This window comes from Azospirillum sp. NS33, from assembly GCF_059703765.1.
In genome coordinates this window covers 1-56,961 of record NZ_BAAKJB010000038.1, presented here as the reverse complement: position 1 = coordinate 56,961, position 56,961 = coordinate 1, and the positions used below count along the sequence as shown (strand labels likewise).

The following is a 56,961-nucleotide window of genomic DNA, read 5'->3' as shown; positions in this document are numbered from 1 at the left end:
TAGCCATGGGGTAAAGCTCCCTCGGAACTCGATTATGTCAAAAAGGACCGTTCGGTCTGCCGTACGTCAGATCGCCTCGGCGCCGGAGATGATCTCGATCAGCTCCTTGGTGATGTACGCTTGGCGTGTGCGGTTGTAGGTCAGCGACAGGCGGTTGATCATGTCGCCGGCGTTGCGGGTGGCGTTGTCCATCGCGGTCATCCGCGCCCCCTGCTCGCTGGCGGCACTCTCCAGAAGCGCGCGGTAGACCTGGATCGACAGGTTGCGCGGCAGCAGCTCGGCCAGGATCTGCTCCTCGTCGGGCTCGAACTCGTAGACCGCCTTGGCCTCGCCGTCGGCCGCGGCCGGGGCGGCGCCGCCGTCGACGGCGAACGGAACGAGCTGCTGGAGGGTGACGACCTGGGCGATCGCCGACTTGAACTTGTTGAAGACGACGGTGCAGACGTCGAACTCGCCGGCCTCGTACATCTCGTTGATCTTCTTGGCGATGCCGTCGGCGTCCGCGAAGGACAGGCGGCGCCGGCCGATGTCCTCGTAGGTCTCGACGATCAGCGAGGCGAAGTCGCGGCGCAGCTGGTCGCGGCCCTTGCGGCCCACCGTCATCACCTTCACCGTCTTACCCTCGCGCTGCAGGCGCACGATGGTGCGCCGCGCCTCGCGGACGATCGAGCCGTTGAAGCCACCGCACAGGCCGCGGTCGGATGTGATGACGAGCAGCAGCTGGACCTGGTCGGAGCCGGTGCCGGTCATCAGCTTCGGGCCGTTGCCGGTGCCCTGGACGTTGCCGGCGAGCGAGGTGAGCATGCGGCCCATCCGCTCGGCGAAGGGCCGGGCCGCCTCGGCCTGCTCCTGCGCGCGGCGCAGCTTGGACGCGGCCACCATCTTCATGGCCGCGGTGATCTTCTGCGTCGACTTGACGCTGGCGATCCGGTTCTTGAGATCCTTGAGGCTAGGCATGCCGGCCCTTCATTTCCGCAAGAGGTCTGCAAACCAGCGCCCGGTCCCAGCGGGGACCGGGCGCGGCGGCAACGATCAGACGAACACCTTGACGAAGGCGTCGAGGAAGGCCTTCAGGCGCTCCTCGGTCGCCGGGGTGATCTGCTTCTCCGTGCGGATGGTCGACAGGATGTCGGCCCCCTTGGAACGGACCTCGTCGAGCAGCTTCTTCTCGAAGCGGGTGACGTCCTCGACCCGGACCTTGTCGAGGTAGCCCTTCACGCCGGCGAAGATGGCGACGACCTGCTCCTCGACCGGCAGCGGCTGGTACTGGCCCTGCTTCAGCAGCTCGGTCAGGCGGGCGCCGCGGGCCAGCAGGCGCTGGGTCGAGGCGTCGAGGTCCGAGGCGAACTGCGAGAAGGCGGCCATCTCGCGGTACTGGGCGAGCTCCAGCTTGATCGAGCCGGCGACCTGCTTCATCGCCTTGATCTGGGCGGCCGAGCCGACGCGGCTGACCGACAGGCCGACGTTGATGGCGGGGCGGATGCCCCGGTAGAACAGCGCCGTCTCCAGGAAGATCTGGCCGTCGGTGATCGAGATCACGTTGGTCGGGATGTACGCCGACACGTCGCCGGCCTGGGTCTCGATGATCGGCAGCGCCGTCAGCGAGCCGGCGCCGTTGGCGTCGCTCATCTTCGCCGCGCGCTCGAGCAGGCGCGAGTGGAGATAGAACACGTCGCCGGGGTAGGCCTCGCGGCCCGGCGGGCGGCGCAGCAGCAGCGACATCTGGCGGTAGGCGACGGCCTGCTTCGACAGATCGTCGTACACGATCAGCGCGTGCATGCCGTTGTCGCGGAAGTACTCGCCCATGGTGCAGCCGGTGTACGGCGCCAGGAACTGCAGCGGGGCCGGCTCCGACGCCGTGGCGGCGACGACGATCGAGTACTCCATGGCGCCGGCGTCTTCGAGCGCCTTGACGATCTGGGCGACGGTGGAGCGCTTCTGGCCGACGGCGACGTAGATGCAGTAGAGCTTCTTGCTCTCGTCGTCGCCCTGGTTGATCGGCTTCTGGTTGATGAAGGTGTCGAGCACCACGGCGGTCTTGCCGGTCTGGCGGTCGCCGATGATCAGCTCACGCTGGCCGCGGCCGACCGGCACCAGGCTGTCGATCGCCTTGAGGCCGGTCTGCATCGGCTCATGCACCGACTTGCGCGGGATGATGCCAGGCGCCTTGACCTCGACGCGCTTGCGCTCGACGTCGACCAGCGGCCCCTTGCCGTCGATCGGGTTGCCCAGGCCGTCGACCACGCGGCCCAGCAAGCCGCGGCCCACCGGCACGTCGACGATGGCGCCGGTGCGCTTGACGGTGTCGCCTTCCTTGATGCCGCGGTCGTCGCCGAAGATCACGACACCGACGTTGTCGGTCTCGAGGTTCAGCGCCATACCCTTCAGGCCACCGGGGAACTCGACCATCTCGCCGGCGCGCACGTTGTCGAGGCCGTGGACGCGCGCCACGCCGTCACCGACCGAGAGAACCTGGCCGACCTCGGCAACGTCCGCCTCGGTCCCGAAATTCGCGATCTGCTGCTTGAGGATCGCAGAGATCTCTGCGGCGCGGATATCCATCAGACTGTTCCCCCTGAGGCCTTCATGGCGAGTTGCAACTTGTCGAGCTTCGTGCGCACCGAGGTGTCGACCATGCGCGACCCGAAGCGGACGATCATGCCGCCGATCAGCGCGGGGTCCACCGTCACGTCGACCGCCACCTTGGCGCCCGCGGTCTTGCGCAGCGCGTCGGTCACCGCCTGCACCTGGGCGTCCGACAGCGGACGCGCGGCGGTGACATGGGCGGTGCTCTCGCCACGGCGGCGCGCCAGCTCGGCGAGGTAGCCGTCGATCATCCCGGGCAGGGCGAACAGCCGGCGGCTCTTGGCCACCAGCCCGACGAACCGTTGGGTGAGGTCCGAGACGCCGGCCTTCTCCAGGACCGCCGCCATGGCGCGGCCCTGGTCGGCGCGGCTGATCACCGGGCTTTGGACGAGGCGGCGGAGGTCAGCGCTCTCGGCCAGGATTTGTTTCAGGGTGGTCAGATCGCTCGCAACCTGATCCAACGCCTTGCTTTCGTCCGCAAGCTCAAACAGCGCCGTGGAGTAACGGCCCGCGAGTTCGGATACGCCTGTACCTTCGGATGCCACCTGATCCCTCGAATTGAGTTCGGTAGACGGTGAGTTTTCAGGGCCTTAGAGTGCGGGTTACCCCGGCCGCGGCGGCCCTTGCCGCGAAAGCGAGCGGTCCAATATCACAGGATAAGCGGAGGCGCAACCGGCCTTGGACAGTAGGTGTGCAGGCTTTCCACCACCCGGATGGAATCCGTCAACACCGCCAATGCGTTCGCTCGCTCGGCCAAAAGACGCGCACGGGCGCGCCTGTGACTTCGGCACGATGGCCGCGGCGCCTTAAGGCATGGTTAACGGTTCGGGAGCAGGGTCGGAAGCCTTTTCGCCCGATGCGTGCACCCCGACCCCGTGTGGCCCGTATGACCGTCCTCGCCTTCACCGCCGCCCGCTTCACCCCGGCCGACCTCGCCGTGTTCGAGCGGGTGGCCGAACCGAAGCTGCGCCAGGGCCATTGGGCGGGGATCGTGCGGGAGTCGGGGCGGGACTTCGACCGCCTGCTGGTGCTGCTGCCCGGCGTCGACCGCCCGGTGTTCCGCTTCGAGCGCGACCGCACCGGGGCCTATCACCTGCACTTCAACGACCGCTCCGGCTGGTACGCCATCGGCACCGGCGGCAGCGCCGCGGAGTGCCTGGCGATCTGGCGGCCGCGCCGCGCGGCCGAGCGCACCGTGCGCGTGGTCTGATGACCGCGCCCGCGGGGCGGCCGGCGGAGTCGGCGCGTCCCGCCGGGCGGCGCGGCTACAGGAAGCTATGCTACAGGAAGCTATAAGGATCCACGTCGACCTGGACGCGCACGGCGGAGGGCACGGCGACCCGCTCCAGCCAGCCGGCGATGAGGGGCTGCACCGCCACGCCGCGGGGTGCCTTCAGCAGCAGGCGGCGGCGGTGGCGGCCGCGCAGCAGGGCGAGCGGCGCCGGGGCCGGGCCCAGCACCGCCACCGTGTCGCTGCGCGGCGCGGCGCGCCCCAGGGCCATGGCGGTGCGGTCGACCAGCCCCTCGTCCTCGCCCGAGACGATCAGCGCCGCCAGCCGGCCGAACGGTGGCATCGCCGCCTCCTGGCGCATCTCCGCCTCCAGGGCGTAGAAGCCGTCGCGGTCGCCGGCGGCCAGGGCCTGCATCACCGGATGCTCGGGCATGAAGGTCTGGAGATAGACGGTGCCCGGTCGCTCGCCGCGGCCGGCCCGGCCGGCGACCTGGTGGAGGAGCTGGTAGGTGCGCTCGCCCGCCCGGAGGTCGCCGCCGGACAGGCCGAGGTCGGCGTCCACCACCCCCACCAGGGTGAGCATCGGGAAATGGTGGCCCTTGGCCATGACCTGGGTGCCGATGACGATGTCCAGCTCGTGCCGGGCGATGCGGTCGATCATCACCTGGATGGCGCGCGGACCGGTCAGGGTGTCGGAGGCCATGACGGCGGCCCGCGCATCGGGAAAGAGGTGGGCCACCTCCTCGGCGATGCGCTCGACGCCGGGGCCGCAGGCGGCGAAGGGGTGGGCGTCGCCGCACTCGGGGCAGGTCTCGGGCAGGGGCTGGGAGAGGCCGCAATGGTGGCATTGCAGCTTACGGGCCAGCCGGTGCTCCACCAGCCAGGCCGTGCAGTTCGGGCAGCGCAGGCGGTGGCCGCAGGTGCGGCACAGGGTGAGCGGGGCGTAGCCGCGGCGGTTGAGGAAGAGCATCGCCTGCTCCCCCCCGGCCAGGGTGTCGGCCAGCGCCTGGCGCAGGGTCGGGGCCAGCCATTGGCGCGGCGGGGGGCGGTCGGCGCGCAGGTCGACCAGCCTCACCTCCGGCAGCAGGGCGCCGCCGTGGCGGGCCGGCAGGACGATGCGCCGGTAGCGGCCGGCGTCGGCGTTGACCTTGGTTTCCAGCGCCGGGGTGGCGGAGGCCAGCACCACCGGCACCCGGCCGAGGTTGGCGCGCGTCACCGCCATGTCCCGGGCGTGGTAGATGGCGCCGTCCTCCTGCTTGTAGGCGCCGTCGTGCTCCTCGTCGACGACGATCAGGCCGAGGTCGGGGAACGGCAGGAACAGGGCCGAGCGCGCCCCCACCACCACCGGCAGCTCGCCGCGCGCCACCGCCCGCCAGGTGTCGCGCCGCGCCGCGCCGGTGAGCTCCGAATGCCATTCCGCCGGCGCCGCGCCGAAGCGCCCGGCGAAGCGGTCGAGCCACTGCGCCGACAGGGCGATCTCGGGCAGCAGAACCAGCGCCTGGCGGCCGGCCGCCAGACAGGCGGCGATCGCCTCGAAATACACCTCCGTCTTGCCCGAGCCGGTCACCCCGTCCAGCAGCAGGGCGGCGTAGCGGTGCCCGCTGACCGCCGCGCGCAGGGCGTCGGCCGCCGCCGCCTGGGCGCCGGACAGGGCCGGGCCGGGGCGCCGCCAGTCCGGGCGCGCGGCCGCCGCGCGCGGCGCCAGCAACTCCGCCTCCAGCACGCCGGCCTCGGCCAGCCCGCGCACCACGGTGACGCCGCACCCCGCCTCCTCGGCCAGTTCGGCCGCCGGACGCGGCGGCCCGTCCTCCAGCAGCGCCAGGACGCGGCGCCGCGCCTCGGTCACCTTGACGCCGTCGGGCACCGGGCCGGCGGCGCGGCGGTAGACCAGCAGCGGCCGCGGCGGCTCCAGCGCCGCCGGGACGCTCACCGCCATCTTCAGCACCATGCCCGGCTGGGTCATGGTGTAGGAGGCCACCCACTCCACGAAGCGGCGCTCGACCTCCGGCATGGCGGGCGCGTCGAAGCGGCGCACCACCGCCTTCAGCCGGCCGGAGTCGACGGTCCCGGCGCCCTCCCCCCACACCACGCCGATGACCCGGCGCGGGCCCAGCGGCACCTCCACGTAGTCGCCCGGCGCCAGCTCCATGCCCGGCGGCACGCGGTAGTCGTAGGCCTCGCGCAGCGGCAGCGGCAGCAGCACGGCGACGCGCCGCACCGCGGGAGCCCGGTCCGGAGCCGGGGCGGAACTGGCAAGCGGCGCGCTCATAGGCTAGACTGCCGCCAAACGACGGCCGGGCCGCCGCCCCCGGGGGGCGGACCCGACGCCCGACCGCGACGCACCGCACAGCATGGACATGGACTCGTCATCATGAAGTTCTTCGTCGACACCGCCGACATCGCGGAGATCCGCGACCTCGCCGACACCGGCCTGCTCGACGGTGTTACCACCAATCCCTCCCTGGTCGCCAAGTCCGGCCGCAAGTTTCTCGATCTTGTGGCCGAGATCTGCGACGTCGTCGACGGCCCGGTGAGCGCCGAGGTGGCCGCCACCGATTTCGAGACCATGCTGGCGGAAGGCCGCCACATCGCCAAGATTTCCGAGCGTGTCGCCGTCAAGGTGCCGCTGACCCCGGCCGGCCTCAAGGTCTGCAAGAACCTGTCCGACGACGGCCGCATGGTCAACGTCACCCTGTGCTTCTCGCCCGCCCAGGCGATCCTCGCCGCCAAGGCCGGCGCCACCTTCGTGTCGCCGTTCGTCGGCCGTCTCGACGACATCGGCCAGGACGGCATGGGGCTGATCGACGAGATCTGCGAGATCTACCGCAACTATGAGCATTTCCGCACCGAGGTGCTGGTGGCCTCCATCCGCAGCCCGCAGCACATCGTCAAGGCGGCGCTGCTGGGCGCCCACGTGGTGACCGCGCCGCCGGCGGTCCTGAAACAGCTCTTCAACCATCCGCTGACGGACAAGGGGCTGGCCCAGTTCGTCGAGGACTGGAAGAAGACCGGCCAGACCATCCTCTGACGGCGCCCCCGCCGCGACAGACGCGCGAAAGGAGCGCGACGCCCATGGCCCCGGAGCCCGGACCGACCCGCAAGATGCCGGACACCCTCACCGCCGAGGACGTCAGCGCCTATCTGCGCGCCCATCCCGACTTCCTGGTCCAGAACGCCGAACTGGTCCACCACCTGACCCCGCCGTCGCTCGACCGCGGCCAGGGGGTGGTGGATCTGCAGGCGTTCATGGTGGAGCGCCTGCGCGGCGAGGTGCGGCGCCTCAAGGACCAGCAGCGCGAGCTGGTGGTGACGACCCGGGCCAACCTCAACAGCCAGAACCGCATCCACGCCGCGGTGCTGTTCCTGCTCGACGCCCAGAGCCTGGAACACCTGGTGCAGACCATCACCACCGACCTGGCGGTGCTGCTGGACCTCGACGTCGCCTGCCTGGTCGTCGAATCGAACGGGCAGGACCTGCCCCACGTCCACCGCAGCGGCGTGCGCGTGGTGGAGCCGGGGACGGTGGACCAATGGCTGGGCAGCCGCGACGTGGCGCTGCACGCCGACGTGCCGGGTGCCGAGGAGATCTTCGGCCCGGCCGCCGGGCTGGTGCGCTCCCAGGCGCTGATCCGCCTCCAGGTCTCGCGCGAGACGCCGGAGGGCATCCTCGCCTTCGGCTCGCGCGAGCCCGACATGTTCCACGACGGCCAGGCGACCGAACTGGTCGGTTTCCTGGCCCGGGTGGTGGAGCGGGTCATCCGCTCCTGGCTCGACCTCCCCGCCTGACGGCGGCGGCGGCGGTGTCGAGCGCAGCCCCCGGTTTCTCGGCCCGCGAGGACGTCCAGGAGGCGCTCGTCCACTGGCGGCGCTGGCTGGAGGTGGAGAAGGGCATGTCGCCGCACACCCTGGACGCCTATGTCCACGACGTCGGCGTGTTCCTCGCCTTCCTCACCGGCTACCACGGGGCGCCGCCGTCGCTGAACGCGCTGGGCGACCTCAAGGCCATGGATTTTCGCGCCTGGCTGGCCAAGCGCGCCGCCGACGGGCTGGGCTCGGCCAGCCGGGCGCGCGAGATGGCGGCGGTGCGCAACCTGTTCCGCTGGCTCGACCGCTCCGGGCGGCTGCACAACCCGATCATCGGCGTGCTCAAGACACCGCGCGCCAAGCGGCCGATGCCGCGCCCCCTGAGCGTGCCCGACGCCGCCACCCTGCTCGACGCCGCTGGCGGCGAGCCCGAGGCGCCGTGGGTCGGGGCGCGCGACCGCGCCCTGTTCACCCTGCTCTACGGCTGCGGCCTGCGCATCTCCGAGGCGCTGGGGCTGAGTCGCGGCGAGGCGCCGCTGGGCGACACCCTGCGGGTGCTGGGCAAGGGCCGCAAGGAGCGCATCGTCCCGGTCCTGCCGGCGGTGGCGGCGGCGGTGCGCGCCTACCTCGACGCCTGCCCGCACCGTGCCGGGTCCGCCGCGCCGCTGTTCGTCGGCATGCGCGGCGGCCGCCTCAACCCCGCGGTGGCGGCCCGCCAGATGCAGCACCTGCGCCGCCTGCTGGGGCTGCCGGACAGCGCGACACCGCATGCGCTCCGCCACAGCTTCGCCACCCATCTGCTGGCCGGCGGCGGCGACCTGCGGGCGATCCAGGACCTGCTGGGCCACGCCTCCCTCTCCACCACCCAGCGCTACACCGACGTCGAGAACGAGCAGCTCTTCGCCGTCTACGCCGCCGCCCACCCGCGGGCGCGCGAGGGCTGATCCGCCCTCAGCCGGCGGCGGGGCATGGCGCCCGGGCGGGGGCGCGGTGGACCGCCACCACCCCGCCGGCGAGCAGCGCCAACAGCATCCCGGCGTAGACATCGGTGGCGGCCACCAGGCCAAGACGGTGGGTGAGGGCGCCCGCCGCCAGAACCGGCAGGCTGAACGCCAGGTAGCTCTCGATGTAGAAAGCGGCGAGCAGGCCCGCCCTCTCCTCGGGCGCGGCCAGCGGCATGACCGTGCGCAGAGCGCCGAGGAAGCTGGCGCCGAAGCCCGCCCCGGCGACCGCGGTGCCGACCAGCAGCAGCGTCACCTCCCCGGCGTGGACGCCGGCCAGCAGGCTGGCCAACCCGACGCCCAGCGCCAGCGGACCGCGGGCCAGCAGGACGCGCGCCGGCGCCTGGCGGAACCACAGGATGACCGCGGCACCGCTCAGCGTCAGGGTGGCCACCACGATGCCCCCGACCAGGGACGAGGCCGTACCGGCCACCACCCGCACCAGGGTCGGCACCAGGGACAGGAAGAAGCCGCCGAGGCCCCACACCGCCACGTTGATGGGCGTCACCCGCAGCAGCGCGCTGCGGGCCGGCGCCGGAACCCGCACCACCGGCTTGAGGGACGCCCAGGCGCCGGGCCGGAACGGAGCGGTCTCCGGCATGCGCCAGACCAGGACGGCCTGGACCGCCGCCGCCACCAGCAGCAGCAGGTAGACCAGCCGGGTCGGCTCCGGTGCGAACGCCACCAACGCCGAGGCGCCAAGGATGCCCACCGCCATCCCGAACAGGGGCGCCACGCTGTTGACCAGGGCGCCGCGGGTCGGACTGCCGTCCACCAGCGCGGCGCCGAGCGCGGTGGTGGCGATGCCGTTGGAGACGCCCTGCACGACGCGGGCCGCCAGCAGCGTCGGAACCGCGTCGGCGACGAGGAACAGACCGAGCGCCACCGCCTGGAGGGCCAAGGCCACGAGGATCAGCGGCCGTCGGCCGAGATGGTCGGACAGCGACCCCACGGTCAGCAGCGCCGCCAGCAGGCTGAAGGCGTAGACCGCGAACACCAGGGTCAGGACCACCGGGGAGAAGCCCCACATGTTTTGGTAGACCCCGTAGAGCGGAGTCGGGGCCGCCGAGGCGGCAAGCAGGGTCGCCAGGGTCACCGCCTGGACGACGGTGCCGCCAGCGGCCACGGGGGCGGGTTCGATCGCCGTCGACATGGGGTGTCGGATCCCTTAAAGCAAATGATGTGCTTTAGGTAGATGGACCACTCCGCCACTAAAGCAAATTATTTGCGTTAGTGGCCCCAAGGCGTGGTGGTGGCGCGGTCGGGAGGATGGGGATGGAGGGACGGGAAGCGGTGCCGCGGCCGGGTGGTCGCAGCGCCCGGGTGCAGGCGGCGGTCCACGCGGCGGTGCAGGAGCTGTTGGCGGAGGTGGGACGGGACGGTCTGACCATTCCCTTGATCGCCGGCCGGGCCGGGGTGACGCCGTCGACGATCTACCGCCGCTGGGGCGACCTGCAGGACCTGCTGGGCGACGTCGCGGTGGAGCGGCTGCGCCCGGACGCGCCGCCGCCGGACCGCGGCAGCTACCGGGCCGACCTGCTGGCCTGGCTGGAGCAGTACGCCGACGAGATGTCCTCCGCCCCGGGGCGGGCGATGATCCGCGACGTGCTGGCCAGCGACCCGCAGGCGTCCCGCCCCTGCCAGTGCCTCGACTTCACCCGCGCCCAGTTGGCGACGATGACGGCGCGGGCCGCCGCCCGCGGCGAGGCGGCACCCGATGCCGACACCGCCCTGGACGCCACGGTGGCCCCGGTCATGTTCCGCATCCTGTTCGGCGCCGCGCCCGTGTCGTCCAACCACTGCCGGGACCTGGTGGACCGTCTGCTGGGCCGGTCCCCGGCTGGCTAAGCCGGACCCCGGCCGGGTGGTTCCGAGAGGGCGTCCGGCCCGCCGGCCGGCGGCGCCGCGTCCCCCGGGCCGGCCCGCCGCCGCGCCCGCACGTCGCGCACCGGCGGCTGGCCGAACAGCCGGCCGTATTCCCGGGTGAACTGGGACACGCTCTCATAGCCGACCGCGAAGGCCGCGGCGCCGGCGCTCGCCCCCTCGGCCAGCATCCGCCGCCGCGCCTCGATCAGGCGCAGCCGCTTCTGGAACTGGAGCGGCGACAGCGAGGTCACCGCCCGGAAATGCTGGTGGAAGGACGACCGGCTCATCCCGGCGACCTCGGCCAGCCGTTCGATGCGCAGCGGCCGCGGATACTCGGCCCGCAGCACGGCCACGGCCCGGGCGATCCGCCCCTCGCGGCCGTCGGGCCAGCCGAGGCGTCGGATCGCGCCGCCGTGGCGGCCGGCCAGCAGCCAGTGGTGCAGCTCGCGCACCATGGAGTCGCGCAGCACCGGCAGCGAGGCCGGCCGGTCGAGGAGCCGCATCAGCCGCAGCGCGGCGTCGATCACCTCGGCGTCGGTGGCGTCGAGTCGCACCGGCGGGTGGTCGTCCTCCGCGCCGCCGCCCCTCCCCCCCGCCAGTTCGGCGATGACCGCGGCGTCCAGTTCCAGCACCAGGGACAGATAGGGGGCGGCGGCGCTGGCGCGGGTGATCCGGCTCACGGTGGGAACGTCGGCGGTGATCAGCAGCGAATCGCCGGCGGAGAAGTCGAAGGGCCGCGTCCCCATGGTGACCTGCTTGCCCCCCTGCAGCACCAGGCAGACGAGGGGCCGCGCGATGTCGAAGACCAGCTCGCTGGGCGCCGTGGCCCGGACCGTGGTCAGACCCGGAACGGGCGTCGCGGCGATGCCGCGGCGGTCGGCATGGGCCTGGGCGTGGCGGCGGACGGCGTCGAGCAGCGTGGTCATGGGGCGAGCCTACTCCAACGGCGCATCAAAACACCCCGCCCGGACGATCGGGCAAGGATGGTCGAGCTTCCGGCAACCCGGCGCGGCCCGCCCGACCGACATTGGGGCCGTGTCCGAACCCAAGGAGCCATCCATGACCACGACCCCCGCACCGGCCCCCCTCACCCTGGTCACCGGCGCCAGCCGCGGCCTCGGCCGCAGCACCGCCCTGGCCGTCGCCCGCCGCGGCGGCGATGTGGTGATCACCTACCGCAGCGGCGCCGCGGCGGCCGAGGCCGTCGTGGCGGAGATCCACGGCCTCGGCCGCCGGGCCGCCGCCCTGCCCCTCGACACCGCCGACAGCGCCGGATTCGCCGGCTTCGCCGAGCGGCTGCGCGCCGCTCTGCGCGACGGCTGGGACCGGGACACGCTGGATCACCTCGTCAACAACGCCGGCCACGGCGACATGGCGCCCTTCGGCGCGACCACCGAGGCGCAGTTCGACGCCCTCTTCGCGGTGCACGTCAAGGGGGTGTTCTTCCTCACCCAGGCGCTGCTGCCGCTGCTCGCCGACGGCGGCCGCATCGTCAACCTGTCGTCCGGCCTGACCCGGCTGTCGTTCCCCGGCTTCGCCGCCTACGCCGCGGCCAAGGGCGCGGTGGAGGTGCTCTCGGTCTACCTGGCCAAGGAGTTGGGCGCGCGCGGCATCGCCGTCAACACGGTGGCGCCGGGCGCCGTCGAGACCGACTTCCTCGGCGGCGCCGTGCGCGACACCCCGGACCTCAACCGCCTCTTCGCCGGCATGACCGCGCTGGGCCGGGTCGGGGTGCCCGACGACATCGGACCGGCGATCGCCGCCCTGCTGTCGAGCGACGCCCGCTGGGTCAACGCGCAGCGGATCGAGGTGTCGGGCGGCCAGGGCATCTGACCCGGGCGGCCGCGGGCGGACCGGCCTCAGCGCCGGCGGCCCAGCGTCCGGAGGGCCAGCGGCCCCAGCGCCACGACGACGCCCAGCGACGCGAAGGCCAGGCCCCAGGCGACCACGGCGTCGCGGCCGCCCGCCGTTTCCAGCACCAGCCCGAAGGCGATGGGGGCGGCGAAGGCGGCGGCGAATCCGAACAGGGAGTGCATGGCCATGGCCGCCCCGCGGCGCCCGGCGGAGGACGCGCCGACCATGCCGACGGTGAGCGAGGCGCTGTCGCCGGTGACCGTCACCACATAGGCCAGCGACAGCGCCGCCACCGCCCAGAACGGCAGCGCCGCGGCGAAGCCGATCGCCGCGGCGATGGCCGCCGAGGCCAGCATGACCACGGTGAGCACACGGTCGCGCCCCCAGCGCAGCGCCGCCTCGTTGCCGAGGATCGAGGCCGGCACGCCCAGCAGGAGCGCCACCGTGACGAGCGCCGTCACCGCCCCCGGCACCTCCCCCGCCCCGGCGCCGGCGGCGAAGGCCAGGAAGGCGGCGATCCAGCCGCGGTAGCCGAACAGTTCCCAGCAATGGGCGGCGTAGGCGAGGATGTAGCCCATGGCCGGGCGGTTGCGCAGGACCGGGCGGAAGTCGAACAGGGCCACGGCGTGGCCGCCGCCGTGGCCCTGGTCGGGCGGCGGCGGGGTCGGCGGCACCAGGGCCAGGGCCAGTGCGAGGGCGCCGGCCACGGCGGCGGTGGAGAGCCCGAAGGCGAGCGGCCAGCCGCCCGCCTGGACCGCCAGCCCGGCGATCAGCGCCGACAGCGCCGAGCCCACGCCGTAGGTGGCGGTGTAGAAGGACATGCAGCGGGCCTGGCCCGGCCCGGCGACATGGTCGGAGAGGATGCGCAGGCCTGGCATGTAGGTGCCGGCCAGGCCGATCCCGCCCAGCGCCCGGAACAGCATCCCCGACCAGAATCCGTCGACCAGCAGGGCGTAGCCGGCGCAGCCCGCCGCGGTCAACGCCGTCGACAGGACGTAGATGGTCCGGCTGTCCACCCGGTCGGTCAGCGCCAGCAGCACCGGCACCGCGGCGACGTAGCCGAGATGGGCGACGCCGGTCAGCCACCCCGCCTCGGCCGAGGACAGGCCCCACTCGGCCATGAACACCGGCAGCAGCGTCGGGACGGTCATGGTGCCGGCCATGCCCAGCGACTCCGCCAGACAGAGCACCAGGGTCAGGGCGGCGGGCGAGAGCGGCGCGCCGGCGGGGCGGGAGCGGGCCATGGAGCGCGAACGGGCCGGCCGCCCCCGGGCGGAAGGCGGCCGGCCCGGCCCCTTACATGTGCAGCGGGCGGCGGTCGACGGCCAGCGCGGCCTCCTTGGTGGCCTCCGTCAGGGTCGGATGGGCATGGCAGGTGCGGGCCACGTCCTCGGCCGAGGCGCCGAACTCCATGGCCAGCACCAGCTCCGAAACCATTTCCGAGACGTTGGGACCGATGAGGTGGGCGCCCAGCACCTTGTCGGTGCGGGCGTCGGCCAGGATCTTCACGAATCCGTCGGTGGCGTTGATGGCGCGGGCCCGGCCGTTGGCGGTGAACGGGAACTTGCCGGCGTTGTAGGCGATGCCCGCCGCCTTCAGCTCCTCCTCGGTCCGGCCGACCGAGGCAACCTCGGGCCAGGTGTAGACGACGCCGGGGATGACGTCGTAGTTCACGTGACCGTGCTGGCCGGCCAGGATCTCAGCCAGGGCCACCCCCTCCTCCTCGGCCTTGTGGGCCAGCATCGGCCCCTTGACCACGTCGCCGAGGGCGTAGACGCCGGGCACGTTGGTGGCGAAATGGGCGTCGATCTCGACCCGGCCGCGCTCGTCGGTCTTCACCCCGGCGGCGTCGAGGCCCAGGCCCTCGGTGTGGGCGCGGCGGCCGATGGCGACCAGCACCACGTCGGCCTGGATCTCCTCGGCGGCACCGCCGGCCGCGGGCTCCACCGTCAGGGTCACGCCGCCCTCGCCGGTCGTCGCCCCGGTGACCTTGGCGCCCAGCTTGAAGGTCATGCCCTGCTTGGCGAGGATGCGCTGCATCTGCTTGGACAGCTCGCCGTCCATGGTCGGCAGGATGCGGTCGAGGTACTCGACCACCGTGACCTGGGCGCCCAGCCGGCCCCAATGCGACCCCAGCTCCAGGCCGATCACCCCGCCGCCGATGACCACCAGGCGCTTGGGCACCTCCGGAAGGGAGAGCGCGCCGGTCGACGACACGATGGTCGTCTCGTCGATGGTCAGGCCGGGCAGCGGCGTCACCTCGGAGCCCGTGGCGATGACCACCGCCTTGGAGGCCGTCAGCGTCGCCGGCGCCTCGCCCTCCACGGCCACGGTCTTGGAGTCGACCAGGCGGCCGGAGCCCTTGATCCAGGCGATCTTGTGCTTCTTGAACAGGAACTCGATGCCGCCGGTGTTGGATTTGACGACGTCGTCCTTGTGCTTCATCATGCCGGGCAGGTCGAGCTCCACCCCGGCGACCTTGACGCCGAAGCGGGCGAGGCCGTGCCTGGCCTCCTCGAACTTCTCCGAGGCCGAGAGCAGGGCCTTGGACGGAATGCAGCCGACGTTCAGGCAGGTGCCCCCCAGCGCCGTGCGCTTTTCAACGCACGCGACCTTGAAGCCGAGCTGGGCCGCCCGGATCGCGCAGACATAACCGCCGGGACCGCCGCCGATGACGACGACGTCATAAGTGCTCTCAGCCATTGGGCTTTTCCTTCCGCCGTTCTTGTGCTGGTGTTGCCGGAAGCCCACCCCGTGCGTGGGGGAGGAACGCGCCGGGTTTTATGCCCCCCCGCGCTGCAACGCGCAACGGTCAACTGGGCAGGGCGGACCAGCCCCTAGCGCCCCCGAACGGGCAGCCGCACCGTGAAGGTCGAGCCCTGCCCGTCGGCGCTGACCACCCCGACCGCGCCGCCGTGGAGGTCGACCACCTGCTTGACGACGCTGAGGCCGATGCCGGTGCCGGGGATCCCGGCGGTGCGGCTGGTGCGGAAGAACCGCTCGAACAGGTGCGCCTGCTCGGCCGCGGGCACGCCGAGTCCCTGGTCGGTGACGCTGACCACCACGGCACCGTCCTCGGTGGCGCCCCGCACCTCGATCAGCGGCGCGTCGGGGGCGTACTTCACGGCGTTGGACAGCAGGTTGGTGAAGACCCGCTCCAGCAGGTCGGGGTCGCCGACGACGGTTTCCGGCAGCTCCGACACGTCGCACAGGATGCGGTGCCGTGTCGCCACATCCTCCTGGCGCCGGCTGGCGTCGAGCAGCAGCTGCCGGAGGTCGAAGGGGCGGGGCGCGAACTGGACGTGCCCCTCGTCGAAACGCGCCGCCTCCAGCGTGCTGTCGACCACCGCCGACATGCGCGCCACCGCCGCCCGGATGTTCGCCATGCGGTCCGCCAGCTCCTCCGGCGGGATGCGCTCCACCCGCCGCTGCACCCGCTGCGCGGCGGCGTCGATGATGGTCAGCGGCGTGCGGAAATCATGGGAGGCGATCGACACGAACTGGCGTTGCAGGCGGTTGATCTGCCGCTCGCGGTCCAGCGCGACCTGGAGCGCCGCCTCCGTCTCCTTCGCCGCGTCGATGTCGATGATGCAGGCCACGCAGGCCGGCACCCCGTGGTAGGGCAGCAGGGACGCCGACACCGACGCCCAGAACGTCCGGCCGCTGGAGGAGCGCATGCGGACCTCCAGCCCGTTGACCACCCCCCGCTCGCGCACGCGCGCCAGGAACCGCAAGCGTTCCGCGGGATCGGCGTAGGTCGCGACGATGCTCGTGCCGACCGCGGACTCGCCGGCCTCGGGAAAGCCGAACAGGTCGCGGGCGCGCTCGTTGTGGAACAGGATGGCGCCATCGGGATAGCGGGTGATGAGGATCGGCACCGGCGACAGGGACAGCACCCCGAACAGCGCCTCCTCGCTGCCGCGCAGGCCGCGCTCCAGGTCCTTGCGCTCCGCCGCGTCGGTCCGGTCGGCCGGGTCGGCGGGATCGGCCGGGTCGGCCGCGCGGCCCGGCACCGGCCGCCCTTCCACCAGCACGCCGATGCGCCCGTCGCCGAGCGGCACGCCGGAACAGGCGCACTCCACCACCTGCGCGGCGCCGCACGGGTGCAGCGTCCACCGGTCGCTGCGCCGCGCGCCGCGCCGGGCCGCCGCCAGCAGGGCCGGCAGGCGCGCCCGCGCCGCGCCGCACAGCGCGCTCAGGCCGGCGGCGCGCAGCTCCCGCCCATCCGCCGCTCCCCACAGCCGCAGCCCGGAGTCGTTGGCCCACACCACGGCGTCGCGCTCGGCATCGATGATCCAGATCGGCGTGGCCAGCCGGGCCAGCGCGGCCAGGAGGGAGGCGTCCGGTCTGGTGCAGGGGCCCGTTGCCGCGGTCATGCGCCCTCGCGGCCGGAGGCGACGCCGCCCGGCCAGGTCCGCAGGAAGCGCTGGACGGCGGCCAGGGGCATCGGCCGGGCAAGGTGGTAGCCCTGCACCGCGTCGCATCCCATCCGCGCCAGCCACGCCAGCTGGCCGGGCGTCTCCACCCCCTCGGCGACGGTGGCCAGCCCGACGGCGCGGGACAGGCCGATCACGCTCTCGACGATCCGCTGGTCGACGGCCTTGGTGTCGACGCCGCGGATGAAGGACTGGTCGATCTTGACCACGTCCAGCGGCAGCTCGCGCAGATAGGTGAAGGAGGAATAGCCGGTGCCGAAATCGTCGACCGCGACGCGGTGCCCGCCGGCGCGCAGATCCTGCAGCACCGCGCGGACCAGCGGCAGGTCGGCGATCACCGAGGTCTCCGTGATCTCCACCTCCAGCAGGGCCGGGTCGACGCCGTTCTCGTCGACGCAGTGACGGACCTTCGCGGCGTAGCCGCCCTGGAGATCCGCCACCGAGGCGTTCACCGCGATGGGCAGCGCCATGCCGTCGTCCTGGAGCCGGCGGATGGTCCGCACCGCCTCGCCCAGCACCCAGTCGCCGATCGGACCGATCCGGCCGGTCCGTTCGGCGATGGGGATGAACAGCGCTGGCGGGATGGCGCCGAGTTCGGGGCTGCTCCAGCGGATCAGCGCCTCGGCGCCGACGACCCGCCGGTCGCGGAGCCGCACCTTGGGCTGGAAGCACAGGAAGAACTCATCGCGATCGAGCGCGTCGAGCAGGCGCCGGTCGACGTAGAGCGAGCGGCGCACCGCGTCGACCGCGGTGTCGTCGATCACCACCATGGTCCGGCCGCCGGCGCGCTGGGCGAAGCGCACCGCCAGCAGGGCGTCGTCCAGCCGGTCCTGCAACGGCGCCGCCGGCAGGTCGTCGCCGGTCACCAGCGCCACCGTGGCCGGCACCGTGGGGCAGCCGACCCGGCTGCCGACGGCGCCGAGCGGCAGGTCCACCAGCCCGGCGGCGGCCCGGCGCAGCCAGTCGTCCGGCACGGTGCCGGGCAGGATCGCCGCGGCCAGGTCGGGCGCCAGCCTCCGCACCACGATGCGGTCCGCCGGCACCGGGCCGGCACCGAGCGCCGCCGCAAGGGCGTGGGGAAGCGCCTCGCCGACGACCGGGTCGATGCGGTGCGGGCAATCGAGCGACACCAGCACCAGCGCCACCGGCCCGCCGGCGCCCTCCAGCTCCGTCACCAGGGCGCGCGCGTCCACCTCGGTGCGGGACGCGGCGGCGCCGCCGCCCAGCAGCCGGGCCACCTGGGCCTCCAGGGCCTGCACCCGATCCTCGGCCACCCGCCGGGCGTTGGTCAGCCGGGTGCGCACCGTGGCCAGCAGGAGGTCGAAGTCGATCGGCTTGACCAGATAGTCGTCGGCGCCCAGGGTCCGTCCGTTCAACTCGTTGCCGCGGTCGCCGTAGGCGGTCAGGAAGACGAACGGCACGCTGCCCGCCGGGCCCGGCCAGGACCGGACCGTCTCCAGCACCTGGAAGCCGTTCATCCCCGGCATGCTGACGTCGCACAGGACCAGGTCCGGCGGCGCCGCACGGATGCGGTCGAGCGCCGTGGCCCCGTCCGCGGCCTCGGCGACGACGAATCCGGCGTCTTCGAGCTCCTCGACGATGAAGCGCCGGATCTCGCGCTCGTCCTCGACGCACAGGATGGTGGGGCTCATGCCGCCTCCGGGGGGTTGATGTCGGCCCGCCGCGGGGTCTGGGGCAGGCGCAGGGTGACGGTCGTGCCGCGGCCCACGGCGCTGTCCACGCCGATGGTCCCGCCATGGGCTTCGAGAAGGGTGCGGACGAGGTGCAGGCCGAGGCCGGCGCCGTGGCTGGCGACCGCGGCGCTGCCGCGGGCGAAGCGGTCGAAGATGCGCGGCAGGTCCGCGGCGGGAATGCCGCCGCCGTGGTCGGTCACGACGATGGCCGCCCACCCCGCGTCGGCGCCGACCGCCACCGCAACGGCGGTGTCGGGCGGCGAGTAGCGCAGCGCGTTGTCGAGCACGGCGACGCAGGCGATCCGCACCATGGCGGTGTCGCACACCGCCGGCACGGGGCCCGGCGCGGTGACGGTCACGGCCCGGCCGGGGAAGGTCCGTTCGACGGCGTCGCAGGCGTCGGCCACCACGCCGCCGACATCGTCCACCGCCGACAGGCGGATGGCCGCGGCGTCCTCCTCGAGCCGCGTCACGTTGAGCACGCTGTCGACCACGTCGGTCGTGCGCTGCACGGCGCGGCGCAACGTCCGCCCGCTTTCGACCAGCCGCTCCGGAGTCAGCCGTTCGGCCCGCCGCTCCAGCGCCTGGCCGACGCCGTCGATGATGGTCAGCGGCGTCCGGAACTCGTGGGACACCACGTCGATGAAGCGGCGCTGCAGCTCGCTGACGCCGCGCTCCCGCTCGAGGGCGGCGCGCACCCGCTTTTCGGACCGCACGAGTTGGTCGTGGGCGGTGCCCAGCCTGTGGCCCATCTCGACCAGCCGGCCGCCGACCGTATTCAGTTCGCTGACGGCGAAACGCGGCGGCACCTGCTGGTAGGCGCCCTCGCCGATGCGGGTGATCAGCGCGGCGATCGCCTCCAGGGGCCGGGCGACGCGCTGGCTCATGACCCGGGCCCGCCGGTAGAGGACCGCGAAGAAGACCGCGTAGAAGCCGAGCAGGATCGCCACCATGGCGAAGCCCACGGTCGACAGCTCGCCGCGCAGCGCCGCGGCGTCCGCCAGGATGGCCGAGCGCGGGGCGATCACCAGCAGGTTCCAGCCGGGGCCCGGCACCCGCGACCACGCCGCCACGTTCGCCCCGCCCAGCTCCAGGTCGACCACGCCGCGCTCGGCCCCCCGCAGGGCCGCGGCCAGGCCGCGGGTGTCGGGCCGGCGCAGGATGTTGAAATCGTCGGGCTTGAAGACGTTGCTGCGGATCGCCTCGTCGTAGTGGTGGGTCGTCCTCTCGCGCAGACCCCAGTCGCCTTCGCCGCGCGCCGGGAGTGCCAGGATCGTGCCGTCGCGCCCGACCAGGAGCGCATAGCCCTGCCACGGCAGGTCGAGGTCGAGGATGCGGTCGACGATGGTCTGGATCGTCACGTCGATGCCGACCACGCCATCCAGCCGGTCCTCCCCGTGCACCGGCGCGATCGACGACACCATCCAGCCGCTCCCGGCCGGGTCGATGTACGCGTCGGTCCACACGGCCTCGCGGTCCGGGTTGTGCGCGTCGTCCGCCTCGTAGTAGAAATTGAAACTCGGGATGTCCATTTTCGGTGCGTACTGCGACAGCACATCGAAGTAGGGGTAGATCCTGTTATAGGAATCGTGGCTATTGAAGTAGATCTGGGCGATGAGCGGTGAGCTGTCCTTGATGTGCTTCATCAGCGGGTCGAGCCGGGCGGTGCGCCGGACCATCTCGAACTGCTCCGGGCCGATCGGCACGATGCCGCTGTAGAAGGACGCGGTGGTCCCGATGTCGCGCACGGTGTGGTAGACACCGTCGGGCGACAAGGCGTACCGGTCACCCTCCGCGGCGGGTGGCTCGAAGGGCGTGTCCAGGGCCTGCCGGGTCTGCGCGGCATAGACCCGGGTCAGGTTGGCGACCCCCTTCAGGGTCTCGCCGATCGCAACCGCCTCGCGCTGGGCGATCCGTTCCATCTGGTCGGTGGAGATCCGGCCGATCGCGGCGGCGTTGCGGTCGTAGATGACCGCGTTGCCGATCCAGTAGACGGCCAGGAAGCCGACCTCGATGGCCAGGAGCGGAATGATCGCCGTGCGGATGTAGGACCGCCACAGCCACTGGGCCAGCGGCAGGGCACGCTCGGTCGTCGCCGCGGCGTCGGTCATCTCTCGGGGCTTCCTGTTGCCTGGACGGGGACGGCGGCCCCGCTGCCGCCGCACCCCCGCGCCAGAAGCCCTTTGTCACAAGTATAAATAAAAATTTGGTGAACAACGCCTCAATGCAACGCCGCGCGCCGATCCGACGCGGCAAGATGCCGCGCCGGTGCGCCAGCCGGCCCGCCGGCATCCCCCCCGATGTATTGCCGCCCCCGGACACGAGGCGGCGCGACGGCGGGTCCTTGCCCGGTCGTTGATTGTTTGTTGCCGCTCCGCTTTGCAAATATGTCTTCGCGCCGTGGCCGGCCCGCTTCCGGGATCATCCGGCGACCGCCGGGCGCCTCCCTCGGCGATGACGGCCACACCACGCCCCGCTCAGGGTGACGGCCGGGATGTTTCGCTCTAGGCCACCCAGAACGGCTTGGCGATCTCCGCGCGCACCGTCGCCTCGTCCAGGCCGATGTCCGACCAGAGATGGGCGTCCATGCGGGCCAGCGCACGGCGGTAGCGCCGCCGCTCCCGCCAGACGGCGATCGGCGGCAGCGCGGCCGACAGCCATCCGCCGACGCCGCCCCACCGCCCCAGGCGATGCGCTTCGCTCATGTCCACCATGTCGCTCCATCCTTCGACACCTGTTGTCGCATCGGAGGTTCGGGGAATCCTGCCCCCGCGACAAGCCAATGCTTCTCATGCTATGCATGAGTCTCACTCATCCATGGACCCGGCGGCATGCGGCGCTCCCTTCCCTCCCTGCACGCGCTCCGTGCCTTCGAGGCGGCGGCGCGCCACCTCAGCTTCTCCAAGGCGGCCGACGAGCTGTGCGTGACCCAGGGCGCGGTGAGCCGGCAGATCCAGGCGCTGGAGGAGGGAATCGGGCTGCCCTTGTTCCGCCGCCTGACCCGCCGCGTCGAACTGACGGCGGCGGGTGAGTCCCTGCTGCCCGTGCTGACGGACTGCTTCGACCAGATCGCCGGCACCGTGGGGCGGCTTGCCGAGCGGGGGCGGGACCTGCGCATCTCGGTGGCGTTCACCTTCGGCACGCGCTGGCTGATGCCCCGCCTGCAGCGCTTCCAGGCGCGCCACCCCGACGTGCGCGTCCGGGTCACGGTGGCGTGGAACCACGGCCCGGATTTCGACCCGCGGGCGTTCGACGCGGCGATCGCCTTCTGCCGCGAACCGCCGCGCGGCCTGGCCGGCGTCGAGGTTCTGGCGGAGCGCCTGACCGTGGTCTGCGCCCCGGCCCTGGCCGACCGGCTGCGCCGGCCGGCGGAGCTGGAGCGCGTCGCCCTGCTGCACGGCTGCGAGGACGGCTCCGACTGGACCGCCTGGCTGCGGGCCGCCGGCCTGCCGGAATTCGAGAGCCTGCGGCACGCCCCGGTGTTCGGTGCCATGGACCCGGCGCTCAACGCCGCCGCCGCCGGGCTGGGGGCGACGGTGGCCGACCAGCTGCTGGCCGCCGACGACCTCGCGGCGGGCCGACTTGCCGCGCCGTTCCCGGAGATCGCCGCCTCGATGGGCGCCTATTGGCTGGTCCACCCCGAAGGGGCGGGCGACCGGCCGGCGATCGCCGCCTTTCGCGACTGGCTGCTGGAGGAGGCCGGCGGCGCCCACGCGGACGGGGGCGCCGAAGCGCCCCCGCCGCACCCGCGCCCCGGAACGCTCCCCGTCACTCCTGGATGAACGCCTTGTTGTAGGAGTTGGCCAGCGGCGAGAGGATGTAGTCGAGCGGCGTGCGCTCGCCCAGGATGATGCTGGCCTCGACCGGCATGCCCGGCTTGACGGTGAGGTTGTGCACCTCATGGGGGTCGGAGTCGTCGAGGCGGATGCGCACGAGGTAGTAGTCCTGGCGCAGCGCCGGATCGGTGACCCGGTCGGCCGAGACGTACTCGACCCGGCCGTCCAGGGACCCGACGACGCGGCTGTCATAGGACGTCAGCTTCACCTTCACCGGCAGGTCCAGCGCCACCGACTTGATGTCCTTGGGCGTCACCCGCACCTCGGCCAGCAGGTCGCGGCTGTCGGGCACGATGTCGAGGATCGGCTCGTTGCCGGCCACCATGCCGCCGGCGACGGGGTTGGCGTGCATCACCACGGTGCCGGCATCGGGCGCCTTGATCTCGCGGGCGGCCAGACGGTTACGGGCGTCGCGGATCTGCTCGGCGAGGCGGGCGACGTCGGCGCGCGCCTTTTCCAGGTCGACCAGCACCTTCTCGCGGAAGTCGTTGCGCCGCTTCACCAGGTCGGCCTGGGCCTCCACCGATTCCTGGCGGATCTTGGCGATGTCGGCCTGAAGCTCGTGGTCGCGGCCCTTGAGGCGCGCCTGCTCCTTCTGCTGCTCCACCAGCTTGGTGCGGGTGGCGTTGCCGCGCTTCAGCAGGCCTTCGGTGATCTCCAGGTCGTCGGCGATCAGCGCGATCTCGCGGGCCAGATAGCCGCGCTGCTCCTCCAGGCTCCTGGCCTCCTCCGCCAGGGTGGCGACGCGCTCCTCGATCAGCTCCTCCTCGGTGCCGAGCTGGGCGCGGCGCACCTCGAAGAGCGTCTTCTGGTTGTCGACGGCCTTGGCCACCGCCGGGTCGTTGGCCCGGCCCTCCGCCAGCTCCTGCGGCCACTCCACCGCGTCGTGGTCCAGCAGCTCGGCGGTCAGCCGGGCCCGGACGGCCAGGGCGTCGCGCCAGCTCGCCTGCAGCATCTCCAGCCGGGTCGCCGCCTCGGTGGCGTCCAGGCGCAGCAGGACCTCGCCCGCGGCCACCTGGTCGCCCTCGCGCACCAGCACCTCGGCGATCTCGCCGCCCTCCTGGTGGCGCACCACCTTGCGTCCGGTTTCCGGGGCCAATGCGCCGGCCGCGGAGACGGCGGAATGCAGCGGCGCCAGGGAGGCCCAGGCGGTCATCCCGCCGAAGCCGACGGCCAGCACCGCGCAACCGCCCAGCAGCAGCGACCGGACGCCGGTGTCGGGGACGAGGCCGCGCATCTTGCTCAGCGTGCTCATGGTCTGCTCCGGTTCGGGTGGGGTTCAGGTGGGGTTCGGGTGGGGAGACGGGACACGCGGCGGCGATCAGCCGGCGGCCGGGACGGCGGCACGCCGCCCGCCCTCCACCGGGTGCAGGTGGCCGACGGCGCCGGGGTTGCCGGCCTCGGCACGGCGCGGCGTGACGTCCATGGCCATGCCGTTCTTGAGGACGAACACCTTGTCGGCGAGGTCGATGAAGGCGGGCTGGTGGCTGAGGACGACGGTGGTGACGCCACGCTCCTTGGCGTCGGCCAGGAAGCCGCGGACCACCCCCATCCCCTCGTCGTCCAGCCCGGCGGCGGGGTCGTCGAGCACCATCATGGCCGGGCGGCCGAAGCCGGCGCGGGCCAGGCCGACCAACCGGGCAACGGCGCCGCTCAGCGGCATGGCGCCGTCGTCCACCGGGGTGTCGTAGCCCTGGGCCAGCCCCTCGATCCAGGCGTGGATGCCGGCGCGCCGCGCCGCCTCGGCGATCTCCTCGGGCTCGGCGTCGTCCAGGAAGCGGGCGATGTTGTCGCCGATGGTGCCGGGCAGCAGGTCGACCTGCTGGGGCAGGAAGCCGACGGCGGTGCGGGGGTCCTTTGGGTTGAGCGCCGCCACCGCCAGGCCGCCGAGGCGCAGGGTGCCGGCCGACGGCGCCTGGGCGCCGGCCAGCAGGCGGGCCAGCACCGACTTGCCCGAGCGGTTGGCGCCGACGATGCACACGGTCTCGCCCGGCTCGGCCGCCAGCGACACGGCGCGCAGGATCGGCTTCTGGTCGCGCGGCGAAACGTAGAGAACGTTCTCCAGGGTCAGGCGCTCCGGCCCGACGGCGACGGCGACCCGCTCCGGCTCGCGCGCCAGGCGCTTGAGCACCGGGGCCAGCCGGCGCCACGCCTGCAGCGACTTCAGCACCTGGCTCCAGGCGCCGGCGGTCTGCTCGACCGGGGCCATGCCGCGGGCCACCAGCATGGAGGTGGCGATCATGCCGCCGAAGGTCAGATGGTTGTCGATCACCAGCCAGGCGCCGGTGCCGGTGACGGCGATCTGCAGGATGTAGCGCACCCACTTGGTCACCGCGCTGACGGTGGCGGCGCGTTCGCCGGCGCGGCCGGTCAGCGCCGCCGTGGTCAGGCTGTCGCGCATCACCGCGTCCAGCACCGCCGGCCCCATGCGCAGGGCGCGCACCGTGCCGGCGCGGGCCTGCACCGCCTCGAACAGGCGCTGCGCGCGGCCGGCGGGCTGGCGCGCGTCCTCCGCCAGCTCCTTGCCGGCGAGGTGGCCGACCCAGCCCAGCAGCAGCAGCACCGCCATCGCGCCCAGCATCAGGCCGCCCAGCACCGGGTGGATCAGCCAGATGCCGATGACGTACAGCGGCGTCCAGGGCAGGTCCATGGCCGCGGCGACGGCCGGCCGGGTCAGCGTCGCCTTCACCTCGGCCAGATCGGCCATCGGCTGCGGCTCCGGCCGGCCGCGCCCGGCGGCCTCCAGCACGTCGGCGCCGAGCCGGCGTCGCCACGCCACCTCCAGGGCGTTGGCGGCGCGCGCCAGAAGCCGGGAGCGCACCACCTCCAGCAGCGCCATCATCGACAGCACCAGCACCGTAATCAGGGTCAGCATCGCCAGGGTGTCGACGTTGCCCGACGGGATGGCCCGGGTGAACACCTGCAGCGAATAGAGGGGCACGCCGAGCATCAGGACGTTGATGGCCGCACTGAAGACGAAGGTTGCGACCAGGATCCGGACAAAATACCGGCTGCCGAAGACCGGGCGGTCCTCGCCGGGGGTGGCCGTCGGCCGGGTCTTGGGTGGCATTGAAGCTCCTCCGATTGACGCCGCGCCACGTCGGGGGTGGTCGCGTTGGGAGGATTGGGCGCTTTCGTGGTAAACGAGGTATTAAGATTGCCGGACGTCACAAGCTTGCCACCAAAACGTGCCCATTTGCGTCGCAGCGCAAAAACGCACATATGGAGGGACAGCAGCGCCACCGCGGCCGGAGCCCCGTCATGAGCCTTCCCTTCGTCCTCACCCCCGGCACCCTGACGCTGGCCGAGCTGCGCCGCCTCGCCGGCCCGGGCACGGCGCTGCACCTGGACCCGGCCTGCCGGGCCGGCATCGCGGCGGCGGCCCGCACGGTGGCCGCCGCGGCCCGGGGCGACCGCGCGGTCTACGGCGTCAACACCGGCTTCGGCCTGCTGGCACGCCAGCGCATCCCGCCGGACCAGGTGCGCGAGCTGCAGCGCCGCCTGGTGCTGTCCCACAGCGCCGGCACCGGCCCGGACCTGCCGGCCGCCGCCGTACGCCTGGTGCTGGCCCTGAAGGTCAACGCGCTGGCCCGCGGCCATTCCGGGGTGCGCGGCGAGGTCATCGACGCGCTGGTGGCGCTGCACGCGCACGACGTGCTGCCGGTGGTGCCCGCCAAGGGGTCGGTCGGGGCCTCGGGCGACCTGGCGCCGCTGGCCCATCTGTCGGGCGTGCTGATCGGCGAGGGTGAGGCCGATGTCGGCGGGGAGCGTCTGGCGGCGGCCGACGCGCTGGCCCGGGCCGGGCTGCGCCCGCTGGAGCTGGAGGCCAAGGAGGGGCTCGCCCTGCTCAACGGCACCCAGGTGTCGACCGCGCTGGCCCTGCTCGGCCTGTTCGCCCTGGAGGACGGCTTCGCCGCGGCGCTGGTCGCCGGCGCCCTGAGCCTCGACGCCGCCATGGGCAGCGACAGCCCGTTCGACCCGCGCATCCACGCCGCCCGCGGCCAGCCCGGCCAGAGCGACGTGGCGGCGGTGCTGCGCCGCCTGCTGGCGGGCAGCGGCATCCGCGACTCCCACCGCGGCGAGCACGGCACGGTGCAGGACCCCTATTCCCTGCGCTGCCAGCCCCAGGTCATGGGGGCGGTCCTGGACCATCTGCGCTTCGCCGCCGGGGTGCTCGAGCGCGAGGCCAACGCGGTGTCCGACAACCCGCTGGTGTTCCCCGATCCCGACGGGGGCGGGGACATCCTGTCCGGCGGCAACTTCCACGCCGAGCCGGTGGCCCTGGCCGCCGACGTGCTGGCGCTGGCCATCGCCGAGACCGGCGCCCTCTCGGAACGCCGCACCGCGCTGCTGATGGACTCCGCCCTGTCGGGCCTGCCCGCCTTCCTGATCCGCGAGCCCGGGCTGAACAGCGGCCTGATGATCGCCCAGGTCACCGCGGCGGCGCTGGCCAGCGAGAACAAGCAGCTCGCCCACCCCGCCAGCGTCGACAGCCTGCCCACCTCGGCCAACCAGGAGGACCACGTCTCCATGGCCACCCACGCCGCCCGCCGGCTGCTCGACATGGGCGACAACCTCGCCGGCGTGGTCGCCGTGGAGCTGATGGCGGCGGCCCAGGGCGTCGACCTGCGCGCCCCGCTCGCCACCGCGCCGGCCCTGGCCGACGCCCTGGCCCGGCTGCGCCGCCGCGTGCCGGCCTTCGACCAGGACCGGCGGATCGCCCCCGATCTCGCCGCCGCCAAGGCGCTGATCGCCGAGGGCGCGTTCCACGGCCACGCGGGCCCGGGCCTGCTGCCCAGCCTGCCGTGACCGCCCGGGGCGGGGCGGGCGGGCCTCAGGCCGCCTCGGTCAGCGACAGGCGCGGCCGCGCCTCCAGGGACTGCACGGTGAACGGGCTGCGCACCCCGCCGCTGAACAGTTCGGCGCAGGCCAGCGCGGTGCGCACCCGCTCCCCGGCCGGCAGACCGACGGTGGAGGCGAGCGAGCCGAGCGCGTAATCGGCGCCGCAGCCGATGGCGTGGTAGCCCCGCACCGCCTCGCCGACCTGATAGTCGCACTGCACCGAGAACAGCCGCCCGGCGTAGGCCACCAGGAAGGTGCCGCCGCTCTCCACGTCGTTGGAGCGCTGGGCGTAGCCGCCGTCCTTCAGGCACGCGCGCACGGCGTCGACGAAGTCGACGACGAGGTAGCGGAAGACGTCCGCCCCGTCGGCGCGCGGCGGCGGTGCCAGCGTGTAGGCCAGCAGCTGGCCCATCCGGAAGGAGTTGGTGAAGCCGATCAGCATGTCGCCGTTGCGGAAGACCTTGGTGTCGGCCCGCACGGTGATGTCGAGGCCCGACACCCCGGCGCTGTCCCCACCCATCCACACGCGGTCGCCATCGACCAAGCCGACAATGCACGTCATTCCCGATCCCTCGCTTGCTGATCGCCCGCCGCCCCGCGGGGGCGTGGGACGAGGGTCGCGCGGCTCCGTTAACGACCCTGCGCAGCGGCGGCCGATCTCACGGAAATCGCACACGCCTGCCAGGCCGCCGGCGGCCGGTCGGGTCGGGTCAGGATTCGAGTGCCGTCGTCAAGACCTCGCGCAGCTCCTCGGGCTGAAGGGGCTTGCGCAGCATCCAGCACTTGGGCCGGTCGGCCCCGGCGAGGGGGGAATCGAACGTCTCTCCGGTCAGCACGACCGCCGGCACGTCCCGGCGGTAGAGCCGGCGCACCCGCTGGATCACGTCGAAGCCGCTGGCGTCGCCCGGCAGCCGCAGGTCGGTGAGGATCAGGTCGGGTGGGACGGTCATCTGGTCGAGCCCGGCGATGACCTCGCGCAGGTCGGCGGCCGCCACCACCTTGCACCGCCACGCCTCCAGCATCATGCGCAGCCCGAACAGCACCATCTCCTCGTCGTCGACCACCAGCACGGTGCGCCCCGACAGGCCGTCGGTGGCGCGTTCGACCGCCACCGCCACCACCGGGGCGGCGGCGGCGGCCCGGCTGAGCGGCACGCTCACCGCGAAGACCGAGCCGCGGCCGAGGTGCGAGCGCACGTCGAGCGGCAGCGCCAGCAGCCCGGCCAGCCGCTGGACGATGGCCAGGCCGAGGCCGAATCCCCGGGTGCGGTCGCGTTCCGGGTTCTCGAGCTGGTGGAACTCCTCGAAGATGGCGGTCCGCTGCTCCTCGGGGATGCCGAAGCCGGTGTCCCAGACCTCGATCCGCACGCCGTCGCCACGCCGCCGCATGGCCACCAGAACGGTGCCGGTGTGGGTGTAGCGGATGGCGTTGCTCAGCAGGTTGCGGACGATGCGTTCCAGGAGCACCGGGTCGGTGTGCACGCACGCCGGCGACAGCCGGGCCTTCAGGGTCAGCCCCTTCTCGGTGGCCTGGGGCCGCGCCTCCTCGATCAGGTTGGCGATCAGGCCGTCCAGCGCCACCTCCGCCGGCTTGGGCGTGAGCTGCCCGGAATCGAGGATGGAGATGTCGAGCAGCGCGTGAAGCAGCCGCTCCCCCGCCTCCAGCGCGTTGCTCAGCTTCTCCACGGTGGCGGCGGCCGGGCTGGCCTGGCCCACCTGCTGGTCGAGCACCCCCAGGAACAGCCGCATGGCCTGGAAGGGCTGGCGCAGGTCGTGGCTGGCGGCGGCCAGGAACCGCGCCTTGGCGGCGTTGGCCCGTGCGGTCTCCTCGCGCGCGGCCGAGCGCACCCGCTCGCACTCGTCCTCGAATCGGCAGGACAGGTCGTCCGCCATCGCCGGCTCCGCCGCGGCGTAGACGCCGACCACCCGGCCGCTGTCGAGGACCGGGACCAGGCGGAGGGTCAGCGGAGCCAGCAGCGCCGCCGCGTCCACCCGCACCGGCAGCCCATCGTCACCGGCCCGCGCCGGGTCGGCGTGCAATGCCGCCAGCGCCGGCCCCAGCGCAGCCCAGCCGCCGCCCCAGAACAGGGACGGCGCCGCACCGGGGTCCGGAGCCTCGGTGGCCAGGCAGCGGCGGAACGCGTCGTTGCAGGAGAGTGTCTGGCCGGGGCCGGCGAACACCAGGGCCGGTGCCGGATTGGCCCGGCAGATGCGCCGGGCGTTCTGCAACGGCTCGGGCCAGAGCGGCGCGAGCGCGGCAGACGCGTTCAGGCCGGCGTTCAGGTTGCGCTTGGCGGAACGGTCCACGAATGCCCCTTCTCATTCCCACGTCCCCGAACGCGAGCCCCCGCCCGGGCGTCGATGGACCACATCCCGCCACTCCGGTCCCATCCGTCCGGGCGCAACGGACCGCCATAAATTAAATGTTGTCTTGGCTTCCGCAAATCCATCATTGGGAGTACAGGGGCAGGGTGGGCCTAGGTCGAACGTATCGCCATCCCGTGTCTCGCCTGGCCAAACAGCCGGGATCAACGGAGAAAGCAATCCTCCACAAAAAACGTGCGGCGGAGCAGCGATAGAACCCGCACCTTGAACACGTCCAGTGGCTGTGACTTTCCGACAAACTCGTCGGCACCGGCGGTGAGGCACGAAACCAGAAGCTCGGCGCGGTCCTGGCTGGTGTGGACGAGGATGTCGAACAGCCGGCAGCGCTCGCGGCGGAAGCGGTCGAAGGCCTCGCACAGCTCGGTGCCCGTCACCCCGGGCATCACCAGATCGACCACCACCACGTCGAAGTCGCCGGTCTCCAGGGCGTCGAACGCCTCGCGCGGGCCGCCGGCGACGGTCACCCGGCAGCCCTCGTCCTCCAGTTCCAGGCGCAGGAACTCCCGGTAGGTGACGCTGTCGTCCACCACCAGGATGCGGCCGCGGCGGAACACCGTGTCCGGCGCCGGCCGCTCGCCCGAGGCCATCGTCCGGGGCGGCCCGTCCGATGCCGCCCCGGGTGCCGCCCCGGGTGCCGCCCCGGGTGCCGCCCCGAGGTCCTCGACGATCCGGCAGACGGCGGCGACCACCGCCTCCGGTTCCGCCCCGACGATGCGGTGGACGCCGCCGGCGGAACCGCCGTCCCCGTCGCCCAGCAGCACCACCGCCAGGGCGGACGGGCCCGGACTCTCGGCGCGCAGCGCCGCCACCAGGGCCTCGGTGTCGGCGCCGGCGGCCACGGTGCGCAGGTTGACCACCACCACGGCCGGGTCGATCCGGCGCAGCTGGGACAGCGCCGCCTCCACGGTGTCGACGCCGACCACCTCAAGCCCCCGCTCCTCCAGGCGCAGCCGGTAGAGCAGGCTCTGGGTCGCAGAGGAGTCGACAAGGACGATCGGACCGGCAGGCATCAAGACCCCGTGTTCGGCAAAACGAGTTCATTGAGACGGGCCGCGATCTTGTGCAGCGGCAACGCCTCGACGACGGCTCCCAGGGCGACGGCAGCCCCCGGCATGCCATAGATGACGGCGGTGGACGCGTCTTCGGCGACAGTGTAGCCGCCGGCCCGATGCAAGGACAACAAACCATCCGCGCCATCCTCGCCCATGCCGGTCAGCAGAACCCCGATGCCGGCCGCCCCGTAGCTGGCCGCCATGGACGCGAACAGCACGCTGCCCGACGGTTGCTGCCCGCACACCGGGGCACCGCGGCGCAGGCGAAGCGTGCCCATCTCCACCTCGAGGTGGTGGTCGCCAGGCGCGACGTGGACGTGGCCCGGACGCGGCTCCATCCGGTGCTCCGCCAGAACCACCGTCTGCGGGCAGACGGTGTCGAGCCAGCCGGCGAAGCCGGCGACGAAGGCGGCACCGATGTGCTGCACCACCAGGATCGGCAGGGGGAAGTCGCGGGGGAGCCCCTTCAGCACCTTGACCAGCGCGTTGGGCCCGCCGGTGGAGGCGACCAGCCCGACCGCCCCGTAGGTGCGCTCCACCGCCTCCGGGTGGGGCGGCGGCGGGGCGGCGGCCAGCGGCTGGGCCGCGGCACGGACGCGCTGGCGGATGACCCGCACCTGGCTCATGGCGACGAGCTGGGTGCAGAGATGGCGGGCGACCGCGTCGTAGTCGGCGCGGCTGACGCTGCCCGGCTTCTCCACCACCGCGAGCGCGCCGGCGCGCAGGGCGTTCATCGAGATGTCGGTGCTGGCGTCATGGACGTCGTTGGCGACCACGACGATCGGCACGGGGTGCTGGTTCATGATCCGCTTCGTCGCCTCGAATCCGTCCATGCCGGGCAGGCGGATGTCCAGCGACACCACGTCGGGGGCGATCGTTCCGATCAGCCGCAGCGCCACCTCGGCCGAGGAGGCGACCGCCGCCACCTCCAGGCGCGGGTCCTGGCCAATGATGTGGACGAGCAGTTGCTGGACGACGGGGGAATCCTCGACGACCAGAACCCTGACCTTGCGCGCGATGGTCGATGCGTCGCTCATAGCAGGCGGCGGATGCCTTCCAACAGTTCCCCCTGGTCGAATCGCGTCTTGACGATGTAGGCGTCTGCGCCGAGGCGCAAACCCCTCTCCCGGTCCTCGTCGCTGTCGCGCGAGGTGACGAGGATCACGGGGATCGCCGCCGTGGCGGGGTCCTCCTTGACGACCTGCAGCAAGGTGAAGCCGTCCATGTGCGGCATCTCCACGTCCGACACCACCAGGTCGACCGGCGTCTCCCGCAGCCGCTCCAGGGCGTCGCGCCCGTCGACGCACAGCACCACCGTGTAGCCATGGGCCTCCAGGATGCTGCGCTCCAGGGTGCGGGTCGTGATGCTGTCGTCGACCACGAGGATGGTGGGCGGCGGCGGCGCCTCGCCCCGCTGGGCGACGAAGACCGCCCCGCTCTCGGCGTGCTCGCCCAAGGTCGCGGGGTTCACCACCAGGACCGGCGTGCCGTCCTCCATCAGCACGGTGCCGACGAAGCGGTTGGCGTCCAGGCCGACCTCGTCGATGGAGGAGACCAGGCCGTCGCGGGCCGTGACGAAGGAATCGACCACCAGCGCGACCGTGCCGGTGCCGCTGCGCACCACCGCGATCGGCAGACGCTCCGGCACCCCCTCGCGGTCGCCGAGGCCGAGATGGGCGGCCAGCGAGGCGACCGGCAGGTCCTGGTCGTCCAGGTGGACCATCGACCGTCCGGCCACCGTGAAGACCCGGTCCACGTCCACATGATGGAGGCGCGCCACCGCGCCGCCGGGCAGCGCGAGCACGTGCCCGCGCACCTCCACGAACAGCAGCCGCTGGGTCGACAGCAGGATCGGCACGGCCAGGGAGACGGCGGTGCCGCCGCCCGCGCGCGGCCCCACGGTCAGCGTGCCCTGGAGGCGACGCACCGCCTCGCGCACGATCGACAGGCCCATGCCGCGGCCGGAGATCTCGGTGACCGCGCCGGCGGTGGTGAAGCCCGGCTCCAGGACCAGGCCCGACAGCCGCTCCGGCGTCGCGTCCGCCTCCTCGTCGACCGCCAGGAAGCCGCGCTCCACCGCGATGCGGGCGATCGCGGCGGTGTCCAGGCCGCGGCCATCGTCCTCGATGGCGACCACCAGGTGCCCCGCCTGGGCGCTGGTGGCGAGGGTGATGCGGCCGGCCGCGCGCTTGCCGGCGTCGAGGCGGACCTGGGGCGGCTCGACGCCGTGCCCGACGGCGTTGCGCAGCAGGTGGACCACGGGGTCCTTCAGCCGCTGCAGCACCTCGCGGTCCGCCTCGACCGCCAGGCCGAGCAGTTCGACCTCGACCTCCTTGCCCTGGGCCCGGGCGATCTCGCGGGTCATCCGGCCGAGATCGCCGAACTGGGTCTCGGCCGGGACCATGCGCAGGCGGCGGACGTCGTCCTGGAGGGTGTCGCCCCACAGCCTGAGGGCCCATTGGCTGCTCTGGTGGGTTCGCCCGGCGCGTCCCAGCAGGTCGGCCGCGGCGCGCAGCCGGCGCTCGAACCCGTCGAGCTGGCCGGCCATGCCCTGCGACGCCCGCGCGTTGCCGCGCTCCACCCCCCGCCGCAGGCGCCGCCAGTGGTGTTCCAGAGCCTGCCACTCCTGGCGCAGGCGCTTGAGCTCGCCGGCCACCTCGGCCTGGCGCTCGAGCTCGGGAAGGAGCGCCGCGGCGGTGTCCACGAAATGGCCGAGGGTGGCGGCGTTGATGCGCACCAGGTGGGGCGTCGGCGCCGCCTCCGTGGCGGCGGGCGGCCGGCCGGGCGGGCGGGCGGGCGCGGCCGTCTGGGCGCTGGCCGTCTGGGCAGCGGCCGTCTGGGCAGCGGCCGTCTGGGCAGCGGCCGTCTGGGGCGCGGCCGTCTGGGGTGTTGGCCGGGGGGCGGCCCGCGGGACCGCGTCGGAGCGCCGCGGCGCGACCGGCAGCGCCGCTCCGCCGCCGAGGTCGTCGAGGGCGTCGGTCAGCGCGGCCGGGGCGTCCATCGCGGCGCCCTGCGCGGCGGCGGCGGCGACGTCCTCGATGGCGTCGAGGGCCTGGAACAGCAGCCCGACCACCGGCTCCGCCAGGGCGACGCGGCCGGACTGAACGGCCAGGAACACCGACTCCATGCGGTGGGCCACCGCCTCCACCGCCGGCAGGTCGACGGCGCGCGCCGCCCCCTTGAGGCTGTGGGCGCGGCGGTGCAGCTCGTCCAGGTCGACCGGCTGGCCGCTGTCGCGGGCCGCCCGCAGCGCCTGGCGGATCTCCGCGAGATGCTCCTTGTGTTCGAGATCGAAGGCGGCGAGGAGCCGCTGGCGGATGTCCGTCACACGCGGTAGTTCCTGACCGCCTCGACCAGGCCCTGGCCGAGGTCGTTGAGGTTCGCCGCCGCGCCCTCGAGCTGCCGGGTGCCGGCCGCCGTCTGGGTGCTGGCCTGACGGATGTTCTGCAGGGCCTGGATCACCTGCTCGAGCCCGATCTGCTGCTGGTTCGTGCCGGCGACGATCTGCTGGAAGGCCAGCACGCTCTCCTGGATGTTGTCGGCCATCTGGCGGATGGTGGTCTGGGTGGCATCGCTCTGGCGCTTGCCGGCGGCCACCCGCTTCACCGCCTCCTCGGTCAGCATCACCGAGGCGTTGATGCCCTGCTGGATCTCCGACAGGTTGGAGCGCACCTGGGCGGTGGCGTCCTTGGCCTGGTCGGCCAGGCTCTTGATCTCGGACGCCACCACCGAGAAGGTGCGGCCGTGCTCGCCGGCCGCGGCCGCCTCAATGGCGGCGTTGAGGGCGAGGAGGTGGCTGCGCTCGGCGATGTCGCTGACGGTGACGATGATGTCGCTGATGGCCTGGGTGCGCTCGGACAGCATGACGATGGTCTCCGCCACCGTCTCGGCCTGCTCGCGGATGGCGTCCATGGCCTGGATGGTGTCGTCCACCGCCTTCAGGCCGGAGTTGGAGGAGGCCGACGCGTTCTGCGCCCCGGCCGCCACGTCCTGGGCGCGCTTGGAGATCTGCGCGCCCGACGCGGTGATCTCCGACAGGGTGGCCATCGTCTCCTCCACCGCCGCCAGCTGCTCCGAGACGCTGGCCGCCTGCTGCTGGGTGGAGGCGCGGATCTGCGACGTCGCGGCGTGGACGTTCTCCGCGGCGCCGCGCACCCCCTGGGCGATCGACCGCAGCCCTTCGGCCATGACGTTGAGGCGGTCGCCCAGCACCGCCAGCTCATCCTTGCCGGGGATCGCGACGCGCCGCGTCAGGTCGCCCTCGCCGATCTGCCGGACGGCGGCGATGACCCGGCCGAGGCGGCCGGTAATCGAACGGCCGATCAGCAGCGCCACCGCCATGGCCGCCGCCAGCAGGCCGATGGTGGCGACCAGGGCCGACTGCACGATCTCCTCGTAGAGGTCGTCGACGCGGCTCTGCCCGGCCGCCGTGAGCCGGTCGAGGATCTCCTCCGAGCCCTCGACCTGCTGGTCGACGGCGTCGCGCAGCGCGGCGATGCGCGCCGTCGCGGTGCGCGCGTCCTCGACGCGCCCGGCCCCCAGCAGGTCGAAGATCTGCAGGCCCAGCGGCAGGGCCTCGTGGAGCTGGCGGTCCACCTCGGTGGCGAAGGCGTTGAACTCCTGCCAGATGGCCGCGCGCCGCTGCGAGGTGGTCTCCACCATCCGGGCGGCGGTCAGCCGCCTCAATTCGGCGATGTCGGCGAAGTTGGCGCGCGCCGCCTCCTCGTAGGCGCGGCGCAGCGCGGCCACGTCGAAGCTGCGCCCTTCGGCGCGGGCGAGCACGGTCTCCACCATCGCTTCGGAGCGGCGGCCGCGCAGCGTCGCCTGGGACGCGGCGATGCGCTGCAGCAGCTTCGCCGCCTCGACGTCCTGGGTGACGATCGTGCCGATCACCCGGAACGCGGTGTCGAACTGCCGGAACTGGTAGGCGATGGGGGCCAGGGCGAACGCGCTCACCAGGATGAACGCCAAGGCCAGTTTCTGCGCCACGCTGAATTTCATCGGATCTCAGTCCCCGTCCAGTTCCTTCACGATGGCCGCGCCGTCGAGCAGAGGAACGCCGTCCGCCCCCAACGCCGCCACGAACGACAGCACCACGCCCTGTGGCGGCCGCAACGACTCCGCCGGCCGCTCCTCCACCGCCTCGACGGCGCGCAGGCGCACCGCCACCGGCACCTTGCGGTGGCCGCGCAGCAGCACGGCGAAGCCGCCGGACCCGCCGCCAGACCCGCCGTCGAGTCCCGGCGGCGCCCCGCACAGCCGGTCCGCGTCGAACAGCCGAAGCACGCGGCCGGCAATGGCGATGAGCCCGAGCAGCGCCGGCTGGGCGCCGGGCACCGGGGTCCACCGCGACACCGGATGGACCCGGTTCACCTGGCCCAGCTCGAAGGCGTACCGCCCACCCGCTCCGCGGCCCAGCAGCAGGCGCACGGTCGCCCCGGCCCCCGGCCGGTCGCCGTCCGGCCGGCGCGCCAGCTCGGCGGTGCGGCGGTCCAGCAGGTCCTCCGTCCACGCCCCGCGCCCGGCGACCGCGTCGTGGAAGGCGGCGCGGTCGCGCGCCAGCCGGCGCCGCAGGGCGTCCCAGTCGATGCGCTCGGACGCGCCGGTCATGCCCGGCCCCTCCCGCCCGCCACGGCCCCGGTGCCGGCGCCGCGCCCGGGCAGCCACAGGTCGACCATGGCGGCGAGTTCGCGCACGCTGAGCCCGCGTCCGTGGGCCACCAGCTCGTCGGGGGCGTGGCCGACCAGGGTCATCCGGGCGTTGCGGAAGTGCCGCCGCGCCGGCTCCATCTGGCCGCGCCGCCAATGGACCAGCGCCAGGTGATAATGCGCCAGCGCCAGGCCCTGGTCGAGGTAGAGGGCGCGACGGAAGGCCGCCACCGGATCGCCCACGCCGAGGTGCTCCTCGATCAGGCCCCGGTAATAGTGGACGGCGGCGTGGGTCGGGCAGGCCTCCACCAGCGCCTCGCACGCGTCGAGCGCCTGGGCCCACTCGCCGCGGTCGGCGAGGTCCACCAGATCGTCCAGACTCGGCACGGCGGCGGCGGCGGTCGGGGACGGCGCGGCGGCGTCCGCCGCCACGGCGGACGCCGGCTCCGGTGCGGCCGGCGGCGCGGGTGGCGCGGCGGCGCGCGGCGGGGCGATCGGCACCGGCGGCAGCGGGATCGGCGGCAGCGGGATCGGCTTGCGGTACAGGGTCGCGCCCGGGACCGGGACGGTGGTGAAGGGGGACGCCAGTTCCAGCCCGGCCTCGGCGTGGCCGACGAACAGCCAGCCGCCGTCGGTCAGCACGTCGTGCAGCCCGCGCACCAGCCGCATGCGGGTCGGCTCGTCGAAGTAGATCATGACGTTGCGGCACAGCACGATGTCGAAGCCGGCCAGGCCGTCCACCCAGGAGGGCAGGCTGCCGGTGCTGAGGTTGAAGACGCCGAACCGCGTCCATTCGCGGTAGGCCCGCTTCAGCGCCCAGGCGCCGCCCTCCCCCGCCTCGAAGCAGGCGTTGCGGATGTCCGCCGCCACGCCGCGCAGCGCCCAGTCGCTGTAGACCGCGTCCTGGGCCTGGCGCAGGAAGGCGCGGTTGATGTCGGTGCCGACGATCGTCACCTGCCAGCCGTCCAGCGCCTGCGCGAAGTGACGTTTCAGCAGGATCTCGACCGAATAGGGCTCGGCCCCGGTGGAGCAGCCGGCGCTCCAGATGCGCAGGGTGCGCGAGGCGGCGTTGCGACGCAGGCACTCGGGAACGGCGACCGCCCGCAAGGCCTCGAACTGCTCGAGGTAGCGGAAGAAGAAGGTCTCCCCCACGGTGATCTCGTCGACCAGCGCCTGGAACTCGCCGGGACCGCCGGCGGCGTCCTCAAGCACCGCCGCGTAGGCCCCGGCGTCGGCCAGCGCCAGCGCCTCCAGGCGCCGCCGCACCCGCTCCGCCAGCGCCGAATCCTTGTCGGCGTAGTAGGCCAGGCCGGTGCGCTCGATCACCTGGCGCTTGATCCGGTGGAACGCCGGGTGCTGCAGCACCGACGCCGTGGCGATGGCTCGGCTCATGGCGACGCCCCCTCGGACGCCACGCCCGTGCCGGGCGCCTGCCAGGCCGCCATGCGCGCCGCGGCGAGGTCGCGCAGATCGGCCAGCCGCGCCTGCTCGGCGGCGCTGAGCAGGGCGTCGGCGTCGAGCAGATGCACCGGGCCGGTCCGGCGGGCCCAGGTCGCCCGCACACAGCGGTTGAACGAGGCGCCGGCATCGACCGGTGCCCAGCCGTCCGGCGGCACCTCCGCCACCTCGAGCACTCGGTGGACCATCAGGGCGAGCGGCCCGTCGGGCCGCTGGAGCATGAGAAGCGGCGTGTAGAGGCCGGGGTCGCGCCGCTCCAGCCCGAACAGAACGTCGAGCCGCAGGACCGGCACCGCCGCCCCCGCCGCCATCATCACGCCCGCGAGCACCGGCGGCATGGCCGGCAGGGTCATCAGCCGGGGCAGCGGCACCACGCGCCGCACCGCGTCCCCCGCCAGCGCCAAGCCGCGGTCGCCCACCTCGAACACCACGCATCGCGGCGCGGACACCGCGTGTTCTACCGTCATCACGCCTTCGGATCACCACGGGACACCAACACCCGGCGCACACGAGGTCCGCCGGAAACGCGCTTCCTGGCGATCCTAATCGCAAGCGCCGCCGCCACCCTATAACGCTTCCGGCCGGGTTTTGCGTTTCCCGACAGGGCTTTCGGCATAAGGCACGGCGGCCGCGCGCGGCGATTGGCGACGGTTGCCGGACAATTCGCGGCAATCTCGAGCCAAAGTGTCCTCAAACACCCGCACTGCCTCCTAAGAAAATGTTCGCAAGCCTTGTCGTTCCCGTCGCGGGTACGCATAATCCTGACTCGTCGACCAGGACAACAGCCAAGAAGCGGCCAAGAGGCGCCAGGGCCATTCGCGACGGCAACGGCAGCGATGCCTTGCGCCGCGGCACCGCAACGAGGCAGGAGGGTGGGGATGTGGGGGTGGCGCAGCCGGAACACACCTCGAAACGGCGTGTTGCCGAAGCCGGCTGCGGTCAGTTGGCCGACGAGCCGCCCCACCGGCCCGGCGCCGGCCCAGGCCCGGCCGCCGCACCCCGCCACACCGCCCGCCACACCGTCGGCCGCACCGCCCGCCGTCCCGCCCGCCAGGCTGCCGCCGCGCCGCCTGCGCCAGGCCCAGGAGGCCCACGACGCGGTGCGCGCCGCCGAATTGCTGCGGCGGACGATGTCGTACGGCACCGCCGAGGATCTGCTGGCGCTGCTTGAACCCTACCGCCGCCGCGCCGGGCTGCCCGCGGGCGGCGCCCCCCTCTACGGCCTGGCCGGGCAATCGCCGGACCGCCTCAACGAGATCGTGCTGCGCCACGCCTCCCCGGTGCTGCTGGACGTGATGCTGCCGGCCTGCCGCGAGCACCTGCACGACCGCCTGTTCGGCACCCTGGCGGCGGCCCACGGGGCGCCGGAGCCGGTGGAGGTGGAAGGGCTGCCCAGCGCCGTCGCCATCGCCATGGCCATGCGCACCCTGCTGATGACGCTGCGCGGGGCGGGACGCCACCATCTGCAGGCCGTGCTGGAGAGCGTGGAGCGGCAAAGCCGCACCCAGGTCGAGGCGATCATCCGCGCCGACCGGCCGGTGGCGCGTCCCGGCGGCGTGGCCGACCTGTCGCACGCCCTGCTGCGGCTGGAAGCCCAGCGCCTGGTGATGGAGGCGCTGGGCGCCGGACACGGGCCGCTGACCGAGGTCGCCTTCGAGACGCGCCGGGTGGCGCGGCTGGCGTTGCGTCACTGCGCGGCGACCCTGACGCGCTTCGTGGAGAACCGCAACCTGGTGTCGCTGCACGACAGCCTGACGGTGATCGCCGCCGTCGACAGCCTGATCGTGCTGTCCCTGCGCATGCTGGACAGCCTCCAGGAGCGCGAGGAGGAGCCCAGCCCCTTCGCCAAGCCGGCCGATGCCCAGGCCCTCGAGGACTATGTCGACGCCGCGACCCGCCTCGCCCACGCCGTGGTCGAGTTGCTGCACACCGTGCTGCCCGAACCGAAGTTCGACACCCTGCTGGTCGTCGCGCTGATCCGCAAGGTGAAGTGGTTGCACCGCTTCGCCGCCCGGCTCGGCGTCGGCCACGCCCAGCGCCCGCCGGCGCTGGACACGCTGTGCGGCTTCCTGGTCGCCCAGGGGGTGGCGCTGGCGCGGCGCACCGCGGCCCTGCTGGCCGCCGCCGTCGAACACCGCCCGGCCAGCCCGGAGGCCGCCGCCGACCTGCTGCACCGGGCCAACGAGGTGGCCCGGCTGATGCGGTCGATGGACCACGGCGCCGCCGCCAACATCCTCAACGGCCGCGCCGCCGCGGTGCGCGCGACCCTGGAGCGGGCCGCCTGAGCCGGGCCGGGCCCATGGCCCGATCCGGTGAAACCGGCTTGGCGTTCATCCCCGGGCGAGAGTCGCCGGACGGCGGCGCGGGCGCGCTGTATTAGTCCGTACATTGATTGTGGTCTTTGTCGGGTTCATCACAGCTGCGCCACCCTGACGCACCCTCCGTCGGGATCGCGACAAAGACAAACATCCCATGTTTTCCAATAGGTTGACTGAATTTTCGCGGTTGGCATGCTCGATGCATATCCGGGATCGGGACGCGGCGACCACCCGCGCCGCACGGGGCCAAGGGGCCCGGACACCGATCCACTTGGACACAGCATAGGAGCGAGCACCATGACCACTCCCGGTCTTCGCCAGATCGCCTTCTACGGCAAGGGCGGCATCGGCAAGTCGACCACGTCGCAGAACACCCTGGCCGCGCTGGTCGAGATGGATCAGAAGATCCTGATCGTCGGCTGCGACCCCAAGGCGGACTCCACCCGCCTCATCCTCCACGCCAAGGCCCAGGACACCGTGCTGCACCTCGCCGCCGAGGCCGGTTCGGTCGAGGACCTGGAGCTCGAGGACGTTCTGAAGGTCGGCTACAAGAACATCAAGTGCGTGGAGTCCGGCGGCCCCGAGCCGGGCGTCGGCTGCGCCGGCCGCGGCGTCATCACCGCCATCAACTTCCTGGAGGAGAACGGCGCCTACGAGGACGTCGACTACGTCTCCTACGACGTGCTGGGCGACGTGGTGTGCGGCGGCTTCGCCATGCCGATCCGCGAGAACAAGGCCCAGGAGATCTACATCGTCATGTCCGGCGAGATGATGGCACTCTACGCCGCCAACAACATCTCCAAGGGCATTCTCAAGTACGCCAACAGCGGCGGCGTGCGCCTGGGCGGCCTGATCTGCAACGAGCGCCAGACCGACAAGGAGCTGGAGCTGGCCGAGGCCCTGGCGGCGCGCCTCGGGTCCAAGCTGATCCACTTCGTGCCGCGCGACAACATCGTGCAGCACGCCGAACTGCGCCGCATGACCGTCATCGAGTACGCGCCGGACAGCAAGCAGGCCGACGAGTACCGCCAGCTCGCCACCAAGATCCATGCCAACAAGGGCAACGGCGTCATCCCGACCCCGATCACCATGGAAGAGCTGGAAGAGATGCTGATGGACTTCGGCATCATGAAGACCGAGGAACAGCAGCTCGCCGAACTGGCGGCCAAGGAAGCGGCCAAGGCCAGCGCCTGATCCCCGGATCCCTCGGCGATCCAACTGGCCCCATCCCCAGCCCACCCCCGCACCGGTAAGGGCGGGAGTGGGAGGGAGGGGCCCGGTCCCGCGCTGTGACGAGACGGCGCGAACGGAGAGTTCTTTCCAGGAGTCCGGCATCATGAGCCTGTCCGTGAATCAGGACGTCGACGTCAAGGGTTTGGTCGACAAGGTCCTCGAAGCCTATCCCGAGAAGACGCGCAAGCGTCGCGCCAAGCACCTCAACGTCCTCGAGGCGGAAGCCAAGGATTGCGGGGTCAAGTCGAACATCAAGTCCATTCCCGGTGTCATGACCATCCGCGGCTGCGCCTACGCCGGCTCGAAGGGTGTGGTCTGGGGGCCGATCAAGGACATGATCCACATCAGCCACGGGCCGGTGGGCTGCGGCTACTACTCGTGGTCCGGCCGCCGCAACTACTACATCGGCGACACCGGTGTCGACAGCTTCGGGACGATGCACTTCACCTCCGACTTCCAGGAGAAGGACATCGTCTTCGGCGGCGACAAGAAGCTGGCCAAGGTCATCGACGAGATCAACGACCTGTTCCCGCTGGCCAACGGCATCTCGATCCAGTCGGAGTGTCCGATCGGCCTGATCGGCGACGACATCGAAGCCGTCGCCCGGGCCAAGGCCGCCGAGATCAACAAGCCCGTCGTGCCGGTCCGCTGCGAGGGCTTCCGCGGGGTGTCCCAGTCGCTGGGCCACCATCTGGCCAACGACGCCATCCGCGACTGGATCTTCGAGAAGACCGAGCCGGTCGCCGGCTTCGAATCGACCCCCTACGACGTCACCGTGATCGGCGACTACAACATCGGCGGCGACGCCTGGTCGAGCCGCATCCTGCTGGAGGAGATCGGCCTGCGGGTGATCGCCCAGTGGTCGGGCGACGGCACGCTCGCCGAGCTGGAGAACACCCCGAAGGCCAAGGTGAACCTCATCCACTGCTACCGCTCGATGAACTACATCGCGCGCCACATGGAGGAGAAGTTCGGCATTCCGTGGATGGAGTACAACTTCTTCGGGCCGACGCAGATCGCGGAATCGCTGCGCAAGATCGCCGCGCTGTTCGACGACACGATCAAGGACAACGCCGAGCGCGTCATCGCCAAGTACCAGGCGGTCGTCGACGCCGTGATCGCCAAATACCAGCCGCGCCTGGCCGGCAAGAAGGTCATGATCTATGTCGGCGGCCTGCGGCCGCGCCACGTCGCCGACGCCTACCATGACCTGGGCATGGAGATCATCGGCACGGGCTACGAGTTCGCCCACAACGACGATTACCAGCGCACCACGCACTACATGAAGGAAGGGACGCTGATCTATGACGACGTGACCGGCTTCGAGCTGGAAGAGTTCGTCAAGGGCCTGCGTCCCGATCTGGTCGCCTCGGGCATCAAGGAAAAGTACGTCTTCCAGAAGATGGGCCTGCCGTTCCGGCAGATGCACTCCTGGGACTACTCCGGCCCGTACCACGGCTACGACGGCTTCGCGATCTTCGCCCGCGACATGGACATGGCCATCAACAACCCCGTGTGGGGCATGACGAAGGCCCCCTTCTGACCGCGCTTTGGGAATAGGAGCACCAGACCATGACGGATTTCCCCGTGTCCCAGAGCGCCGAGAAGGTCCTCGACCACTTCACGCTCTTCCGCCAGCCCGAGTACAAGGACCTCTTCGAACGCAAGAAGCAGGAGTTCGAATTCGGCCATTCCGACGAGAAGGTGGCCGAGGTCTCGGAGTGGACCAAGTCGCAGGACTACCGCGAGAAGAACTTCGCGCGCGAGGCGGTGACCATCAACCCGACCAAGGCCTGCCAGCCGATCGGGGCGATGTTCGCGGCCCAGGGCTTCGAAGGCACCCTGCCCTTCGTGCACGGCTCGCAGGGCTGCGTCGCCTACTACCGCACCCACCTCACCCGCCACTTCAAGGAGCCCAACAGCGCCGTCTCCTCGTCGATGACGGAAGACGCGGCGGTGTTCGGCGGCCTGAACAACATGATCGACGGCCTGGCCAACGCCTACACGCTGTACAAGCCGAAGATGATCGCGGTGATGACCACCTGCATGGCCGAGGTCATCGGTGACGACCTCGGCGGCTTCATCACCAACGCCAAGAACAAGGAGAGCGTGCCGCAGGACTTCCCGGTCCCGTACGCCCACACCCCGGCCTTCGTCGGCAGCCACGTCACCGGCTACGACAACATGATCAAGGGCATCCTCACCTACTTCTGGAACAAGGAGGAGGAGTTCGACGTCCCGAAGACCGCCAGCATCAACATCATCCCCGGCTTCGACGGCTACGCCGTCGGCAACAACCGGGAGCTGAAGCGGCTGGCGGCGGCGTTCGGCATCGACGTCACCATCCTCGGCGACGTGTCGGACACCTTCGACACCCCGGGCGACGGCGAGTACCGGATGTACGACGGCGGCACGCCCCTGGAGGCCACCGCGGCGGCCAAGCACGCCAAGGCGACGATCTCCATGATGGAGTACTGCACGGGCCAGACCCTGCAGTTCATCAAGGAGAAGGGCCACGACGTCACCAGGCTGAACTACCCGATGGGGGTCGCCGCCACCGACGAGCTGCTGATGAAGCTCGCCGAGCTGACCGGCACGGCGGTGCCCGACGCCCTGCGCCTGGAGCGCGGCCGCCTGGTCGACGCCATGGCCGACAGCCACGCCTACTTCCATGGCAAGCGCTTCGCGGTCTACGGCGACCCGGACTTCTGCCTGGGCATGACCCGCTTCCTGCTGGAGCTGGGGGCCGAGCCGGTCCACGTCCTCTCCACCTCCGGTTCCAAGAAGTGGGAGAAAGCCGTCCGGAAGCTGCTGGACGGGTCGCCCTTCGGCAAGCACGGCGAGGCCTACGGTGGCAAGGACCTCTGGCACATGCGCTCGCTGCTGTTCACCGATCCCGTCGACTACATCCTCGGCAACAGCTACGGCAAGTACCTGGAGCGTGACACGAAGATCCCGCTGATCCGCCTGAACTACCCGATCTTCGACCGTCACCACCACCACCGCTACCCGACCTGGGGCTACCAGGGCGCGCTGAACGTGATGGTGCGCATCCTCGACCGCATCTTCGAGGACCTGGACCAGCAGACCAGCGTGGTCGGGGTGACCGACATCTCCTTCGACCTGATCCGCTGATCGCAAACGCCTCCTCCTTCCCTTCCGGGAGGAGGCGCCCGCAATCGGCGAGTGCGGCCGGCGCCCGTCCCTGGACGGGCGCCGGTCCGCGTTTCCGCCCATGACGCCTCAACGGCTCCGCTCTGCCGTCCCGGCTGGACAGCGACGCGAAAGTTCGTACACTGCGCATCGTGAGGCGACCCTATGCCCGAGAGGTCGAGGGCACGACACGGAAGGGGCTGCACCCATGGCGCTTTCGACCGTTGGCAGCGAGCTGCTCAAGGGCCGGATCGCCGTCACCCCGGCATCCGCCGACGTCGACCCCGTGGGCACCGGGACCGCCCCGGCGCCGGGGTCCGCAACGGGCCGCCTGAACAGGCGGCGCACCACCCGCGTGGAAGGTGCGACTCCCCTGCCGGCCGCGCCGCAGGCCGACAACCCCAGACGCACGACGCCCCTCGGCACCCGGCGCGTCGGTGCGGGGGAACCGGCACCCATCACGCTGCGCGACCGGAAAACCCTTGCCGCCTTGCCGACACGGAACGGGTTGGAGCAGACCGCGGGACGGCCAAGGACCCAACTCACCTTCCTGTGCCTGACCCTACGCCGCGGCTCCCCCGCCTACGCGGCCCTGCTCGACCACATCCAGCGCTTCCACAGCACCCTTGAGAAGATCGAAGAGCCGACGCTCGGCGACATCGACTCGCTCATCAAAGACCTTCAGGGGTTGGACGCGGCCGCGGACGCCTGCATCACCGAGGGCGAACGGTCGCGCGCCGATGCGGTGGCGCGGCTTCGCGAGGGAATTGGCGCGCGGATCGCGATGTTCAGAGCCTTCCGGTCCGAACTTGACGCGCTTGGCGGGGCGTGGCCGGACGAGTTGAGCCTGAACGAGGCAATCGAATTTCACCAGGAGGGGTTCGGCCTGGCCGACGCCGCCCCGTTTGCCAGAGAGGCGATCCCCGCGCCCTTGGCGCGGGTCGCCGTCGACGGCAAGGTGAGCCGGGCCGACATCAGCCTCTTCCGCGTCAACCACCCGGTGGCCGAGGCGATCGACCTCGCCATCAAGACGAAGGGCGAGGGCGCCTTCCAGGCCGCCGGCTTCACCGACGCGGAGAAGGCGCTCCTCGTCGGCGCGGAGCTTGGCCTGGACATCGCCATGAACTACCGCGCCGCCAACGTGCCGATCACGGAAAAGACCCTCGTTGGCGCGTTCCGCCCGGTGCACGACGCGCAGGCGCCTGTGTTTGTTGGAAGTGGGCAGCACAACGCGGTCTACCGGGTGACCATCGTTCTTCCCGGCGCGGACCCCGGCGGTCCGGGCGAGACCCGGGTCGGGATCTTCAAACCGGAGGGTCCCGTTGGTGAGCTGCCATGGGCCGCGAGGGCCACCGGCATCGACCCCCGACAGCCACAGTTTGGCCAGCGCAACATCGCGACCGCCGCCGTGGCGAAGGCGCTGGGATTCGATATCGTGCCCTGGGCGGAGTTCGGCGTCCTGAGGGTGCCGACCCAGCAACGCGCCCTGAACGCCGCCAATCGTTTGGGGCTGGTGATGGGGGTGGCGCCGGGAAAGCCCTGCGACACGCTGAAGGCGGAGGTCCCGGCGACCGAATCCGACGAGCACCATCCCCTCTGGGCGGACCCGGTGCTGCGGCGGGAGCTGACCAAGCTCCAGCTGCTCGACGCCCTGCTGGCCCAGGGCGACCGCCACCGCGGCAACTATATGATCGACCGGGACGAGAAATCGGGGACGGTGCGCGGCGTCACGGGAATCGACAACGACCAGTGCCTCGGCGCGGCGATCAGGCACCCCAACGCGATGATCCCGGATGCCGGCGATCCCGCCAGGATCGGCTTCAACGGGGTGGGGCTGCCGGAGATCGTCGACACCGCGATGCACGACGCCTTCCTGGGCCTGTCGCCGGCCACCCTCGACGACGCGCTGCGGGATCTGGTCACGCCCGCGGAGGTGGCATCCGCCCAGCAACGCCTGATGGTCATCCAGGACCACCTCCGCGACCTTGAGGCGCGACACCTGGTCATCGCCACCGACGCGTGGGGATCGGACGCCGCCTCGGAACACCTGGTGAGTGCCGCCGCCAGCTATGTCGGCCGCGACCTCGCCTGACACGGCGGACGCCGACTTCAACTTTGAATCGTTTCGTCTCGCGGAGAACAACCCAAGGGCGGGTGGGCTGGACAGGGGTGGGATCGGTTTGTACACTCCCGATCCCGTCGGCGGTGGCCGGCGCGCGGGGAAGCCGTGGCGTGACGGCGCGGCGGCGAAGGAGGTGAGAGGCCATGTCGTTCTCGATGAGCAGTGTCCGCGGCCTCGACCCCAGCCATCTGCGCGACGATCGGGGCGCGACCGACACCGGCGGCGACCGGGCGATGGCGCCCAAGGCCATGCGCGGCAGCCAGAACGGCCGGGTGATCGGCGCCGGCGGCGCGTCACCCTTTCCGGTGCTGCGCAGCCTGTTTGCCGCCCGCACGCGCAACGCCACGCCTCTGGGCCAGCGGCGGGTCGGCGGCACACCGCCCGCCGGCACCGAGCTGCGCAACCGGGCGCGCTTCACGGCGTTTCCGACGCGCGCGCAGATGATCGGCCGGGCCGGGCGTCCCAAGGAGGACATCCGGTTCTCCTGCCTCGTCTTCCGCCTCACCCTGCACCGCATGTCGACCGGCTACAAGGACCTGCTCGGCAAGCTCGAGGCCCTTCAGCCCACCCTCGACCAGCGCCCCGGCGACCCCGCCCGCGACCTCCAGGACCTTGACCTGCACCTCCAGGAGCTGGACCTCGCGGCGGGAGCCTATGTCGCCCGGAGCGGGCACACGCGCACCGAGGAGGTGGCGGCGCTGCGCGAGCAGATCGCCACGCTGCGCACCGCCTTGCGCGCGGTGAGCGAGGATTGCATCCACGACGGCGGTTCCTGGCCGGGAAACCTGAGCGTGCGCGACGCCGTCGCGTACCGCCAACAGGGGATCGGGCTGGCGGACGCCAACGCCTTCGCCACCGGGGGCGTCGACCCGAAGGCGGCGCGGCACGCCATCGACCGCGGCGTCACGCGGGCCAGTGCCGCGCCGTTCCTCCAGAACGGCTTCACCCTCAAGGACGCGATCCGGTTGCACGACACCGGCGCGACCGCCGACGTGGCGGCGGAGTACCGCGCCGCCGGTCACAACGTGCGGGACACCTTGCGCCTTGTCGCCCGCAACGTGCCCCTGGCCGACCTCAAGCCCTTCGCCAAGGCGGGGTTCTTTGCGTCAAGCGCCGCCGAACTGGCCTGCGCCGGGGCGTCGGTCGAGGACGCCATCGCCTGCCGGGACCTGGGTTGCTCCATTTCCGACACGGCGCGCCTCGCCGCAAACGGTGTATCTCCCGATCAACTCAAGCCCTTCATCGACGCAGGGTATCACCCGTCCGGAGCGGCCACGCTGGCCAGCGCCGGCGTGTCGCTCAACAGGGCGGAGCGGTACAGCAAGGCGGGCTTCACCGCCGATGAAACGGTGGTGCTGGCGCAAGCCGGGTTGAACCGGGCAACCGGCAAATTGTACAAGGCGTTCGGCATTCCCCTGACGCCGCCGGCCATGCTTCACGACTGCGGCCCGACGAGCACCATCGAGCGGACGGGGCAGCTGGGAAAAGGGGCGTTCAACACGGTCGATAAGCTGACGGTCACCACCAGGGACGGACGGACGATGGCGGTCGCCTACAAGGCGCTGAAGAGCCTCGCCGAGGAGATCGGTCCCTACGGCCAACAGAAGATCATCCCGGTCGCGTCGAAGGCGATGGGCATCGATCAGCGACAGCCGCACTACGCGGAGCGCAACATCGCCGCGTCCGCGGTCGACCGCGCGCTCGGGTTCCATGTCCTGCCGACGGCCGAGATCGGCGTGCGCGAGCATGAGAGACCGGCCGGCGGGCGTGAACACAAGCTCGGTCTGGTGATGAGCATCGAGCCTGGAATGACCCGGAACGACATGCATGACCAGAAGATCATCGCGACGAAAGCGGACCTGAAAGCGCTTCGCAACGATCCGGTGCTGCAGCGCGATCTGGTCAAGCTCCAGCTCCTGGATGGACTCCTCGCCCAGGGCGACCGCCATGGGGGAAACTACATGATCGACTATGACAAGGAGACCAGGCAGGTGCGCGGCGTGAAGGGCATTGACAACGACATCTGCCTGGGGAAATCCATCAAGAACCCCAACGCCATGCTGCACGACCCCAAGAATCCGCGGACCGAGGCCTACCATTCGCTCAAGCTGCCGGACGTCGTCGACACCGCGATGAGCGACGCGCTTCTCTCCATGACGCCGAAGACGTTGGAGGAGACGCTGGGCGACCTGGTCACGAAGGAGGAGGTGGACGCCGCGAAGCAACGCCTCGTCGTCATCCAGGACCACATCCGCGACCTCGACGCCAAGGGCGCCGTGATCGCGCCGGACGCCTGGGGAACCCCCATCGCGGCCCGGCACCTGCAGGATCCCAAGACCAGCTACCTCGCCCGCGACTTCGCCTGAGATGGGGCTCCCGATGACTTCCGCATTGGCCCAAGCGCGGCCGCTCTTCGAGGACAGCGGCGCCCCGCTTCCCTCCGTCCCGGAGCCGCTGGCGGCCACGTTGGTGCGGCTGTCGGACACCGTGTTCGCCAGCCGGTCGACCGAGGAATCGCCCTACAGCATCGCCCACTTCGTTCACGAGGTGTCGACCACGGCCGTGCCCGACTATGTCCTGTTCGGGTTCGACGGGCATGGCATGAACTCCTGGGCCTACCACTACTTCCTGGTGCAGGGTCCCCTCGCCCTCTTTGCCCAATGGTCGTTCGGCGGCGCCTATGGCGATCCGGAGCGCCAGGCCGCGTCGATCCGCGAGCGCCTCGGCCAGGTGGCGCAGCTGCGCTCGCGCCTCGACCGGGTGTCCGCCCGCATGCCGCCGGCGCGGCGCCTGCTGGTCGTCTCCAGCGATTTCGCGGCGTCCGGTTTCGGCTGGCTTCGCACCGCTCCGGAGGTGGGCCAACTCGACTGGCACGCCGGCGGCCTCTTCACCCTCGGCGACGCGCTGGAGCACCTGGACGCGGTCGCGTCCGGCCAAGTGACCGTTCCATAGGAGAGAGAGCCCCATGACACCCCGCGACGCAGCGCGCGCCCTCGTCCGCCGGCTCGGCGCCGAGATCGGCATGCCGGCCCTCGACCTCGATGAGACCGGCTACTGCGCGCTGCGGTTCGACGACGCCATCTCCGTGCATTTCCAATGCGATGATGACAGCGAGCGCATCGTCCTGTTCGCCGATCTCGGCGCCGTGCCGGAGGAGAACCGGCAGCAGACCTACGAAGTCATGCTGCGTGGCAACCTGTTCTGGCGGGCCACCCTGGATGCCACGCTCGCCCTCACGGGCGAGGACCCGCCGCATGCCTTGCTGACCCTGCCCTGCGCCATCGCCGGCGTGCCGGCGGCGGGCCTCGGCGCCGTCGTGGAGCGCTTTGTCGACACGGCCGAGGACTGGATGGGCGTGTTGAGCGCCGACGTCCCCGCGGACCCGTCCGCACCCTCAGCTGAGGACCCGTCACACTTCATGCGGGCGTGAAGCGGTCGGTCCGTTCTCCCGCCCGCGCAAGGATCGGGTGGCGGGCGCGGTCCGCCGATGGCATCACCGAACGCGACGCCCGCGGCCCGCGGGGACCGTGCGGAGACGACCGACCATGCCCGGCGACGCCATCGACGACCCGCACTGGGCCGCCCTGCTTCACCGCGATGCCCGCGCCGACGGGCGGTTCTGGTACGCGGTGCGCACGACGGGGGTGTATTGCCGCCCGTCCTGCCCGTCCCGGCGGCCGAAACGGACCAATGTCACCGTCCACGCGACGCCGGCCGCGGCCGAGGCCGCCGGCTACCGTCCCTGCAAGCGTTGCCACCCCCGCGCCGGCAATGAAACGTCCAATACAGAGTGCGTTTTCCTCAAAAGACCGCAACAAGCGTGCGCCTGAGCGGCCACTCCACTGAATCGCGATATCACAGGTGACGCGACGGATTGCTCTGCCATAGTGGTGTCTCCGCGATGTCTTAACGAACCACAGGGAGACTGACATGAACAGGCATGCGGCCGACTGCACCCACCACGCCACCACCGCCCCCAAGGCGCGGCGCCAGTTCCTCAAGATCGCCGCGCTGGGCGGCGGAGCCATGCTGCTGGGCCTGCCCGCGTCGCGCGAGGCCGCCGCCGCGGGCGGCATCGAGGCGCTGCTGCTGAGCTGCATGGACTACCGCCTGGTCGACGACACGACGCACTACATGGACGGGCGCGGCCTGACCAACAAGTACGACCACGTCATCCTCGCCGGCGCCAGCCTGGGTGCGCTGACCGACCAGAAGGCGGCGTGGAACGCCACCTTCTGGGACCACGTCGACGTCGCCAAGCAGCTCCACAACATCAAGACCGTGATCGTCATGGATCACCGCGACTGCGGCGCCTACAAGGTCTTCCTGGGCACCGACTTCTCCCAGGACAAGCAGAAGGAGACGACCATCCACAAGGAGATCCTCGCCAAGCTGGGCGGCATGATCAAGGAGAAGCACCCGGACCTCGGGGTGGAGCTTCTCATCATGAACCTCGACGGCACGGTCGAGGCCGTCGGCTGAGCGGCCGGGCGGGGACCGCCTGACGGCGCCCCGCCCCTGTCCGACACCCGACAAAGTCGGCGCCCCGCCCCCCGCCATGTCGGGTTCCGAACAGGCGGCGCATCCATGGTTTCTCCAATAATATCAGACCGATAACGGGCCACCCCCTTCTGGCACGCACCATGCATCGTTTCGTCGCACACCAGCCGCGGGAGATGCATCGATGCTTCAGGAAAAGATCCAGGAGGCGTTCAAGGAGCCGGGCTGCGCGGTCAACCAGGCCAAATCCGACAAGGAGCGCAAGAAGGGCTGCACCAAGGCCCTGAAGCCCGGCGCAGCCGCCGGCGGCTGCGCCTATGACGGGGCGATGATCGTGCTCCAGCCCATCGCCGACGTGGCGCATGTGGTGCACGGCCCGATCGCCTGCCTCGGCAACTCCTGGGACAACCGCGGCTCGCGCTCCTCGGGTCCGCAGCTTTACCGCACCGGCTTCACCACCGACCTGTCGGAGCTCGACGTCGTGCACGGCGGCGAGAAGAAGCTGTTCAAGGCGATCCGCGAGGTCATCCAGCAGTACGACCCGCCGGCGGTGTTCGTCTACCAGACCTGCGTCCCGGCGATGATCGGCGACGACATCGAGGCGGTGTGCAAGCACGCCACGGCGAAGTTCGGCAAGCCGGTGATCCCCGTGGTGGCGCCGGGCTTCGTCGGCTCCAAGAACCTGGGCAACAAGCTGGCCGGCAACGCCCTGCTCGACCATGTGATCGGCACCGTGGAGCCGGAGCGCACCACCCCCACGGACGTCTGCATCGTCGGGGAGTACAACCTCGCCGGCGAGATGTGGCAGGTGACGCCGCTGCTCGACGAGATCGGCATCCGCGTCCTGTCGTCCATCTCCGGCGACGGCCGCTACGCGGAGGTGGCGAGCGCCCACCGCGCCCGGGTCACCATGGTGGTGTGCTCCCAGGCGCTGGTGAACATCGGCCGCACCCTGCAGGAGCGCTGGGGCATCCCCTATTTCGAGGGCTCCTTCTACGGCGTCTCCGACACCTCCGACACCCTGCGGACCATGGCCCGCATGCTTGTCGACCGCGGCGCCCCCATCGAGATCGTCGAGCGCGCCGAGGGCGTGATCGCCCGCGAGGAGGCGCGCGTGCGCCGCCGCCTCGAGGTCTACCGGCCGCGCTTCCAGGGCAAGCGGGTGCTGCTGTTCACCGGCGGCGTCAAGAGCTGGTCGATGGTGACCGCGCTGGAGGAGGCCGGGCTGACCATCATCGGCACCTCGACCAAGAAATCGACCAGGGAGGACAAGGACCGCATCAAGAAGATGAAAGGGGCCGAGTTCCACACCTGGGACGACCTGAAGCCACGCGAGATGTACCGCATGCTGCGCGACTCGGAAGCCGACATCATGCTGTCGGGCGGGCGCTCGCAGTTCATCGCGCTGAAGGCCAAGGTGCCGTGGCTGGACGTGAACCAGGAGCGGCACCATCCCTTCGCCGGGTACGACGGCATCGTCAACCTGTGCGAGGAGATCGACAAGACCCTGTCCAACCCGATCTGGCGGCAGGTCCGCCAGCCCGCCCCCTGGGATTGAGCGAGGACGCCGGCCATGACCCACATCCATCGCGTCCCCACCGCCGCCAAGGCGGCCGCCACCAACCCGCTGAAGATGAGCCAGCCGCTGGGTGCCGCGCTCGCCTTCCTCGGCATGGACCGTTGCCTGCCGCTGTTCCACGGCTCCCAGGGCTGCACCGCCTTCGGGCTGGTGCTGCTGGTCCGCCACTTCCGCGAGGCGATCCCCCTGCAGACCACCGCCATGGACCAGGTGTCCACCATCCTCGGCGGCTACGAGAACCTCGAGGCGGCGATCCGCACCATCCACCAGCGGATGGCCCCGGACCTGATCGGCGTGTGCACCACCGGCGTCACCGAAACCAAGGGCGAGGACCTCGCCGGCCATTTCGCCACCTTCCGCCAGCGCAACCCGGATCTCGCCGACCTCGGCCTGGCCTTCGTCAACACGCCCGACTTCGCCGGCGGGTTCGAGGACGGCTTCGCCGCGGCGGTCGCGGGGATCGTGGAACGCTTCGCCCAGCCCGCCGCCACGCGGGTGCGCAACCAGGTCAACGTGCTGGCCGGCAGCCACCTCTCGCCGGGCGACGTGGAGGAACTGCGCGACGTCATCGAGAGCTTCGGCCTGAAGCCGATCATCCTGCCCGATCTGGCGCTGTCCCTGTGCGGCCGCCAACCCGACGATTTCACCGCGCACTCCCTGGGCGGCACCACGCTGGACCAGGTGCGGCTGATGGGCACCTCGGCGGCGACCCTGGCGATCGGCTCGCACATGCGCATGCCGGCGGCGGCGCTGGAGCTGAAGACCGACGTGCCCACCATCCACTTCGACCGGCTGACCGGGCTGGAGGCCTGCGACCGCCTGGTCAAGACCCTGGCGGAGATCGCCGGCCGGCCCGTGCCCCAGCACCTGCGCCGGCAGCGCGAGAGCGTGGTCGACGCCATGCTGGACGGCCATTTCTTCTTCTCGCGCAAGCGCATCGCCGTCGCCCTGGAGCCCGACCTGCTGTTCGCGGTGGCCAGCTTCCTTGCCGACATGGGAGCCAGCGTCGTCGCCGCGGTGTCGCCGACCCAGGCGGCGGTGCTGGAGAAGGTGCCCGCCACCACGGTCATCGTCGGCGACCATTCCGATCTGGAGGCGGTGGCCCGTGACGCCGACCTGATCGTCTCCAACGCCCACGGCCGGATGGGATCGGCGCGGCTCGGCATTCCGCTGCACCGCATGGGCCTGCCGGTGTTCGACCGCCTGGGCGGCAGCATGAAGGTGACGGTCGGCTACCGCGGCACCCGCGACCTGCTGTTCGAGATCGGCAACATCTTCCTCGCCCGCGAGGTGGATCATCACGGACCCGGGCATGGGCACGGGCATGGGCTTGATCATGGGCCCGGCACCAGCTGCGGCGGCGACGGAGGCGGGTCATGCGCATGCAACGGCGGCTGACGGTGGTGGAGGGCGACCAGGGTGGGCGCGACCAGGGTGGGCGCGATCAGGGTGGGGCCGGGCGCCCCGGAGGAGGACGGATGAAGGTAGCGTTCTGCACGCAGGACATGCAGCACGTCGACGCGCATTTCGGATGGGCCAAGACCATCGCCGTCTACGAGGTGGACCGCCAGGGCTACCGGCTCCTGGAGTCCTGCCAGTTCGGCGGCTCCATGTACGAGGACGGCAACGAGGACAAGCTGATCCCGAAGCTGGAGGCGATCGGCGACTGCGCGATCATCTACCTCTCGGCCATCGGCGCCTCCGCCGCGGCGCGGGTCGTGGCCAAGAAGATCCACCCCGTGAAGGTCGAGGCGACGGACCGGATCACCGTGCTGCTCGACCGCCTGATCGAGACCATCAACGGCAACCCGCCGCCCTGGTTGCGCAAGGCGCTGGCCAAGGGCGAGCCGCGAACCATCGATTTCGACGACGAAGAGGATTGAGCGGCCATGTCCGACACACTGACCACGCCCGACGCGAACGCCCCCGCCAGCAGCGGGGCCGGCGCCGACATCGAGGACCTGTTCTACAAGATGCTGGTGATGCTGTTCCGCGCCGAGGACAGCTACGGCGCCTGGGAGGGCAAGAGCGACGAGACCATTCTCGCCCCGTTCGTGCTCGACCGCGAGGCCCGCGCCGCCATCCCGATGATGGGCGACCCCGACCCCGACACCCTGTGGCGGCTGGAGCTGTTCTACAAGGCGATCGGCATCTGCATCGAGAAGCTGACCGGCGTCATGGCGACGCCGATGCTGAAGATGAGCCACGAAGGATTCGGCCGGGTCGTCCTGATCGCCGGCCGGCTGGTGGTGGTGTCGCGCCACCTGCGCGACGTCCATCGGTTCGGCTTCCCGACGCCTGAGAAGCTGAAGACCGACGGCGCGAAGATCGTCCGCGAGGCGGTCGCGCTGGTGGAGAAGCATCCGGAGGTCGCCCGCATCTGATGCGGGCACCCGCCCCGCCCCCCCCTCAGGAGGCCCGACCCGTGACCGATCCCGCCGCCCTCAAGGACGAGATCAAGAAGCTGAACGCCCGTGCCACCCAGAAGAAGATGGATCTGCACGACCTGTCGGAGGAACTGCCCCAGAATTGGGAGCGCATCCTCGAGGTCGCCGCCGAGACCTTCGACGCCTACAAGACGCTGACCGAGAAGCGCGCCGCGCTGAAGGCGCTGGAACGGGCATGACCCGGCGCCGCCGACGCGCCCCGGCCCCCCCGACACCGACTGAAGGAGCGACGCCATGAGCGCCACCGTGACCGGCCTGACCCGTGGCGGCAACGCCTGGACTCCGAAATTCGTCGACGCCATCGACCAGGGCCAGTGCATCGGCTGCGGCCGCTGCTTCAAGGTCTGCGGTCGCGGGGTGCTGGAGCTGATCGGCATCACCGAGGACGGCGACATCGTCGACGCCTTCGACGACGAGGCCGAGAAGAAGGTCATGAGCATCAAGGAGGCGGGCAACTGCATCGGGTGCGAAAGCTGCGCCAAGGTCTGTTCCAAGAGCTGCATCCGCCACGACACCATGGCCCTCTGAGGATCGGCCCGGCACGGGACGGCCCGCGCGCCCCTCAGTCGGCGCGCCGGGTGCCCGTCACCCGCGCCCAGATCGCCCGATAGCGGTCGTAGACCGAAGCCTTGCAGGGCTTGACGAACTCCAGCCGCGCGGAGGGCGGCACGACGATCTCCGGCGCCTCCAGCAGGGCGGGGTCGAGATGGTCGTCGGCCCCCCGGATGGCCGTGGCGTAGCGGGTGTGGGCCGTCTGCAGGGCCGCGTTCTCGGGCTCCATCACGAACGCCATGAAGCGCTGCGCCTCCGCCGGGTTGGGCGCGCCCTTGGGCACCACCAACGCGTCGGTCCACACCGTCACCCCTTCGCGCGGGTAGGCGTAGCGCACCGTCGGCCGCGCCCCCCGCACCCGCATGGCGTGTCCGTTCCAGGCCATGGAGACGGCCAGCCGCCCGGTGTTGCGCAGAACCGGCAGGTCGTCGCCGCTCAGCACGACGTGGTCGCCGGCACGGCGCGCCAGCAGCGCCTCCACCTGGGCCAGGTGCCGGGGCTCCGTGCTGCACCGCGGCAGCCCGAGGTACCGGAACGCCATGGTGAAGACCTCCCCCGGGTCGTAGAGCATGCCGACCGGCCCGCGCAGTGCCTCGGGCGGGTCGAACAGCAGCCCGAGGGTGTCGATGTCGCCGTCGAACACCGCGCGGTCCACCAGGAAGGAGGTGGTTCCCCAGTGCCAGGGGACGGAGAAGCACGCCTCGGGATCATAGGCGGGGGCCCGCCAGGGGTCGTCGACGTTGGCGAAGGACGGCAGAGCGCGCACCGGCACGGCCTCCACCGCGCCGCGGGCGATCAGGTCGGGGATCGCGTACTCGGTGACCACCGCGAGGTCGTAGCGGCCGGGGTTCTCGCGCAGCCGGCGGTCGAGCGCCTGGACGGAGGGATAGGTCTCCACCGTCACATGGACGCCGGTTTCCCGCTCGAACCGCTCCAGCAGCGCCGGCGCCGTGTACTCCGGCCAGGTCAGGAGGCGCAGGTCGACCGCGGCCGCGGCGCCCGGCGCCAGCACGGCGATGGCCACAAGGCCGGCCGCCATCCGCCCCAACACTCCCATTGCCAACGATCCCCGTCCCAGCAGACCAGGCGGATTGTCCGTCCACCCCAACACCTGCCCGTGATACGCGGCCCGGGTCAACGAACGCCTGCCCCCCGCGGTGGAAAACCCGCCGCCGCCCGGTGTACACAAGACGGTCGGCGGGTGCGCGCACCCGCCGCCGGGGCGACCGGCGTCCCGGGCCGGACCGGGTGCCAGGAGCATGACCCCACGCCACCGCGCCGCCGCGCCGTCGGCCGCCGCCGGACCGGACCGCCCGCCCGCGCACCCGCCGGCCCGCACGCCGCCGCGCCGCGGCCCGCTGGCGC

Annotated in this window: 49 protein-coding genes (1 of these 49 only partly in view); 24 read left to right on the top strand and 25 right to left on the bottom strand. The window is 71.8% G+C overall.

What is annotated here, in order from left to right; all coding sequences use genetic code 11:
- The 4 genes from atpD to AC6H2I_RS25510 form a co-directional block, all read right to left on the bottom strand.
- Positions 1-7, bottom strand: partial view of a F0F1 ATP synthase subunit beta gene (gene atpD, locus AC6H2I_RS25525; protein WP_497503582.1) — the beginning only. Its footprint begins 1,442 nt before the window's first position; the window shows 7 of its 1,449 coding nt (coding positions 1-7); the start codon lies at positions 5-7; its stop codon lies off the left edge, out of view.
- Positions 8-66: 59 nt separating this feature from the next.
- Positions 67-957: a F0F1 ATP synthase subunit gamma gene (locus AC6H2I_RS25520; protein ID WP_497503581.1), complete on the bottom strand. Its 891-nt coding sequence runs from the start codon at positions 955-957 to the stop codon at positions 67-69.
- A gap of 75 nt (positions 958-1,032) precedes the next feature.
- A complete protein-coding gene (gene atpA, locus AC6H2I_RS25515; RefSeq protein ID WP_497503580.1) occupies positions 1,033-2,562 on the bottom strand; it encodes a F0F1 ATP synthase subunit alpha in 1,530 nt (509 codons plus the stop codon).
- Positions 2,562-3,131, bottom strand: coding sequence for a F0F1 ATP synthase subunit delta (locus tag AC6H2I_RS25510; RefSeq protein WP_497503579.1), 570 nt, complete (start codon positions 3,129-3,131; stop codon positions 2,562-2,564). Before AC6H2I_RS25510 ends, atpA begins: the two co-directional genes overlap by 1 nt.
- Positions 3,132-3,472: 341 nt before the next feature.
- Here AC6H2I_RS25510 and AC6H2I_RS25505 point away from each other — a divergent pair, with 341 nt between their 5' ends.
- Positions 3,473-3,796, top strand: coding sequence for a hypothetical protein (locus tag AC6H2I_RS25505; RefSeq protein ID WP_497503578.1), 324 nt, complete (start codon positions 3,473-3,475; stop codon positions 3,794-3,796).
- 70 nt (positions 3,797-3,866) lie between these two features.
- On the opposite strand, the gene AC6H2I_RS25500 is transcribed toward AC6H2I_RS25505, so the two are convergent.
- Positions 3,867-6,086 (bottom strand): primosomal protein N', encoded by a 2,220-nt coding sequence (locus tag AC6H2I_RS25500; RefSeq protein WP_497503577.1) that lies wholly within the window; start codon positions 6,084-6,086, stop codon positions 3,867-3,869.
- Between the two features lie 102 nt (positions 6,087-6,188).
- Between AC6H2I_RS25500 and fsa the strand changes: the two genes are divergently transcribed.
- Genes fsa through AC6H2I_RS25485 form a run of 3 tightly spaced genes read left to right on the top strand, consistent with a single transcriptional unit; the run spans position 6,189 to position 8,565 of the window.
- On the top strand, positions 6,189-6,845 hold the full coding sequence (gene fsa, locus AC6H2I_RS25495; RefSeq protein WP_497503576.1) for a fructose-6-phosphate aldolase: 657 nt from the start codon (positions 6,189-6,191) through the stop codon (positions 6,843-6,845).
- 44 nt (positions 6,846-6,889) lie between these two features.
- Entirely contained in the window at positions 6,890-7,603 is a 714-nt protein-coding gene (locus AC6H2I_RS25490) for a DUF484 family protein (RefSeq protein WP_497503575.1), read from the top strand.
- A 14-nt stretch (positions 7,604-7,617) separates the two neighbouring features.
- Positions 7,618-8,565, top strand: a complete 948-nt coding sequence (locus AC6H2I_RS25485) for a tyrosine recombinase XerC (protein ID WP_497503574.1) — start codon at positions 7,618-7,620, stop codon at positions 8,563-8,565.
- A 7-nt stretch (positions 8,566-8,572) separates the two neighbouring features.
- On the opposite strand, the gene AC6H2I_RS25480 is transcribed toward AC6H2I_RS25485, so the two are convergent.
- Positions 8,573-9,775 (bottom strand): MFS transporter, encoded by a 1,203-nt coding sequence (locus AC6H2I_RS25480; protein WP_497503573.1) that lies wholly within the window; start codon positions 9,773-9,775, stop codon positions 8,573-8,575.
- Between the two features lie 122 nt (positions 9,776-9,897).
- On the opposite strand from AC6H2I_RS25480, the gene AC6H2I_RS25475 reads away from it, so the two are divergent.
- Positions 9,898-10,470, top strand: a complete 573-nt coding sequence (locus AC6H2I_RS25475; RefSeq protein WP_497503572.1) for a TetR/AcrR family transcriptional regulator — start codon at positions 9,898-9,900, stop codon at positions 10,468-10,470.
- Here the strand turns inward: AC6H2I_RS25475 and AC6H2I_RS25470 are convergent.
- The gene (locus AC6H2I_RS25470) at positions 10,467-11,414 is read right to left on the bottom strand and encodes an AraC family transcriptional regulator N-terminal domain-containing protein (protein ID WP_497503571.1); all 948 of its coding nucleotides are present in this window, start codon (positions 11,412-11,414) and stop codon (positions 10,467-10,469) included. The genes AC6H2I_RS25475 and AC6H2I_RS25470 overlap by 4 nt on opposite strands.
- 133 nt (positions 11,415-11,547) lie before the next feature.
- Between AC6H2I_RS25470 and AC6H2I_RS25465 the strand changes: the two genes are divergently transcribed.
- On the top strand, positions 11,548-12,321 hold the full coding sequence (locus AC6H2I_RS25465) for an SDR family NAD(P)-dependent oxidoreductase (protein WP_497503570.1): 774 nt from the start codon (positions 11,548-11,550) through the stop codon (positions 12,319-12,321).
- Positions 12,322-12,347: 26 nt separating this feature from the next.
- Here AC6H2I_RS25465 and AC6H2I_RS25460 read toward each other — a convergent pair whose 3' ends face one another.
- From AC6H2I_RS25460 to AC6H2I_RS25435, 6 genes are all read right to left on the bottom strand, one after another.
- Positions 12,348-13,586, bottom strand: coding sequence for an MFS transporter (locus AC6H2I_RS25460; RefSeq protein WP_497503569.1), 1,239 nt, complete (start codon positions 13,584-13,586; stop codon positions 12,348-12,350).
- Between the two features lie 52 nt (positions 13,587-13,638).
- Positions 13,639-15,045, bottom strand: coding sequence for a dihydrolipoyl dehydrogenase (gene lpdA / locus AC6H2I_RS25455; RefSeq protein WP_497503568.1), 1,407 nt, complete (start codon positions 15,043-15,045; stop codon positions 13,639-13,641).
- A 134-nt stretch (positions 15,046-15,179) separates the two neighbouring features.
- The gene (locus AC6H2I_RS25450) at positions 15,180-16,718 is read right to left on the bottom strand and encodes a PAS domain-containing sensor histidine kinase (protein WP_497503567.1); all 1,539 of its coding nucleotides are present in this window, start codon (positions 16,716-16,718) and stop codon (positions 15,180-15,182) included.
- On the bottom strand, positions 16,715-18,430 hold the full coding sequence (locus AC6H2I_RS25445; protein ID WP_497503566.1) for an EAL domain-containing response regulator: 1,716 nt from the start codon (positions 18,428-18,430) through the stop codon (positions 16,715-16,717). Before AC6H2I_RS25445 ends, AC6H2I_RS25450 begins: the two co-directional genes overlap by 4 nt.
- The gene (locus tag AC6H2I_RS25440; RefSeq protein ID WP_497503565.1) at positions 18,427-20,583 is read right to left on the bottom strand and encodes an ATP-binding protein; all 2,157 of its coding nucleotides are present in this window, start codon (positions 20,581-20,583) and stop codon (positions 18,427-18,429) included. Before AC6H2I_RS25440 ends, AC6H2I_RS25445 begins: the two co-directional genes overlap by 4 nt.
- A 393-nt stretch (positions 20,584-20,976) precedes the next feature.
- Positions 20,977-21,186, bottom strand: coding sequence for a YjiS-like domain-containing protein (locus tag AC6H2I_RS25435; protein ID WP_497503564.1), 210 nt, complete (start codon positions 21,184-21,186; stop codon positions 20,977-20,979).
- A 117-nt stretch (positions 21,187-21,303) separates the two neighbouring features.
- On the opposite strand from AC6H2I_RS25435, the gene AC6H2I_RS25430 reads away from it, so the two are divergent.
- Complete coding sequence (locus AC6H2I_RS25430; RefSeq protein ID WP_497503563.1) at positions 21,304-22,254, top strand: LysR substrate-binding domain-containing protein; 951 nt, start codon at positions 21,304-21,306, stop codon at positions 22,252-22,254.
- Here AC6H2I_RS25430 and AC6H2I_RS25425 read toward each other — a convergent pair.
- Positions 22,241-23,563 (bottom strand): HlyD family type I secretion periplasmic adaptor subunit, encoded by a 1,323-nt coding sequence (locus tag AC6H2I_RS25425; RefSeq protein ID WP_497503562.1) that lies wholly within the window; start codon positions 23,561-23,563, stop codon positions 22,241-22,243. The genes AC6H2I_RS25430 and AC6H2I_RS25425 overlap by 14 nt on opposite strands.
- A gap of 66 nt (positions 23,564-23,629) precedes the next feature.
- Positions 23,630-25,378, bottom strand: a complete 1,749-nt coding sequence (locus tag AC6H2I_RS25420) for a type I secretion system permease/ATPase (RefSeq protein WP_497503561.1) — start codon at positions 25,376-25,378, stop codon at positions 23,630-23,632.
- Between the two features lie 191 nt (positions 25,379-25,569).
- Here AC6H2I_RS25420 and hutH point away from each other — a divergent pair, with 191 nt between their 5' ends.
- Positions 25,570-27,117 carry a histidine ammonia-lyase gene (hutH, locus tag AC6H2I_RS25415; RefSeq protein ID WP_497503560.1) on the top strand — a complete coding sequence of 516 codons (1,548 nt, stop codon included), beginning with the start codon at positions 25,570-25,572 and terminating at the stop codon, positions 27,115-27,117.
- Positions 27,118-27,142: 25 nt separating this feature from the next.
- Here the strand turns inward: hutH and AC6H2I_RS25410 are convergent, their stop codons facing one another.
- The 9 genes from AC6H2I_RS25410 to AC6H2I_RS25370 all read right to left on the bottom strand — a co-directional run bounded on the left by AC6H2I_RS25410 (position 27,143) and on the right by AC6H2I_RS25370 (position 38,159).
- Complete coding sequence (locus AC6H2I_RS25410) at positions 27,143-27,712, bottom strand: hypothetical protein (protein ID WP_497503559.1); 570 nt, start codon at positions 27,710-27,712, stop codon at positions 27,143-27,145.
- Positions 27,713-27,860: 148 nt separating this feature from the next.
- Positions 27,861-29,456 carry an ATP-binding response regulator gene (locus AC6H2I_RS25405; protein ID WP_497503558.1) on the bottom strand — a complete coding sequence of 532 codons (1,596 nt, stop codon included), beginning with the start codon at positions 29,454-29,456 and terminating at the stop codon, positions 27,861-27,863.
- A 221-nt stretch (positions 29,457-29,677) separates the two neighbouring features.
- Complete coding sequence (locus AC6H2I_RS25400) at positions 29,678-30,544, bottom strand: response regulator (RefSeq protein ID WP_497503557.1); 867 nt, start codon at positions 30,542-30,544, stop codon at positions 29,678-29,680.
- Entirely contained in the window at positions 30,544-31,623 is a 1,080-nt protein-coding gene (cheB, locus tag AC6H2I_RS25395) for a chemotaxis-specific protein-glutamate methyltransferase CheB (RefSeq protein WP_497503556.1), read from the bottom strand. The genes AC6H2I_RS25400 and cheB overlap by 1 nt, the downstream gene beginning before the upstream one ends.
- Positions 31,620-33,914 (bottom strand): response regulator, encoded by a 2,295-nt coding sequence (locus AC6H2I_RS25390; protein WP_497503555.1) that lies wholly within the window; start codon positions 33,912-33,914, stop codon positions 31,620-31,622. The genes cheB and AC6H2I_RS25390 overlap by 4 nt, the downstream gene beginning before the upstream one ends.
- Positions 33,911-35,587 (bottom strand): methyl-accepting chemotaxis protein, encoded by a 1,677-nt coding sequence (locus AC6H2I_RS25385; protein WP_497503554.1) that lies wholly within the window; start codon positions 35,585-35,587, stop codon positions 33,911-33,913. Before AC6H2I_RS25385 ends, AC6H2I_RS25390 begins: the two co-directional genes overlap by 4 nt.
- A gap of 6 nt (positions 35,588-35,593) precedes the next feature.
- Positions 35,594-36,196: a chemotaxis protein CheW gene (locus tag AC6H2I_RS25380; RefSeq protein WP_497503553.1), complete on the bottom strand. Its 603-nt coding sequence runs from the start codon at positions 36,194-36,196 to the stop codon at positions 35,594-35,596.
- Positions 36,193-37,626: a CheR family methyltransferase gene (locus AC6H2I_RS25375; RefSeq protein ID WP_497503552.1), complete on the bottom strand. Its 1,434-nt coding sequence runs from the start codon at positions 37,624-37,626 to the stop codon at positions 36,193-36,195. Before AC6H2I_RS25375 ends, AC6H2I_RS25380 begins: the two co-directional genes overlap by 4 nt.
- Positions 37,623-38,159 (bottom strand): chemotaxis protein CheW, encoded by a 537-nt coding sequence (locus AC6H2I_RS25370; protein ID WP_497503551.1) that lies wholly within the window; start codon positions 38,157-38,159, stop codon positions 37,623-37,625. The genes AC6H2I_RS25375 and AC6H2I_RS25370 overlap by 4 nt, the downstream gene beginning before the upstream one ends.
- Before the next feature lie 453 nt (positions 38,160-38,612).
- Between AC6H2I_RS25370 and AC6H2I_RS25365 the strand changes: the two genes are divergently transcribed.
- The 16 genes from AC6H2I_RS25365 (at position 38,613) to fdxB (ending at position 55,572) form a co-directional block, all read left to right on the top strand.
- Positions 38,613-39,977, top strand: a complete 1,365-nt coding sequence (locus AC6H2I_RS25365) for a hypothetical protein (protein ID WP_497503550.1) — start codon at positions 38,613-38,615, stop codon at positions 39,975-39,977.
- Positions 39,978-40,307: 330 nt separating this feature from the next.
- Positions 40,308-41,204, top strand: a complete 897-nt coding sequence (gene nifH / locus AC6H2I_RS25360) for a nitrogenase iron protein (RefSeq protein ID WP_497503548.1) — start codon at positions 40,308-40,310, stop codon at positions 41,202-41,204.
- A 142-nt stretch (positions 41,205-41,346) separates the two neighbouring features.
- Entirely contained in the window at positions 41,347-42,786 is a 1,440-nt protein-coding gene (gene nifD, locus AC6H2I_RS25355) for a nitrogenase molybdenum-iron protein alpha chain (protein WP_497503547.1), read from the top strand.
- Between the two features lie 29 nt (positions 42,787-42,815).
- A complete protein-coding gene (gene nifK / locus AC6H2I_RS25350) occupies positions 42,816-44,378 on the top strand; it encodes a nitrogenase molybdenum-iron protein subunit beta (protein ID WP_497503546.1) in 1,563 nt (520 codons plus the stop codon).
- A 226-nt stretch (positions 44,379-44,604) separates the two neighbouring features.
- Entirely contained in the window at positions 44,605-46,488 is a 1,884-nt protein-coding gene (locus tag AC6H2I_RS25345; protein WP_497503545.1) for a hypothetical protein, read from the top strand.
- A 173-nt stretch (positions 46,489-46,661) separates the two neighbouring features.
- A complete protein-coding gene (locus AC6H2I_RS25340) occupies positions 46,662-48,884 on the top strand; it encodes a hypothetical protein (protein ID WP_497503544.1) in 2,223 nt (740 codons plus the stop codon).
- A 13-nt stretch (positions 48,885-48,897) separates the two neighbouring features.
- Complete coding sequence (locus AC6H2I_RS25335; RefSeq protein ID WP_497503543.1) at positions 48,898-49,470, top strand: hypothetical protein; 573 nt, start codon at positions 48,898-48,900, stop codon at positions 49,468-49,470.
- A gap of 13 nt (positions 49,471-49,483) precedes the next feature.
- A complete protein-coding gene (locus AC6H2I_RS25330; RefSeq protein WP_497503542.1) occupies positions 49,484-49,948 on the top strand; it encodes a type III secretion system chaperone in 465 nt (154 codons plus the stop codon).
- 115 nt (positions 49,949-50,063) lie between these two features.
- The gene (locus AC6H2I_RS25325; protein ID WP_497503541.1) at positions 50,064-50,348 is read left to right on the top strand and encodes an Ada metal-binding domain-containing protein; all 285 of its coding nucleotides are present in this window, start codon (positions 50,064-50,066) and stop codon (positions 50,346-50,348) included.
- Positions 50,349-50,448: 100 nt separating this feature from the next.
- Positions 50,449-51,000 carry a carbonic anhydrase gene (locus AC6H2I_RS25320; RefSeq protein ID WP_497503540.1) on the top strand — a complete coding sequence of 184 codons (552 nt, stop codon included), beginning with the start codon at positions 50,449-50,451 and terminating at the stop codon, positions 50,998-51,000.
- A 202-nt stretch (positions 51,001-51,202) separates the two neighbouring features.
- Positions 51,203-52,576 (top strand): nitrogenase iron-molybdenum cofactor biosynthesis protein NifE, encoded by a 1,374-nt coding sequence (nifE, locus tag AC6H2I_RS25315; RefSeq protein WP_497503539.1) that lies wholly within the window; start codon positions 51,203-51,205, stop codon positions 52,574-52,576.
- Between the two features lie 15 nt (positions 52,577-52,591).
- Entirely contained in the window at positions 52,592-53,995 is a 1,404-nt protein-coding gene (gene nifN / locus AC6H2I_RS25310) for a nitrogenase iron-molybdenum cofactor biosynthesis protein NifN (protein WP_497503538.1), read from the top strand.
- A complete protein-coding gene (gene nifX / locus AC6H2I_RS25305; protein WP_497503537.1) occupies positions 53,974-54,480 on the top strand; it encodes a nitrogen fixation protein NifX in 507 nt (168 codons plus the stop codon). Before nifN ends, nifX begins: the two co-directional genes overlap by 22 nt.
- Before the next feature lie 6 nt (positions 54,481-54,486).
- Entirely contained in the window at positions 54,487-54,981 is a 495-nt protein-coding gene (locus AC6H2I_RS25300) for a NifX-associated nitrogen fixation protein (RefSeq protein WP_497503536.1), read from the top strand.
- Positions 54,982-55,022: 41 nt separating this feature from the next.
- Positions 55,023-55,223 (top strand): CCE_0567 family metalloprotein, encoded by a 201-nt coding sequence (locus AC6H2I_RS25295; RefSeq protein ID WP_497503535.1) that lies wholly within the window; start codon positions 55,023-55,025, stop codon positions 55,221-55,223.
- Between the two features lie 55 nt (positions 55,224-55,278).
- Entirely contained in the window at positions 55,279-55,572 is a 294-nt protein-coding gene (gene fdxB / locus AC6H2I_RS25290) for a ferredoxin III, nif-specific (RefSeq protein WP_497503534.1), read from the top strand.
- A gap of 34 nt (positions 55,573-55,606) precedes the next feature.
- Here the strand turns inward: fdxB and AC6H2I_RS25285 are convergent, their stop codons facing one another.
- Positions 55,607-56,635 carry an extracellular solute-binding protein gene (locus AC6H2I_RS25285; RefSeq protein WP_497503533.1) on the bottom strand — a complete coding sequence of 343 codons (1,029 nt, stop codon included), beginning with the start codon at positions 56,633-56,635 and terminating at the stop codon, positions 55,607-55,609.
- Between the last annotated feature and the right edge of the window lie 326 nt (positions 56,636-56,961).

Excerpts from the sequence above, each read along its gene's own strand:
- AC6H2I_RS25520 (WP_497503581.1), bottom strand. The coding sequence starts at position 957 with ATGCCTAGCCTCAAGGATCTCAAGAACCGGATCGCCAGCGTCAAGTCG.
- atpA (WP_497503580.1), bottom strand. The coding sequence starts at position 2,562 with ATGGATATCCGCGCCGCAGAGATCTCTGCGATCCTCAAGCAGCAGATC.
- AC6H2I_RS25505 (WP_497503578.1), top strand. The coding sequence starts at position 3,473 with ATGACCGTCCTCGCCTTCACCGCCGCCCGCTTCACCCCGGCCGACCTC.
- AC6H2I_RS25500 (WP_497503577.1), bottom strand. The coding sequence starts at position 6,086 with ATGAGCGCGCCGCTTGCCAGTTCCGCCCCGGCTCCGGACCGGGCTCCC.
- fsa (WP_497503576.1), top strand. The coding sequence starts at position 6,189 with ATGAAGTTCTTCGTCGACACCGCCGACATCGCGGAGATCCGCGACCTC.
- AC6H2I_RS25490 (WP_497503575.1), top strand. The coding sequence starts at position 6,890 with ATGGCCCCGGAGCCCGGACCGACCCGCAAGATGCCGGACACCCTCACC.
- AC6H2I_RS25480 (WP_497503573.1), bottom strand. The coding sequence starts at position 9,775 with ATGTCGACGGCGATCGAACCCGCCCCCGTGGCCGCTGGCGGCACCGTC.
- AC6H2I_RS25475 (WP_497503572.1), top strand. The coding sequence starts at position 9,898 with ATGGAGGGACGGGAAGCGGTGCCGCGGCCGGGTGGTCGCAGCGCCCGG.
- AC6H2I_RS25470 (WP_497503571.1), bottom strand. The coding sequence starts at position 11,414 with ATGACCACGCTGCTCGACGCCGTCCGCCGCCACGCCCAGGCCCATGCC.
- AC6H2I_RS25465 (WP_497503570.1), top strand. The coding sequence starts at position 11,548 with ATGACCACGACCCCCGCACCGGCCCCCCTCACCCTGGTCACCGGCGCC.
- AC6H2I_RS25460 (WP_497503569.1), bottom strand. The coding sequence starts at position 13,586 with ATGGCCCGCTCCCGCCCCGCCGGCGCGCCGCTCTCGCCCGCCGCCCTG.
- lpdA (WP_497503568.1), bottom strand. The coding sequence starts at position 15,045 with ATGGCTGAGAGCACTTATGACGTCGTCGTCATCGGCGGCGGTCCCGGC.
- AC6H2I_RS25450 (WP_497503567.1), bottom strand. The coding sequence starts at position 16,718 with ATGACCGCGGCAACGGGCCCCTGCACCAGACCGGACGCCTCCCTCCTG.
- AC6H2I_RS25445 (WP_497503566.1), bottom strand. The coding sequence starts at position 18,430 with ATGAGCCCCACCATCCTGTGCGTCGAGGACGAGCGCGAGATCCGGCGC.
- AC6H2I_RS25440 (WP_497503565.1), bottom strand. The coding sequence starts at position 20,583 with ATGACCGACGCCGCGGCGACGACCGAGCGTGCCCTGCCGCTGGCCCAG.
- AC6H2I_RS25435 (WP_497503564.1), bottom strand. The coding sequence starts at position 21,186 with ATGGTGGACATGAGCGAAGCGCATCGCCTGGGGCGGTGGGGCGGCGTC.
- AC6H2I_RS25430 (WP_497503563.1), top strand. The coding sequence starts at position 21,304 with ATGCGGCGCTCCCTTCCCTCCCTGCACGCGCTCCGTGCCTTCGAGGCG.
- AC6H2I_RS25425 (WP_497503562.1), bottom strand. The coding sequence starts at position 23,563 with ATGAGCACGCTGAGCAAGATGCGCGGCCTCGTCCCCGACACCGGCGTC.
- AC6H2I_RS25420 (WP_497503561.1), bottom strand. The coding sequence starts at position 25,378 with ATGCCACCCAAGACCCGGCCGACGGCCACCCCCGGCGAGGACCGCCCG.
- hutH (WP_497503560.1), top strand. The coding sequence starts at position 25,570 with ATGAGCCTTCCCTTCGTCCTCACCCCCGGCACCCTGACGCTGGCCGAG.
- AC6H2I_RS25410 (WP_497503559.1), bottom strand. The coding sequence starts at position 27,712 with ATGACGTGCATTGTCGGCTTGGTCGATGGCGACCGCGTGTGGATGGGT.
- AC6H2I_RS25400 (WP_497503557.1), bottom strand. The coding sequence starts at position 30,544 with ATGCCTGCCGGTCCGATCGTCCTTGTCGACTCCTCTGCGACCCAGAGC.
- cheB (WP_497503556.1), bottom strand. The coding sequence starts at position 31,623 with ATGAGCGACGCATCGACCATCGCGCGCAAGGTCAGGGTTCTGGTCGTC.
- AC6H2I_RS25385 (WP_497503554.1), bottom strand. The coding sequence starts at position 35,587 with ATGAAATTCAGCGTGGCGCAGAAACTGGCCTTGGCGTTCATCCTGGTG.
- AC6H2I_RS25380 (WP_497503553.1), bottom strand. The coding sequence starts at position 36,196 with ATGACCGGCGCGTCCGAGCGCATCGACTGGGACGCCCTGCGGCGCCGG.
- AC6H2I_RS25375 (WP_497503552.1), bottom strand. The coding sequence starts at position 37,626 with ATGAGCCGAGCCATCGCCACGGCGTCGGTGCTGCAGCACCCGGCGTTC.
- AC6H2I_RS25370 (WP_497503551.1), bottom strand. The coding sequence starts at position 38,159 with ATGACGGTAGAACACGCGGTGTCCGCGCCGCGATGCGTGGTGTTCGAG.
- nifH (WP_497503548.1), top strand. The coding sequence starts at position 40,308 with ATGACCACTCCCGGTCTTCGCCAGATCGCCTTCTACGGCAAGGGCGGC.
- nifD (WP_497503547.1), top strand. The coding sequence starts at position 41,347 with ATGAGCCTGTCCGTGAATCAGGACGTCGACGTCAAGGGTTTGGTCGAC.
- nifK (WP_497503546.1), top strand. The coding sequence starts at position 42,816 with ATGACGGATTTCCCCGTGTCCCAGAGCGCCGAGAAGGTCCTCGACCAC.
- AC6H2I_RS25345 (WP_497503545.1), top strand. The coding sequence starts at position 44,605 with ATGGCGCTTTCGACCGTTGGCAGCGAGCTGCTCAAGGGCCGGATCGCC.
- AC6H2I_RS25340 (WP_497503544.1), top strand. The coding sequence starts at position 46,662 with ATGTCGTTCTCGATGAGCAGTGTCCGCGGCCTCGACCCCAGCCATCTG.
- AC6H2I_RS25335 (WP_497503543.1), top strand. The coding sequence starts at position 48,898 with ATGACTTCCGCATTGGCCCAAGCGCGGCCGCTCTTCGAGGACAGCGGC.
- AC6H2I_RS25330 (WP_497503542.1), top strand. The coding sequence starts at position 49,484 with ATGACACCCCGCGACGCAGCGCGCGCCCTCGTCCGCCGGCTCGGCGCC.
- AC6H2I_RS25325 (WP_497503541.1), top strand. The coding sequence starts at position 50,064 with ATGCCCGGCGACGCCATCGACGACCCGCACTGGGCCGCCCTGCTTCAC.
- AC6H2I_RS25320 (WP_497503540.1), top strand. The coding sequence starts at position 50,449 with ATGAACAGGCATGCGGCCGACTGCACCCACCACGCCACCACCGCCCCC.
- nifE (WP_497503539.1), top strand. The coding sequence starts at position 51,203 with ATGCTTCAGGAAAAGATCCAGGAGGCGTTCAAGGAGCCGGGCTGCGCG.
- nifN (WP_497503538.1), top strand. The coding sequence starts at position 52,592 with ATGACCCACATCCATCGCGTCCCCACCGCCGCCAAGGCGGCCGCCACC.
- nifX (WP_497503537.1), top strand. The coding sequence starts at position 53,974 with ATGCGCATGCAACGGCGGCTGACGGTGGTGGAGGGCGACCAGGGTGGG.
- AC6H2I_RS25300 (WP_497503536.1), top strand. The coding sequence starts at position 54,487 with ATGTCCGACACACTGACCACGCCCGACGCGAACGCCCCCGCCAGCAGC.
- fdxB (WP_497503534.1), top strand. The coding sequence starts at position 55,279 with ATGAGCGCCACCGTGACCGGCCTGACCCGTGGCGGCAACGCCTGGACT.
- AC6H2I_RS25285 (WP_497503533.1), bottom strand. The coding sequence starts at position 56,635 with ATGGCGGCCGGCCTTGTGGCCATCGCCGTGCTGGCGCCGGGCGCCGCG.